This is a genomic window from Streptomyces sp. NPDC002133, assembly GCF_040296405.1.
GTDB lineage: Bacteria > Actinomycetota > Actinomycetes > Streptomycetales > Streptomycetaceae > Streptomyces.
In genome coordinates this window covers 1-57,671 of the sequence record NZ_JBEOXF010000006.1, presented here as the reverse complement: position 1 = coordinate 57,671, position 57,671 = coordinate 1, and the positions used below count along the sequence as shown (strand labels likewise).

The 57,671-nt window shown below is 69.6% G+C and carries 41 protein-coding genes and 4 pseudogenes (1 of these 45 running past the window's edge); 20 read left to right on the top strand and 25 right to left on the bottom strand.

Annotation, left to right across the window (positions count from 1 at the left end; genetic code table 11):
* Both ABT078_RS09730 and ABT078_RS09725 read left to right on the top strand, forming a co-directional pair.
* Window positions 1–2,038, top strand: partial view of an SCO1167/SCO6262 family helicase gene (locus ABT078_RS09730; RefSeq protein ID WP_502981185.1) — the 3' portion only. Its footprint begins 935 nt before the window's first position; 2,038 of the gene's 2,973 nt are visible here — the last part of the coding sequence; its start codon lies off the left edge, out of view; it ends in the stop codon at window positions 2,036–2,038.
* A complete protein-coding gene (locus ABT078_RS09725) occupies window positions 2,035–3,366 on the top strand; it encodes an SWIM zinc finger family protein (protein ID WP_351225704.1) in 1,332 nt (443 codons plus the stop codon). The genes ABT078_RS09730 and ABT078_RS09725 overlap by 4 nt, the downstream gene beginning before the upstream one ends.
* A 594-nt stretch (window positions 3,367–3,960) precedes the next feature.
* On the opposite strand, the gene ABT078_RS09720 is transcribed toward ABT078_RS09725, so the two are convergent.
* Window positions 3,961–4,317: a DoxX family protein gene (locus tag ABT078_RS09720; RefSeq protein ID WP_351225702.1), complete on the bottom strand. Its 357-nt coding sequence runs from the start codon at window positions 4,315–4,317 to the stop codon at window positions 3,961–3,963.
* 810 nt (window positions 4,318–5,127) lie between these two features.
* Between ABT078_RS09720 and xylB the strand changes: the two genes are divergently transcribed.
* From xylB to ABT078_RS09695, 5 genes are all read left to right on the top strand, one after another.
* Window positions 5,128–6,573: a xylulokinase gene (gene xylB, locus ABT078_RS09715; protein WP_351225700.1), complete on the top strand. Its 1,446-nt coding sequence runs from the start codon at window positions 5,128–5,130 to the stop codon at window positions 6,571–6,573.
* A gap of 23 nt (window positions 6,574–6,596) precedes the next feature.
* The gene (locus ABT078_RS09710) at window positions 6,597–7,751 is read left to right on the top strand and encodes an ROK family protein (protein ID WP_351225998.1); all 1,155 of its coding nucleotides are present in this window, start codon (window positions 6,597–6,599) and stop codon (window positions 7,749–7,751) included.
* Window positions 7,752–7,913: 162 nt separating this feature from the next.
* A complete protein-coding gene (locus ABT078_RS09705) occupies window positions 7,914–9,194 on the top strand; it encodes a GAF domain-containing protein (protein WP_351225698.1) in 1,281 nt (426 codons plus the stop codon).
* Window positions 9,195–9,247: 53 nt separating this feature from the next.
* A complete protein-coding gene (gene exaC / locus ABT078_RS09700) occupies window positions 9,248–10,771 on the top strand; it encodes an acetaldehyde dehydrogenase ExaC (protein ID WP_351225696.1) in 1,524 nt (507 codons plus the stop codon).
* A gap of 1,068 nt (window positions 10,772–11,839) precedes the next feature.
* The gene (locus tag ABT078_RS09695) at window positions 11,840–14,221 is read left to right on the top strand and encodes a SpoIIE family protein phosphatase (protein WP_351225694.1); all 2,382 of its coding nucleotides are present in this window, start codon (window positions 11,840–11,842) and stop codon (window positions 14,219–14,221) included.
* Window positions 14,222–14,460: 239 nt separating this feature from the next.
* Here the strand turns inward: ABT078_RS09695 and ABT078_RS09690 are convergent, their stop codons facing one another.
* From ABT078_RS09690 to ABT078_RS09660, 7 genes and pseudogenes are all read right to left on the bottom strand, one after another.
* Window positions 14,461–14,631, bottom strand: a complete 171-nt coding sequence (locus tag ABT078_RS09690) for a hypothetical protein (RefSeq protein WP_351225692.1) — start codon at window positions 14,629–14,631, stop codon at window positions 14,461–14,463.
* 164 nt (window positions 14,632–14,795) lie between these two features.
* Window positions 14,796–15,668 (bottom strand): maleylpyruvate isomerase N-terminal domain-containing protein, encoded by an 873-nt coding sequence (locus tag ABT078_RS09685; RefSeq protein ID WP_351225690.1) that lies wholly within the window; start codon window positions 15,666–15,668, stop codon window positions 14,796–14,798.
* Window positions 15,669–15,779: 111 nt separating this feature from the next.
* Window positions 15,780–16,277: an aldehyde dehydrogenase family protein gene (locus ABT078_RS09680; protein WP_351225688.1), complete on the bottom strand. Its 498-nt coding sequence runs from the start codon at window positions 16,275–16,277 to the stop codon at window positions 15,780–15,782.
* A gap of 20 nt (window positions 16,278–16,297) precedes the next feature.
* Window positions 16,298–17,200: pseudogene (locus ABT078_RS09675) on the bottom strand (aldehyde dehydrogenase family protein); the annotation flags it as partial.
* A 3-nt stretch (window positions 17,201–17,203) separates the two neighbouring features.
* Window positions 17,204–18,232, bottom strand: a complete 1,029-nt coding sequence (locus ABT078_RS09670) for an alcohol dehydrogenase (RefSeq protein ID WP_351225686.1) — start codon at window positions 18,230–18,232, stop codon at window positions 17,204–17,206.
* Between the two features lie 2 nt (window positions 18,233–18,234).
* On the bottom strand, window positions 18,235–18,639 hold the full coding sequence (locus ABT078_RS09665) for a nuclear transport factor 2 family protein (RefSeq protein ID WP_351225684.1): 405 nt from the start codon (window positions 18,637–18,639) through the stop codon (window positions 18,235–18,237).
* Between the two features lie 360 nt (window positions 18,640–18,999).
* Window positions 19,000–19,950, bottom strand: coding sequence for a GlxA family transcriptional regulator (locus ABT078_RS09660; RefSeq protein ID WP_502981196.1), 951 nt, complete (start codon window positions 19,948–19,950; stop codon window positions 19,000–19,002).
* A gap of 409 nt (window positions 19,951–20,359) precedes the next feature.
* Between ABT078_RS09660 and ABT078_RS09655 the strand changes: the two genes are divergently transcribed.
* On the top strand, window positions 20,360–21,184 hold the full coding sequence (locus ABT078_RS09655) for an alpha/beta fold hydrolase (RefSeq protein WP_351225680.1): 825 nt from the start codon (window positions 20,360–20,362) through the stop codon (window positions 21,182–21,184).
* Window positions 21,185–21,312: 128 nt separating this feature from the next.
* On the opposite strand, the gene ABT078_RS42620 is transcribed toward ABT078_RS09655, so the two are convergent.
* The 4 genes from ABT078_RS42620 to ABT078_RS09635 form a co-directional block, all read right to left on the bottom strand.
* Window positions 21,313–21,927, bottom strand: a complete 615-nt coding sequence (locus ABT078_RS42620) for a hypothetical protein (RefSeq protein ID WP_502981184.1) — start codon at window positions 21,925–21,927, stop codon at window positions 21,313–21,315.
* 499 nt (window positions 21,928–22,426) lie between these two features.
* A complete protein-coding gene (locus ABT078_RS09645; RefSeq protein ID WP_351225678.1) occupies window positions 22,427–22,696 on the bottom strand; it encodes a hypothetical protein in 270 nt (89 codons plus the stop codon).
* Window positions 22,697–22,720: 24 nt separating this feature from the next.
* On the bottom strand, window positions 22,721–23,716 hold the full coding sequence (locus ABT078_RS09640; protein ID WP_351225677.1) for a patatin-like phospholipase family protein: 996 nt from the start codon (window positions 23,714–23,716) through the stop codon (window positions 22,721–22,723).
* 242 nt (window positions 23,717–23,958) lie between these two features.
* On the bottom strand, window positions 23,959–24,660 hold the full coding sequence (locus ABT078_RS09635; protein WP_351225675.1) for an SDR family oxidoreductase: 702 nt from the start codon (window positions 24,658–24,660) through the stop codon (window positions 23,959–23,961).
* 93 nt (window positions 24,661–24,753) lie between these two features.
* Between ABT078_RS09635 and ABT078_RS09630 the strand changes: the two genes are divergently transcribed.
* Both ABT078_RS09630 and ABT078_RS09625 read left to right on the top strand, forming a co-directional pair.
* Window positions 24,754–25,365: a TetR/AcrR family transcriptional regulator gene (locus ABT078_RS09630; protein ID WP_351225673.1), complete on the top strand. Its 612-nt coding sequence runs from the start codon at window positions 24,754–24,756 to the stop codon at window positions 25,363–25,365.
* A 776-nt stretch (window positions 25,366–26,141) separates the two neighbouring features.
* The gene (locus ABT078_RS09625) at window positions 26,142–26,843 is read left to right on the top strand and encodes an SDR family oxidoreductase (protein WP_351225671.1); all 702 of its coding nucleotides are present in this window, start codon (window positions 26,142–26,144) and stop codon (window positions 26,841–26,843) included.
* A gap of 773 nt (window positions 26,844–27,616) precedes the next feature.
* On the opposite strand, the gene ABT078_RS09620 is transcribed toward ABT078_RS09625, so the two are convergent.
* Window positions 27,617–28,174: a VanZ family protein gene (locus tag ABT078_RS09620; protein WP_351225669.1), complete on the bottom strand. Its 558-nt coding sequence runs from the start codon at window positions 28,172–28,174 to the stop codon at window positions 27,617–27,619.
* Window positions 28,175–28,356: 182 nt separating this feature from the next.
* On the opposite strand from ABT078_RS09620, the gene ABT078_RS09615 reads away from it, so the two are divergent.
* The gene (locus tag ABT078_RS09615) at window positions 28,357–29,019 is read left to right on the top strand and encodes a pyridoxamine 5'-phosphate oxidase family protein (protein ID WP_351225667.1); all 663 of its coding nucleotides are present in this window, start codon (window positions 28,357–28,359) and stop codon (window positions 29,017–29,019) included.
* 43 nt (window positions 29,020–29,062) lie between these two features.
* Here the strand turns inward: ABT078_RS09615 and ABT078_RS09610 are convergent.
* From ABT078_RS09610 to ABT078_RS09595, 4 genes and pseudogenes are all read right to left on the bottom strand, one after another.
* A pseudogene (locus ABT078_RS09610) lies at window positions 29,063–29,176 on the bottom strand (ribonuclease BN); the annotation flags it as partial.
* Window positions 29,177–29,504: 328 nt separating this feature from the next.
* On the bottom strand, window positions 29,505–31,223 hold the full coding sequence (locus tag ABT078_RS09605; protein ID WP_351225665.1) for an acyl-CoA dehydrogenase family protein: 1,719 nt from the start codon (window positions 31,221–31,223) through the stop codon (window positions 29,505–29,507).
* Between the two features lie 79 nt (window positions 31,224–31,302).
* Window positions 31,303–31,869 (bottom strand): PadR family transcriptional regulator, encoded by a 567-nt coding sequence (locus ABT078_RS09600; protein WP_351225663.1) that lies wholly within the window; start codon window positions 31,867–31,869, stop codon window positions 31,303–31,305.
* A gap of 401 nt (window positions 31,870–32,270) precedes the next feature.
* Window positions 32,271–34,196 (bottom strand): SpoIIE family protein phosphatase, encoded by a 1,926-nt coding sequence (locus tag ABT078_RS09595; RefSeq protein ID WP_351225661.1) that lies wholly within the window; start codon window positions 34,194–34,196, stop codon window positions 32,271–32,273.
* Between the two features lie 292 nt (window positions 34,197–34,488).
* Here ABT078_RS09595 and ABT078_RS09590 point away from each other — a divergent pair, with 292 nt between their 5' ends.
* Both ABT078_RS09590 and ABT078_RS09585 read left to right on the top strand, forming a co-directional pair.
* Entirely contained in the window at window positions 34,489–38,757 is a 4,269-nt protein-coding gene (locus ABT078_RS09590; RefSeq protein WP_502981183.1) for a hybrid sensor histidine kinase/response regulator, read from the top strand.
* Entirely contained in the window at window positions 38,738–39,364 is a 627-nt protein-coding gene (locus ABT078_RS09585) for a response regulator (RefSeq protein ID WP_351225657.1), read from the top strand. Before ABT078_RS09590 ends, ABT078_RS09585 begins: the two co-directional genes overlap by 20 nt.
* A 120-nt stretch (window positions 39,365–39,484) precedes the next feature.
* On the opposite strand, the gene ABT078_RS09580 is transcribed toward ABT078_RS09585, so the two are convergent.
* On the bottom strand, window positions 39,485–41,395 hold the full coding sequence (locus tag ABT078_RS09580) for an ABC transporter ATP-binding protein (protein ID WP_351225996.1): 1,911 nt from the start codon (window positions 41,393–41,395) through the stop codon (window positions 39,485–39,487).
* 730 nt (window positions 41,396–42,125) lie between these two features.
* Between ABT078_RS09580 and ABT078_RS09575 the strand changes: the two genes are divergently transcribed.
* A complete protein-coding gene (locus ABT078_RS09575) occupies window positions 42,126–44,075 on the top strand; it encodes an APC family permease (protein ID WP_351225655.1) in 1,950 nt (649 codons plus the stop codon).
* 442 nt (window positions 44,076–44,517) lie between these two features.
* Here the strand turns inward: ABT078_RS09575 and ABT078_RS09570 are convergent.
* From ABT078_RS09570 to ABT078_RS09560, 3 genes and pseudogenes are all read right to left on the bottom strand, one after another.
* Window positions 44,518–44,967 (bottom strand): annotated as a pseudogene (locus tag ABT078_RS09570) (helix-turn-helix domain-containing protein); the annotation flags it as partial.
* Window positions 44,949–45,602, bottom strand: coding sequence for a response regulator (locus tag ABT078_RS09565; RefSeq protein WP_351225653.1), 654 nt, complete (start codon window positions 45,600–45,602; stop codon window positions 44,949–44,951). The pseudogene ABT078_RS09570 and the gene ABT078_RS09565, both read right to left, overlap by 19 nt.
* On the bottom strand, window positions 45,599–46,552 hold the full coding sequence (locus ABT078_RS09560) for a sensor histidine kinase (RefSeq protein WP_351225651.1): 954 nt from the start codon (window positions 46,550–46,552) through the stop codon (window positions 45,599–45,601). Before ABT078_RS09560 ends, ABT078_RS09565 begins: the two co-directional genes overlap by 4 nt.
* A 277-nt stretch (window positions 46,553–46,829) precedes the next feature.
* On the opposite strand from ABT078_RS09560, the gene ABT078_RS09555 reads away from it, so the two are divergent.
* Together ABT078_RS09555 and ABT078_RS09550 are read left to right on the top strand one after the other, a co-directional pair.
* Window positions 46,830–47,300 (top strand): cation:proton antiporter regulatory subunit, encoded by a 471-nt coding sequence (locus ABT078_RS09555; RefSeq protein ID WP_351225649.1) that lies wholly within the window; start codon window positions 46,830–46,832, stop codon window positions 47,298–47,300.
* 4 nt (window positions 47,301–47,304) lie between these two features.
* Window positions 47,305–48,552, top strand: a complete 1,248-nt coding sequence (locus tag ABT078_RS09550; protein WP_351225647.1) for a cation:proton antiporter — start codon at window positions 47,305–47,307, stop codon at window positions 48,550–48,552.
* A 750-nt stretch (window positions 48,553–49,302) separates the two neighbouring features.
* On the opposite strand, the gene ABT078_RS09545 is transcribed toward ABT078_RS09550, so the two are convergent.
* Window positions 49,303–50,190 (bottom strand): oxidoreductase, encoded by an 888-nt coding sequence (locus ABT078_RS09545; RefSeq protein ID WP_351225645.1) that lies wholly within the window; start codon window positions 50,188–50,190, stop codon window positions 49,303–49,305.
* 177 nt (window positions 50,191–50,367) lie between these two features.
* Between ABT078_RS09545 and ABT078_RS09540 the strand changes: the two genes are divergently transcribed.
* The 3 genes and pseudogenes from ABT078_RS09540 to ABT078_RS09530 all read left to right on the top strand — a co-directional run bounded on the left by ABT078_RS09540 (window position 50,368) and on the right by ABT078_RS09530 (window position 52,347).
* Window positions 50,368–51,318 (top strand): helix-turn-helix transcriptional regulator, encoded by a 951-nt coding sequence (locus tag ABT078_RS09540; RefSeq protein WP_351225643.1) that lies wholly within the window; start codon window positions 50,368–50,370, stop codon window positions 51,316–51,318.
* Between the two features lie 137 nt (window positions 51,319–51,455).
* Window positions 51,456–51,629: pseudogene (locus ABT078_RS09535) on the top strand (chaplin); the annotation flags it as partial.
* 592 nt (window positions 51,630–52,221) lie between these two features.
* Window positions 52,222–52,347: a hypothetical protein gene (locus ABT078_RS09530; protein WP_351225641.1), complete on the top strand. Its 126-nt coding sequence runs from the start codon at window positions 52,222–52,224 to the stop codon at window positions 52,345–52,347.
* A 202-nt stretch (window positions 52,348–52,549) separates the two neighbouring features.
* Here the strand turns inward: ABT078_RS09530 and ABT078_RS09525 are convergent, their stop codons facing one another.
* Both ABT078_RS09525 and ABT078_RS09520 read right to left on the bottom strand, forming a co-directional pair.
* Window positions 52,550–53,440 (bottom strand): pirin family protein, encoded by an 891-nt coding sequence (locus ABT078_RS09525; protein WP_351225639.1) that lies wholly within the window; start codon window positions 53,438–53,440, stop codon window positions 52,550–52,552.
* 463 nt (window positions 53,441–53,903) lie between these two features.
* Window positions 53,904–55,319 carry an aldehyde dehydrogenase family protein gene (locus ABT078_RS09520; protein WP_351225637.1) on the bottom strand — a complete coding sequence of 472 codons (1,416 nt, stop codon included), beginning with the start codon at window positions 55,317–55,319 and terminating at the stop codon, window positions 53,904–53,906.
* Window positions 55,320–55,529: 210 nt separating this feature from the next.
* Here ABT078_RS09520 and ABT078_RS09515 point away from each other — a divergent pair, with 210 nt between their 5' ends.
* Window positions 55,530–56,063: a MarR family winged helix-turn-helix transcriptional regulator gene (locus ABT078_RS09515; protein WP_351225636.1), complete on the top strand. Its 534-nt coding sequence runs from the start codon at window positions 55,530–55,532 to the stop codon at window positions 56,061–56,063.
* 55 nt (window positions 56,064–56,118) lie between these two features.
* Here the strand turns inward: ABT078_RS09515 and ABT078_RS09510 are convergent, their stop codons facing one another.
* Window positions 56,119–57,510 carry an MFS transporter gene (locus ABT078_RS09510; RefSeq protein WP_351225634.1) on the bottom strand — a complete coding sequence of 464 codons (1,392 nt, stop codon included), beginning with the start codon at window positions 57,508–57,510 and terminating at the stop codon, window positions 56,119–56,121.
* Window positions 57,511–57,671: the final 161 nt, after the last annotated feature.

The following is a 57,671-nucleotide window of genomic DNA, read 5'->3' as shown; positions in this document are numbered from 1 at the left end:
CTGGGCGCCTCTCACCCCGCTCCTGTCGGCGGCCGTTCCCGACACGATCGAGCTCGCCGACGAAGACGTCATCGACCTGCTCGGCAGGGCATCGTCGGCGCTGGCCGCGACCGGCATGCAGGTGCACTGGCCACGGGAGCTCGCCCGCAAACTCACCGCACGTGCCGTCATCGGCCCGCCCGAGGAGACCACCAGCGCCGGGTCCGGATCCGAAACGGACGCGACCGGCTCCGAATCGGCCTCCGACTCCGGCATGTACGCGACCGGCTCCGGGATGCCGTCGTTCCTGTCGGCCGACGCTCTGTTGGCCTTCAACTGGCGGTTCGCGCTCGGCGACCAGCGGCTGACGCGCGAGGAGCTGGACCAGCTCGCGGAGGCGCGCAGGCCCGTGGTGCGGCTGCGCGACCAGTGGGTGCTCATCGACCCCGAGGAGGCCCGCCGCGCCCGCGCGCACCAGGACCGCAAGCTCATCCCGGTCGACGCACTCGGCGCCGTGCTGACCGGCTCCACCGAGGTCGACGGACGGCGCGTCGAGGTCCAGGCGTCGGGCGGGCTGGAGCGGCTGCGCGACCGGCTCGCCGATCCGGAGGGCGGCGAGCAGTCGGTCGCCCAGCCCGCGGCGCTCGCCGCCACCCTGCGCGACTACCAGCTGCGCGGACTGAACTGGCTGCACCGGATGACCTTGCTCGGGCTCGGCGGCTGCCTCGCCGACGACATGGGACTCGGCAAGACCATCACGCTCATCGCCCTGCATCTGCACCGCCGGACCGACGCATCCGCCGCCGGCCCGACGCTCGTCGTCTGTCCGACGTCCCTGATGGGCAACTGGCAGCGGGAGATCGAAAGGTTCGCGCCCGGCACACCCGTGCGCCGTTTCCACGGCGCGACGCGCAGCCTCGAGGGCCTGACGGACGGGGAGTTCGTCCTCACCACGTACGGGACGATGCGGCTCGACGCGACACAGCTCTCCGACGTCCCGTGGGGCATGGTCGTCGCCGACGAGGCACAGCACGTCAAGAACCCGTACTCGGAGACGGCGAAGCAGCTGCGCACCATCGGCGCGAAGGCCCGGGTCGCGCTCACCGGCACGCCCGTCGAGAACAACCTGTCCGAGCTGTGGGCCATCCTCGACTGGACGACACCGGGGCTGCTCGGCCGGCTCGGTACGTTCCGGGCGCGGTACGCGCAGGCCGTGGAGGGCGGCGCGGATCCCGCTGCCGCGGAGCGGCTGGCCGCGCTCGTACGGCCGTTCCTGCTGCGCCGCCGCAAGTCCGACCCGGGCATCGCGCCAGAGCTGCCGCCGAAGACCGAGACCGACCGCGCCGTCTCGTTGACCGCCGAACAGGCCGGTCTGTACGAGGCGGTGGTGCGCGAGACGCTGGCCGCGATCTCGGCGGCCGCCGGCATGGAGCGACGCGGACTGGTGGTGAAGCTGCTGACCGCGCTGAAGCAGATCTGCAACCACCCGGCGCAGTATCTGAAGGAGGAGGAGCCGAGGATTCCTGACCGGTCCGGGAAGCTGGAGCTGCTGGACGAGCTGCTGGACACGATCCTCGCCGAGGATGCGAGTGTCCTCGTCTTCACGCAGTACGTGCAGATGGCGCGGCTGCTGGAGCGGCATCTCGCGGCGCGCGGGATGCGGACGCAGCTCCTGCACGGCGGCACTCCGGTCGCCGAGCGGGAGAGGATGGTGCAACGCTTCCAGGACGGCGAAGTGCCGGTGTTCCTGCTGTCGTTGAAGGCGGCAGGTACGGGGCTCAACCTGACCAGGGCCGGTCACGTCGTCCACTACGACCGCTGGTGGAACCCGGCCGTCGAGGCGCAGGCCACAGACCGCGCGTACCGCATCGGCCAGACCCAGCCCGTGCAGGTCCACCGGCTGATCGCCGAAGGCACGATCGAGGACCGCATCGCGGCCATGCTGGAGCGCAAGCAGGCAATCGCGGACGCGGTGCTCGGCTCCGGCGAGTCGGCACTGACCGAACTGACCGACGCCGAACTGGCGGACCTGGTGCAGCTGCGAGGAGGCGCGCGATGACGGGAAGCACAGCGGGCGCAGAAACCGGGAACGGGACCGGCAGAGGATACGAGGACGAGGACGAGCGGACGTTCGCGGCGCTGCCACCCGCTCGCGGACGGGGTTTCGCGCAGACGTGGTGGGGCCGGGCCTGGCTGCAGGCGCTGGAGGACACGGCGCTGGACACCGAGCAGCTGAAGAAGGGCCGCAAGCAGGCACGCGACGGGGCGGTGGGGGCCGTGTCCGTACGGCCCGGGCGGATCACCGCGGTGGTGAGGGACCGGGACGGTACCGCGTACCGCAGCGACGTACTGCTGCAGGAGCTGACCGACGACGCGTGGGACCGCCTGCTGGACATGGCGGTGGACCGGGCCGGACACATCGCCGCCCTGCTGGACCGCGAGATGCCGCCGCACCTGGTGGAGGACGCGGCGGGCACCGGAGTCGAGCTCCTGCCGGGCATCGGGGACCTGGAGCCCGCGTGCAGCTGCGAGGCGTGGGACCTGTGTCCGCACACGGCGGCGCTCTGCTACCAGGTGGCGCGGCTGCTGGACCAGGATCCGTTCGTGCTGCTGCTGTTGCGGGGCCGTGCGGAGCGCAGGCTCCTCGACGAGCTGCAGGTACGGAGTGCGGCGCGGGCGGAACCCGAGGAGCGGCCGGCGGGTGTGCCCGCGGGGGTGCGGGCGCAGGCGGCGTTCGCGGCTGCGGACATCCTGCCCGCGCTGCCGGAGGCGCCGCCGCTGCCACCGGAGCCCGGCGTGCCTGCGACCCTGGACACGGAGACGGCACCGGGTCCGGGGGTCGACACGGACGCGCTGGAGTTCCTTGCGGCGGATGCGGCGGCGCGGGCGCACCGGATGCTGGTGGAGGCACTGGACGCGGGCCATGAGCGACGGCCCGTGGAGCCGGGGCTGACGGTGGGCCAGGACGCGGTGCGGCTGGCAGCGGCGAATACGGGCGGAGCGCACGTCCCGGCGGTGATCACGGCACGGCTCGCGGCCGGTTCCGGCCGCGGACGCTCCGGCCTCGACCTCGCGGTCCGCGCCTGGCGGTTCGGCGGGGCGGCGGCGCTCGCGGTCCTCGAGGACGACTGGGTGCCGGACGAGGAGACGCTCAATCGGGCGCAGGCGCAGTTGACCGCCGGCTGGGACGAGGGTGAGCGTCCACGGCTGCGGGCGGCGGGCGCAGGGCGGTGGACCGTCGTGGGTGCGGATGCGCAACTCCGGGTGGGGCCCGACGGGCGCTGGTGGCCGTACGCCAGGTCCGGGAGCACTTGGGCCCCTGCCGGACCTGCGGCGCCGGATCCCGCCGCGGCGCTGGCGATGGCCGAGGGCTGCCCCGGCCACTGACGTACCGCAGGGCGGGCAGGGCGGTGGAGCCGTGCGGTACGTCAGCCGGCCCGGCCCGAAGCCGCTGACGAATCCCCGTCCATCACCTGCCCGTGATCACGCCACCGGCCGCATCACCGGCCGCGTCGCCCGCCCATGGTCACCGGCAGGAACGGCCGCAGCCGCTCCCACCCGGCGTATGTCGCATCACCGCGGTGCTCATGCCCGGGACACCGAGCAGATCGAGCAGATCGAGCGACGGTCGTCAGCAGGCGGTATCGGATGCGGACCGGGCGGTGCCGGCAGCCCAGGAGGCCCGGCATCCACGCGGAGCGCCTGGCCCGTGCCGGCTAGGCCGCGAATCGGGTTGTGATCAATCTGCGGGATTTCCCTTCGCGGCCGGGACTGATCCGGTGCATCACTTTGCGTGACGAGAGTGCAACTGCCGGATGCAGACTGGGAGTTGATCGAGCCGTACCTGCCGATCGGCGAGTTCGGCCCGTGCCCCGCACGGCTCCGACAGCAGTTCGAGGGCGTGATCTGGCGGGTCAGCGGGGCAGGGAGGAAGGAGACGGCCGTCGTGGTGACGGGCGCGGAACTTCTGGGCCCAGCGTGTTACCAGGGGCCGTGGTAGACCAGGCCCAGAGCCAGGGCGGCCGCCGCGGTGGAGAGGAACACGATCCCGCCTACGATGTCGCGGGAGCCCACCCGCAGGTGGGCGATGATTGCGCCGATGAAGTACAGCACGAGGCCGGAGGCGGCAAGGGTCCCCAGGAGCGGCACGGCGAGCCCGGCCAGCAGCCCCACGGTGCCCGCGGCCAGCAACATGCCCAGCACCGGTACCCACTTCCGGGGCACGCCCTTCATGTCCGCCTGGGTCTTGGGGTATTCGTGGCCGATCAGGTAGGTGACGGCGGCGGCACCGTTGAAGAGCGCACCGAGGATGGTGACCGTGACGTAGGCGGCGAACACGTTTTCTCCGTTTCTGTGGGGAACAGCATTGCTGGGCACTCCGTCGTGGGATGTCGTTCTTCTGGATGACGAGCCGGCGACTGGATTTGTGACATCGGTTGGCAGCCGGGCGTGCCAGTGGTCTCGAACACCTGCTAACCGTTGAGCAACACCGCGCGATGGTGCTGTCGGGGCTGGGATGCTTCCTGTGCGCTGATGACCGTCCCGGGTAGCCCCGGCACGACCCCAGGGCGGGCAACCGGCCGTACGCGCTACTCCTGGAGCGCGAATGCTGTTGTGATCAAGAGGCGGCCTGGATGAGGTCTTGGATCCAGATCATCGAGGCGCGCAGATGCAGGCCGGCGCGGCAGCCATCTGGGGTCTTGTCGTATCCGGGAGAGTCCGCCGCCAGGGTGCCGGACCAGTAGCTGACCGATGCTCAGGTACGCGAAGCGGCCCGCTCGAACCCCGCACTGCGGGAATCGCTCAGCCAACTGGGCAGGGTTCCGGTCCTGCGCACCGAGAAGGCCCGCTCCGTACTCGGCTGGGAACCGCGCGATCCGGTGACGACCATCGTCGAAACCGCGGAGAGCTTGATCCGCACGGGCTTGTGAACGGCTCGGACGCGTCACGGGCCGAGCGTTCCGCCGACGGGTCCGCGGCCCCTGCTGTCTGAGGCGCCGAGTCGTAGGACGACGCGACGGCCGGTGCTACGCCTCGCTCCCGTCGACCACCTTCGTCGCACCCATTTCGTCATGGCCCTTGACAAATTAGTATCCGGGCCAGCACGGGGAAGGCGCACTGCAACGAAGGCGCAGAACGGAGAGTCCCATGGCCGTACCCGAAGGGCCACTCGTCGTCGGAGTGGACAGCTCCACCCAGTCGACAAAGGCGCTGGTCGTCGACGTCACCACGGGCCGGGTCGTGGCGAGCGGCCAGGCTCCGCACACCGTCACGGGCCGGAACGGCGCCCGCGAGAGCGATCCTGAGGACTGGTGGACGGCCCTCGGGGACGCGCTCGGTCAGTGCGGAGCATCGGCCCGTCGGGCCGCCGCCGTGTCCGTCGCCGGGCAGCAGCACGGCCTCGTCACGCTGGACGCGCAGGGCCGGCCGGTGCGTCCGGCGATGCTGTGGAACGACGTGCGGTCGGCGGCGCAGGGCGAGCGGCTGGTCGAGCACCTCGGCGGCGCGAAGGCATGGGCCGAGCGCACCGGCAGCGTCCCCGGCCCCGCGTTCACCGTCACCAAGTGGGCGTGGTTGCGCGAGCGCGAGCCGGAGGCCGCCGCGGCCACCCGCGCGGTACGTCTCCCGCACGACTACCTCACGGAACGACTGACCGGACGAGCCGTCACGGATCGGAGCGACGCCTCGGGCACGGGCTGGTGGACGCCCGCGACAGGGGCGTACGACGTCGAGATCCTCGGCCTCGCGGGCCTCTCCCCCGCGCTGCTGCCGGAGGTCGTGGATCCGTTCGAAGCGGCCGGGACGGTCCGCGACCTGCCCGGTCTGCCGCTTCCGGCGGGCGCCTTGGTGGCACCGGGGACCGGGGACAACGCGGCCGCAGCGCTCGGACTCGGGCTCACTGCCGGACAGCCGGTGCTGAGTCTGGGCACCTCCGGCACGGTGTACACGACGTCCCCGCATCCGTCGGCCGATCCGGCCGGCACGGTGGCCGGCTTCGCCGACGCCCGCGGGCAATGGCTGCCGCTCGCCTGCACGCTGAACTGCACACAGGCCGTCGACCGGATCGCCGTGCTGCTCGGCCGTGACCGGGATGCCGTGGAAACCGGCGGCCGTGAGGTGCTGCTGCCGTTCCTCGACGGCGAGCGTACCCCCCAACTCCCCCACTCTTCGGGACTGTTGTACGGACTGCGCCACGACACGACGCCAGGAAGGCTGCTCCAGGCCGCGTACGACGGAGCCGTGTACGCGCTGCTCGAGGCGCTGGAGAAGGTGCTGGCGGGAACGCCGGAGCGGGACGCGCCCCTGCTGCTCATCGGCGGCGGGGCGCGGGGCGCGGCCTGGCGTGAGACGGTCCGCCGGCTGTCCGGGCGCGCCGTCAGCGTGCCTGTCGCCCGCGAACTGGTGGCGCTCGGCGCCGCCGCGCAGGCCGCCGGCGTGCTCACCGGAGAGGACCCGGCAGCGGTCGCCCGGCGCTGGGGCACGGCGGACGGCCCGTCGTACGATCCCGTGCCCGTGGACCGTGCCGCGCTCGACCGGATCGGCTCCGTCCTCGCCGACGGCGGCGCACTGCTGCGTTCGGAGCACCGGCCGTGACGCTGCCCAACACGCAACAGGGCATGCGCCGCCGGAACCTCTCGCTCGTGCTGCACGCCGTGGCCGCCGAAGGTCCGCTGTCGCGCGCGGCCGTCGCGGGCAGGATCGGGCTGACCCGGGCCGCGGTCTCCTCGCTCGTCGACGAACTGACGCGCGCAGGGTTTCTGGTGGAGCTCGGCCGCGAGCAGTCCGGCTCCGTCGGCCGGCCCGGCAGCGCGATCGGCATCGGCGACCGCGGCCCGGTCGGCATCGGCGCCGAGGTCGGCGTCGACCACCTGTCCGTCGCCGCGGTGGATCTGCGGGGAAAGGTACGGGCGCGGGCGTCGGCCTGGGCCGACAACCGGGGCCGCCCGCCCGAGCCGGTGCTCAAGGAACTGGCCGCGCTCGTCCGCGAGGTCACCGATGCCGTGCGCATCGAGGGATTGCGGCCCGCCGGCGTCTCCGTGGCGGTGCCGGGTCTGGTGGCACGCGACACCCACACCGTCGTCCGCGCCCCCAACCTGGGCTGGTGGGACGTCGACCTGGGCGCCTGCCTGCCCTACGGGCCCCGGCTGACCGTCGACAACGAGGCCAATCTCGGCGCGCTGGCGGAGCTGTGGATCGGCGGGGCTCCGGCGCCGCGGGACTTCGTCCACGTCTCGGCGGAGATCGGCATCGGCGCGGCCGTGGTCGTCGACGGCAGGCTGCTGCGCGGCGCGCACGGGTACGCGGGCGAACTGGGCCATGTGCCGGTACGTCCCGAGGGCCCCGTGTGCGCCTGCGGTGGCCGCGGCTGCCTGGAGCAGTACGCCGGTGAGGAGGCCGTGCTGCGGGCCGCCGGGCTCAGCACCACGGGCCGGCCGATCGAACTGCTCGCCGAACGGGCTGCGGCCGGTGACCGCGATGTCCGCCGGGCACTGCGCGGCGCGGGATCCGCACTCGGCATCGCGCTGGCCGGTGCGGTGAATCTGCTGGACCCCCGTGCGGTGGTCCTGGGCGGCGCGCTGTCTCGGCTGTCGCCGTGGCTGCTGCCGTCCTTGGAGCGGGAGTTGACGCGCCGTACCGCCGATCCGACACGGCCGGTGCTGACGGTGTCGCGGCTCGGCTCCGACGGGCCGCTACTGGGGGCGGCGCATTCGGTGGTGCGTGCGGTGCTGGACGATCCGGGGTCGTATGCGGTGAGTTCGTCGGTGGACTAGCAACGTGGCCGGGGAGGCGCCCGGGGCAGGCGGGACAGGAGCGGATCCCGACGCGCCCGGGGCCGTCCGGCCGCCTCGGATGACGCGTCCGTGACGCTTGTCGGGTACCCGCTACGGGACGACGATGGGCCCGCGAGGAAAGGCACCGTCCGGGAGGCCGAGTTGACCGACGCATGGGTGGCGCTGGAGGCCGGGAACGATCCGGTGGAGCGCGGCAGCGAGCTGCGCCTGGCGTACGAACGGTTCGCCACGGCGGGCCGTGTGGAGCGGACCGTACGGCCGGTCGTGGCCGAATCCTGGCGACGCTGCGCCCGCGCGCACGTCACCACGGAAGGCGCAGCGAGCGTGGAGCTCGGCGACGACGAGCTCGGGGTGTACCGCGAGGGCCATCCGCTGTCGCGCGTGATGCCGGTCATCAGGGAGCTCATGGGCGTGTACGCGGTCGACGGCGAGCATCTCGTCGCGGTGTGCGACGCGCAGGCGCGGCTGCTCTGGGTCGAGGGTCATCCGGAGGCCCGGCGGAGGGCGCGTCGGATGAACTTCGTGGAGGGCGCGCGCTGGGCCGAGTCGGTGGCGGGGACGAACGCGCCGGGGACGGCGATCGCGGTGGACCGTCCGGTGCAGGTGTTCGCGGCCGAGCACTTCCGGCGGCCGGTCCACGAGTGGACGTGTGCGGCGGCTCCGGTCCACGATCCGCACACCGGGCGGCTGTTGGGCGCCGTGGACATCACCGGCGGGGACCGGCTTGCCCACCCGCACAGCCTGGCGTTCGTGGGGGCGGTGGCGCGGGCCGCCGAGTCGCAGCTGGCGCTGCTCGCGCCGCACCCCGCGGAGGGTGCGGTCCAGTTGACGGCCCTCGGCAGGGACGAGGCACTGCTGGTCGCGGAGGGCCGCAAGCTCCGCCTGAGCCGCCGTCACAGTGAGATCCTCGTCGTACTGGCCCGCCACCCGGAGGGGTTGAGCGGCGACGAGCTGCTGCTGGAGTTGTACGAGGACGAGCACGTCACCCCGGTCACGCTCAGGGCCGAACTGTCCAGGCTGCGCGGTCTGCTGGGGCCGCGGCTGCTGCAGTCCCGGCCGTACCGGCTGGCTATGCCGGTCGACGCGGACTTCGACGTGGTGGCCCGCCGGCTCGCCTCGGGTGCGGTCACGGCGGCGCTGAGCGGGTACGCAGGGCCGCTGCTCCCGGGCTCGGACGCGCCCGGTGTCGTGGAGCTGCGGCGCCGCCTTGCCGACCAGCTGCGTGCAGCGCTCATCTCGCGCGGCGATCCGGGTCTGCTGTCGGACTGGGCCCACAGCCCGTGGGGCGAGGACGACCTCCCGGTGTGGCAGGCGCTCGCCTCCGTACTGCCGAAGGGGCGGCGGGCGGCCGCCGAGGCCCGGGCGCGGGCGCTGGACGGGGAGTACGCGGCCGCAACGTGGTTGCAACGTCCGGCTCCCTAGGTTCGGCGTCGGACGCCGTCCAACGGCGGACGGCGACGACCCCGGGAGGCCTCATGACTCGATACGCAGCGCCTGGCACGGACGGCGCGATCGTCACGTACGCATCCCGCTACGACCACTGGATCGGCGGCGAGTACGTCCCGCCGGCGCGTGGCCAGTACTTCGAGAACCCGAGCCCGGTCAACGGCCGGCCGTTCACCGAGATCGCCCGCGGCACCGCCGAGGACGTCGAGCGGGCCCTGGACGCCGCGCATGCCGCGGCGCCGGCCTGGGGCCGTACCGCCCCCGAGGCCCGGGCGAACATCCTGCTGAAGATCGCCGACCGGATGGAGGCGCATCTGGAGGAGCTCGCGGTCGCGGAGAGCTGGGAGAACGGCAAGCCGGTGCGGGAGACCCTGGCCGCCGACATCCCGCTGGCCATCGACCACTTCCGCTACTTCGCGGGCGTGCTGCGCGCCCAGGAGGGTTCGCTCAGCGAGCTCGACGACAACACGGTCGCGTACCACTTCCACGAGCCGCTCGGTGTCGTGGCGCAGATCATCCCCTGGAACTTCCCGATCCTGATGGCGGTCTGGAAGCTGGCGCCGGCACTGGCGGCGGGCAACGCGGTCGTGCTCAAGCCCGCCGAGCAGACGCCGGCATCCGTCCACTTCTGGATGAGCCTGGTCGCCGACCTGCTGCCGCCGGGCGTCGTGAACATCGTCAACGGCTTCGGCGTCGAGGCGGGCAAGCCGCTCGCGTCCAGCCCGCGCGTGGCGAAGGTCGCCTTCACGGGCGAGACCACGACGGGTCGGCTGATCATGCAGTACGCCTCCGAGAACATCAAGCCGGTGACGCTGGAGCTGGGCGGCAAGTCGCCGAACATCTTCTTCGACGACATCTGGTCCGCCGACGACGAGCTGCGCGACAAGGCCCTGGAGGGCTTCACCATGTTCGCCCTGAACCAGGGCGAGGTGTGCACGTGTCCGTCGCGTGCCCTGATCCAGCGCGGGCACTACAGCGAGTTCCTGGACGCGGGCATCGCCCGCACCGAGGCGATCGTGCCCGGGCACCCGCTGGACACGGACACGATGATCGGCGCGCAGGCCTCCAACGACCAGCTCCAGAAGATCCTTTCCTACCTGGACATCGGACAGCAGGAGGGCGCCAAGATCCTGACCGGTGGCCAGCGGATCGAGTACGACGGCGAACTGGCGGGCGGCTACTACGTGCAGCCCACGATCTTCGAGGGCGACAACCGGATGCGGATCTTCCAGGAGGAGATCTTCGGGCCGGTCGTCGCGGTGACGTCGTTCTCGGACTTCGACGACGCGATCAAGACGGCCAACGACACGCTGTACGGCCTGGGCGCGGGCGTGTGGACCCGGGACGTCAACCAGGCGTACCGCGCCGGCCGGGCCATCCAGGCGGGCCGGGTCTGGACGAACTGCTACCACGCCTACCCGGCGCACGCGGCCTTCGGCGGCTACAAGCAGTCGGGTATCGGCCGCGAGACCCACAAGATGATGCTGGACCACTACCAGCAGACGAAGAACCTGCTGGTGTCGTACTCGCCGAAGAAGCTGGGCTTCTTCTAGACACAGAAGAAGGGCGCCTGACCAGGCAAGATGCCCGTCAGGCGCCCCGCAGCGCACGGCTGAGCGGTAAGTCGAGATGCGCCCTTACTCACGATATCTCCCACTGGTATCCCAGCTCTGACCAGCAGCAGTTGGATGGACGCGGATCGAAGCGACGTACACGGCGCTGCCTACCGGGGACAACTGTCATTGCCGGCTCAGCCGGGTCGGCCGCACCACCGGTGCCACCGCGGTCGGCCTTGGGATGAACGGCACGCAGCACCGCCCGTCGAGGAGAAGGCCCCGCCCGGCAGAAACCACACGCCGATTCGGGAATCGGCGCTTCAGTTCCTGTGGAACACCCGTCGCCGCATCGGGGTCCCGAACCAGAAAGGCGAGGCCAGGTTCGAACGCACTGGAGTGTTCCGCACCCGGAGATCCCGATGAACTGGGATTGGAGGTCGTCCCCGTCGACGCGGGAATGTTCAGGCCAACGCGGACCAAGATCCGGACCATGCCCGGGCCAGCCACCCGTCACCTGCCCCAGCAGTCCCTGTTTCAGCAGGTCAGTAGCGTGCTAAGCCCGTATCACCAGCAGACGAAGAACATTCTTTGTTCTTACAGCCCTCAGAAACTTGGCTTCTTCCAGAGCCTGAGGTCGGGTTGCCTGGAGGCATCGGTGCGCTCCAGGCAACCCGACAAGGTAGGTACCCACTGTAATCAATTGGGTTCTTCGAGTTACTGTCTGACATCCAAGGGAGTTCCCGCCGGACCAGTCTCGGACCAATAGCGCCGAAGGACATCACCCCACGAGCCGCCCGCTCACGAGCGCAGTGACCCGCCGATATCCGTAAGCAGCGCCCGAACCGCCGACAGCACTGGTAGAGCTCTTCGACCTCATGGCCGCCCTGAACGCTATGTGACCATACGCAGGCCATAAGGCCCCATGGGCCGACTGCGCGGCAGCGCCCCTCGCTCGTGCGATCGCTTGACGCGAACCGGCGCCACGACCGAGAGATCCTTGAATCAGCAGGGGACTCGAAGGCGAGATGATCGACTATGGACCCACCGGAGCGCTGCCCTGGTGACGTGCTTCCTGCTGCGGGGGCTCTGGCAGTGGCGGCTCCGGACGGTGTGCTGACCTGCTGGAGCGCAGGTGCGGAGCAGTTGCTCGGGTACTCCGCCGCCGAGGCGGTCGGCCTGCCCTCGGCAGAGCTACTCGCATCGCCCCTCCCCACGGCTGCTCGTGAGCGATTCGGCCGGCAGGAGGGTTGGACCGGGCAGGTGGCACTCCGCCACCGGGACCGCAGTGCGGTGGAATGCCGGTTGCGCGCGTGCCCGCTGCCCACGGGTGACGGGCGAGCCGGTTGGCTGCTGGAGGGCGTCCCGGTGGGGGAGGAGATGGAGCGCGATAGGGACCCGCTGATCCGCTGGTCGTTCGACCAGTCCCCGTTCTCCCTGGCGATCTACGATTCCGAGGGTCGATTCCTGCGGGTCAACGAGCCGATGACCAGGCAGCTCGCCGCCTCCGAGCGGGAGCTTCGGGGGCTCCGGATCACCGAGCACATGCCCGATCCGGCCTTCCAGGCTCCCGAGCAATCCGTCGATCATGTGCTGGAGACCGGTGAGCCCGAGCACATCGAGAACTACGTCAAGGTCCCGGGGGAGCCCCACGCGCATGCCTGGATCGTCCACTTCACCCCGCTCAAGGACTCCCATGGACTGGTGCACGGCGTGCAGCTGGCCGCCCTGGACTTCTCCGAGCAGTACGTGGCCCGCGAGCGTTTGGCGCTGCTGGACGAGGCCAGCAGGAGAATCGGAAGCAGCCTGGACGTGGCCCGCACCGCCCAGGAGCTGGCCGACGTAGCCGTGCCTGCCCTGGCGGACTTCGTCTCCGTCGATCTTCTCGACACCGTGCTGCGCGGTGACGAGCCCCCGCTGATCCCCGTCGACGGGCCTCTGCTGCTGCGGCGCGCAGCCATCCGCTCCCGTGTGAAGCATGCCGTCGCAGTCGGCGAGCTGGCCCGCTACCCGGAGTTCTCACCGCCCACCCGCTGCCTGGCCACCGGTCACGGTACCGTGCACCAGATCGGGGAGCCCGAGATCACCCGCTGGCTGGCCCGCGACCCCGACCGGGCTGCCTGGGTGGTTCGGCATCGCGCGCAGTCGCTGATCACGGTGCCGCTCCGCGCCCGCGGCACCAACCTCGGCGTCGCCCTCTTCTCCCGCCTGGCCCCCTCCACCGCAGCGTACGGACCCGACGACCTGCAGATCGCCGAGGAGCTGGCGGCGCGCGCCGCGGTCTGCATCGACAACGCCCGCCGTTACACGCGCGAGCACAGGATGGCGCTGGCTCTCCAGCACAGCCTTCTGCCTCAGGGGACTGCCGAGCAGGCAGCCGTGGACGTCGCCGGCCGCTACCTCTCCGCGGACTCGCACATCGGCGTCGGCGGCGACTGGTTCGACGTCATCCCGCTTTCCGGCGCCCGCGTCGCCCTCGTCGTCGGCGATGTGGCCGGCCATGGCATCGCCGCCTCGGCCGCCATGGGGCGCCTTCGAACGGCCGTGCGCACCCTCGCCGACGTCGATCTGGCCCCGGACGAGCTCCTCGCCCACCTCGACGACCTCGTCGTCCGGCTCAGCTCGGGGCCCGACTCCGGTGCACAGGCGCCGTCTGGAGAACTCGGATCAACTTGCCTGTACGCGGTCTACGACCCCATTTCCCGCACGTGCTCGCTCGCCAGTGCAGGTCACCTCTGGCCCGCACTGGTGCGCCCTGACGGCGGAGTGGACTTCCTCGAACTGCCCACCGGCCCGCCGCTCGGCGTGGGCGGGATGCCGTTCGAGTGCGTCGACCACGAAGTTCCCGAAGGCAGTCTCCTCGCTCTGTACACCGACGGGCTGGTCGAATCACGCCATCGCGATGTCGACGCCGGCCTGCATGCCCTGCGCGGCGCCCTCGCCGACGCCGCTGCTTCGCCCTTGGAGACCACCTGCGACAAGGTCCTCAAGGCGCTGCTCGACGAGCGGCCCACCGACGACGCCGCTCTGCTCATCGCCCGTACACGTGCTCTGGACAGCGGGCACATCGCCGTCTGGGACCTCCCCAGCGATCCGGCTGTCGTCGCAGGCGCCCGCTCTCAGGCGACCGCCCAACTCCACGCCTGGGAGCTGGACGAACTGGCCTACGTCACCGAACTCGTGGTCAGCGAGCTGGTGACCAACGCCATCCGCTACGGCGGTGCGCCCATTCAGCTGCGGCTGATCAAGGAAAGGACGCTGATCTGCGAGGTCTCCGACGCCAGCAGCACCTCACCTCACCTGCGCCGCGCCCGCATCTTCGACGAGGGCGGACGCGGCCTCATGCTGGTCGCCCAGCTAACCGAACGCTGGGGGACGCGGTACACCGGCAACGGCAAGACCATCTGGACCGAGCAGCCCCTTTCCCGGCGGGAATGGCGGTGGGGTTAGCGCCTGGTTGGACGAGGCCGCGCAATTCGCGGCCGAACGGTCGCCGTTGTCGAGCCAGATGCCATAGAGCCAGGACGGTCCGGGTGCCCGGATCACCGGAGCCGCCTTCTGGCGGATCGACGTACCGCCCCTGATCGCAGCCGACTCAGCCGGGCCGGCCCCTGGAACGTGACTCTCGGAACGTCCCTCGTCAGGGTCGATGTCGACGCCGGCTGAAAGGCACGGCGCCGGCACGGGGGTCAGCTGCGGCCGACCCCGAGCGCGGCCAACAGAACCAGGACCAGGGTCGCGGCGCCGTGCCATGCGGGCACAACGGGGACGGAACGGTGCCGTTCGGCAGGAACTCCCTCGTCCGCCGCGGCACCGGGGGTGGCGGTGCGGTAGATGGGGACCCAGGCCCACCTGGACATCCCTCCCTGGACCGTCAAGATCCATTGTCAGGGTGTCCACTCCAAAGGATCAGCCTCACCAGACGCCTCGTCCGGCGCCGTCGGCATCCTGTTCGCCTGTCAGGATGCCCGACCAGGGAGGATCGCCTGTTCCTGCCGGCGGGCGATACGCCCGGCTCCGTCGGTCAGATCAGATTCAGCTCGTCCAGGAAGCTCGCCGCGATGGAGACGTCGCCGGTCACCCGAGTCACTTCACGCCACGGAATCCGGGTGGTCGACCAGGCAAGGAAGTCGAAGGTTGACGATGTCACCACAGCTGCGGGAGATGGAGCGGTGCTGCTGTCGTCAACGACGATGGCATCCCCGACGCGGTGGACGACGACGCTCGTCGATGCCGGTCCTGTCAGATCGAGGCCGACGGGTGCGTGAAGCGAGCGATACAGGGTGGACTGCATCTTTGGGATTCCGCCCATGAGCCAGTCGACAGCGGGCGCCATTCGATCTTTGCCCATGAGTGGCCACGGGACGTTCAGCGGTCCGCGGGGAGCGAGGAGATCGAAGTGGAGGTGCGTGGCGAAGTCGAAGGTGAACATGTTCGGGATCGCGTGCAGTTCATACGTCCCGAGGTCGAGCAACTCTGCCGTGGAGGACGCCAGGGGCTCCTCCTGGAGGGCCTCGAACACGGGAAACGCGGTTTCGGACTGGGCTCGCAGGAAGTCAATGATCGCGGCAGGCTTCTGCTCGCGAGTCGAGCCGACCAGGACGTTGTTCAACGGCTCGATTCCGAGGGGAGGATCCGGGTACTCCAGAGTCCCCTGGACGGCTGCCGTCAGCAGCGAGACAAGCTGACCGGTGTGCGAAAAGACGTCCTTGACCGTCCAGCCCTCGGCGCCGCTGGGGCGGCTCCAGTCGTCGTCGCCGAGCGCCTCAGCCAAGGTGAGCACATCCTCCGTCAGCAGACGGAAGCCTTTCATCCCAGCAACCGTCATTGTTTTCTCCATTCGTTTGTGGCCTGCCCGGGTCGGACAGCTGGCTCGAAAGTGTTCAGGTGTCTTCATGTTTGGGCTTCGAAGGTGTCAAGCCACCCCTTGGTCGCTGCGTTGCGGGAGCACTGGACCGGTGCTCGGTCCAGTGCTCCCGCGGTCATTACCCGCGCAGCCTCGCCGAGTTCAGTAGTCGAACCACTGATTCAGTGCTTCGATCTTGTCGTCGGTGTATGGGGGGAAGAGGTGGTCGATCGCAACGTCCGGCGGCGAGATCAGGATCGACTTCGCATTGGTGAACGTGTCGAATCCCGCTTTGCCGTAGTACTCGCCCATTCCGGCCGCGCCGACGCCGCCGAACGGCATCGACTCGATGTAGAGGTGAATGTTCACCTGGTTCACCGCGCCCCCTCCGTACGAGAGCTCACCGATGAACCGGTCGATCGTCCTCTGATCGCGGCTGAACACGAAGCCGGCGAGTGGCGGCGGTGTTGCTGCGATGTGCGTGAACGCCTCGTCGAGGGACGTATAACGAAGCACGGGGAGGATGGGGCCGAAGACCTCGTCCTCCATGATCTTGTCGTCCCATGAGACGGGGTAGACGATCGTCGGGTCGAGGTAGCGTTCCTCCGGGTCGGACCGACCACCGATGACGACCTTGTCGGGATCGACGAGACTGGCCAACCGCGCGACGCCGCGCTGACCATACGAGAGTAGTCCGGGTTGTGCCTCGGGTCGTCGCCGTAGAGCTCGACCAGCGCCTTCTTGGCTTCGGCCACGAACTCATCGGCGACCGACTCGTGGACATACGCGTATCCCGGCGATGTGCACCATTGACCACCCCAGGCCATCGCACCCCACACGATCTTCTTCGCGGCGTCGGGGATGTTCGCCGTCTGGTCGACCAGCGCCGGGTTCTGACCGCCGAGTTCGAGCAGCACCGGCGTGAGATGCTCCGCTGCCGCGCGCGCAACCGCCTTCCCCACCTTCGGACTCCCGGTGAAAACGATAAAGTCGAACGGGAGCTCCAGCAGCGCCGTGTTCGATTCCCGGCCACCCAGCAGAGCAGTCACGTCACGAGGATCGAAGTACCTCGGAACAAGGTCGAGCAGAACCTCTGAGGTGGCGCTCAGACCCCTGCTGATCGACAGAACACACGTATTGCCCGCAGCCAACACCGCGAGCGCGGGACGGATCAGAAGCGTCAACGGACCGTTGGACGGCCCGATGACGAGCGTGACGCCGTAGGGATCGCGATGGACCTCCGCGCGGTGGCCGGTCGCGGCGAGCGCCCGCGGAACCGGGGCCTCGACCGGCTCCATCCAGTCCCTCAGCTGGCTCTTCTGAAACGCGACCTCGAACACGGCGGACAACGTCTCGAAGACGTACTCGGACTTGGCGGTCTTGAAGTCGCTGCGTATGGCCTGCTGGAGGCGCTCCTCGTTCTCACCGATCATGCGCGCCATACGGTCGAGCTGATCGATCCGCCACTCGTACGACCGTGTGATGCCTGACGCGAAGCGCGCCTTCTGAGCATCGAACACGTCCCGGAACTCGTTCGCCGGCACCTCGGCCGGCGTGGCCTTGGCCAGATCCTGCGTACTCATCGTTCACGCCCCCATCGTCAGGACGACACGGAACCGCGCCTTGCCGGAGAGCATCTTCTGGAAGCCCTCGTTCACACGGTCCAGTGGCATGGTCTCGGTCATCGGCCGGATGTTGTGCAGGGCGCTGAAGGCCATGGTGTCCTCCACATCCTGCGAGGTGCCGGCGGGATGGCCTCGGACGACATGGCCGCTCACGAGCAGCTGGGTCGGGTTGATGCCGAGTGCAGTCGAGTCCACTCCGATGGTCACGAGCTCCCCGCGGGGGGCCAGACCGTCCACGGTCGCGGTGATGGCCTCGGAGTTGCCCGCCGTGGCCAGTACGACCTTGGCGCCGCCGAGGGACTGCAACGCTTCGGCGACTGGAGTGCCGGAGGTGCTGTCGATGTAGTGATGGGCGCCGAGCTGCTTGGCGAAGTCGGCCTTCTCGGGGCCGCGGGCGATGGCAACGGTCTCGAAGCCCATCGCAGCCGCGTACTGCACTCCGAGGTGCCCCAGGCCGCCGAGGCCGAGCACCGCGACCAGATCGCCGGGACGGGCGGAGCTGCGCCGCAAGCCGTTGAAGACGGTCACGCCGGCGCAGGCCATCGGCCCCGCGTCGACCGCCGACAGCGCGTCGGGGATACGGGCCAGGGCGTCGGCCGGCGCAATCACCTTCTCGGCGAATCCTCCGTCATACGTCCACCCGGGGACCTTCAGGTTCCGGCAGACAATGAAGTCGCCCTGCCGGCAGGGCCTGCAATGGCCACAACTGCCCCCGAACCAGCCGACCGCGACCCGGTCACCGATCTGCCATCCACGGTCCTGAACGCCTTCGCCCAGCTCCTCGATGTATCCGGCGATCTCGTGCCCCGGTACATCGGGGAACGACACGCCTGGGAGCCCAGCGCTCACGAAAGCCGCGTCAGAGTGACAGACGCCGCACGCCTCCACGGCGATCCTGACCTGTCCGGAACCCGGCTGCGGCACCTCTCGCTCGGTGAGTTCGAACGTGCCGTTGGGTTCGTCCACCTGCGCGACCCGATAGGTGCTCATCCTCAGCGCTCCTCGGGGAAGTCGTCGCCGTACATCGGCAGGCCGCTCAGGGACTGTTCGCGAGATGCTTCCTCCTGGATCACGTCCCAGTGCTCCACCAGGATGCCGTCCTCGATACGGAGGATGTCGGCGGCGATCCACGGGGCGGGCTGTCCGTGGCCCGAGAAGCGTCCCCACACGATGACCGTGTCCCCTTCCGCCATAATCAGCTCGCATTCGTGCTTCAGCTCCGCCGGGAGGCTCTTGACCAGGTCGAAGAGTCCCTCCCGGCCGGGTGCGATATGGGCGCTGTGCTGGATGTAGTCGGGGGACCAGAACCGCTCGGCACCGGCGTAGTCCCGCTTATTGAAAAGAGCGTCGAAAGCTTCACGCACGATGGCCTTGTTCCCTTCTTCGACGTTACTCATGGAGTGATCACCTTTCTATTTGCGATGTACGGATATGGGCGCGCAAGCACCCTGGAACCGGCCGGTCAAGGCGCGCACCGCCGGCCGGACGTCAGCACGTACTAGTGGCTGAAGACCCTATTGGGGGCGTATACGCCGGGCATCGGCATAGCAGCTGTCCGCGCTCTGTGAGAAAGTCCCGTTGCTGTCGATCGTCGTCGGAGCCGCGAAAGGAATCGACAGCGTTCAGCGCCACGCCTCGTAAGTTTCGGGACATCCCGATCGTCACTCAACCCCGGTGCGCAGGTTCATGGCGATCACCATGGGAGCCCCGGGCCGCAGGGAAAGGCCGCAGGAGCATCGACACACGGGCAGCTTCACTCACTCCGTGGTTGTCTGCTGAAAGGTCCGCCGGTAGGCAGAGGGTGTGGTGCCGATCGCGTCGCGGAACCGGGCACGGAGGTTGGTGCTGGTTCCGAGGCCGCTTTGGGCGGCGACCTGCTCGATTCCGAGGTCGGTGACTTCCAGGAGTTCGCGGGCGTGGTTGACGCGGGCGGTGAGCAGCCACTGGTGCGGAGTGATGCCGGTTTCCTGGCGCCACATGCGGACCAGGGTGCGGGCGGAGACCCGGGCGTGCCGGGCAAGAACCTCCAGCGTGAGCGTTTCATCGAGGTGACTCAGGGCCCAGTCGCGGGTGTCGGCAAGCGTGTGGGAACTGGGCTCAGGCAGAGGCTGAGCGATGAACTGGGCCTGGCCGCCGTCGCGATGCGGTGCGGCGACCAGTTCGCGGGCGATGTCGTTGGCGACGGCACTGCCGAGGTCCTTGCGGACGATGTAGAGACAGAGGTCGATGCCGGCGGTCACACCCGCGGAGGTCAGCAGGGGGTCGTCGTCGATGTAGAGGACGCTGCGGTCTACGCGGACCTCGGGGTAGAGCTTTTCGAGTTCATCGGCGCTGGCCCAGTGCGTCGTGACTGTGCGGCCGTTCAGCAGACCCGCCGCGGCCAATGCGAAGGCGCCGGTGCAGATGGAGGCGATGCGGGCGCCTCGGCTGAAGGCAAGTTTCAGAGCCGCCGTGACCTCAGTTGCCGGTGGCCGCTGATATTCCCAGTAGCCCGGCACAATGATCGTGTCGGCCCTGGCCAGGGCAGGAAGTCCTGATGTGCCTCCGACCGTGAACCCGGTGCTGGTCGCGATGCTGCCACGAGCTTCGCTGCACAGCGTGAGTTCGTATGGGGTGTTGGGCCTTGCGTTGAAAATCTGGGTCGGAATGCCCAGATCGATGGGAAGCACACAGGGCAGCACCAGGACCGCGACGCGATGAGGAGCCATGTTTCCCATGCTAGAACCGCAACTTTCTGGACAGGCAAATCTACTGCAGGAATGCCTGGCGGCCCAAGCAGGTGAATGCGCCGACTGGGCGGGAACTCGGACGGCAGGGCGACGGTGTCCAGGAGCGGTTCAATGCCCCAGTCACCCGAGCAGCCGTGAAGGGCGCCGGCGTGTCACAGCCATCGACCATGGTCACCAAGAGCAGCGACGCGGCTCTGTCGATCAGCGAGTGACCGTCCGTGGGCGTGTCCCGAAAATTGCTAATGGTGGCATACAAGGTTGTGGTTGATCGAGAAGGGCGGGACGAAGATCGAGTCATGAGCATGAAGACCCAGCAGCCGAGGCTCACGTCGGCCGCGGCCGCAGCAAAGCGTCCTCGCACCGCACCAGGTAAGGAGACCCGACTGCCGTGACCTACACCCCGATCGGCCGGTACTTCAACGTGAGGAACGGGCGGATCTACGGCCACGTCCGCGAGGGCGACGGGCCGGCCCTGGTCTTCCTCCACTACTGGGGCGGCTCCCACCGCACCTGGCGACCGGTCATCGAGCGCCTCAGCCCCGCGCAGACGTTCGTCTCGTTCGATCACCGCGGCTGGGGTGAGTCCACCCACGTCCCTGGCCCCTACAGCATCGAGCAGCTCGCCGACGACGCCGAGCGCGTCATCGACGAACTCGGCCACAGCGAATACGTCGTGGTGGGCCACTCAATGGGTGGAAAGGTGGCCCAGGTGCTCGCCTCCCGCCGCCCGGCCGGACTGAAGGGCGTAGTACTTGTCGCACCCGCCCCGCCGGCTCCGATCGGTGTGACACACGAGTTCCAGGAGGCGCTGGCGCACGCCTACGACAACCACGAGACCATCGACCGAAGCATCGATCTCGTACTGACCAACGGCGAGCTGTCCGCCGGGGCACGCCGGCAGGTACACGAGGACAGCTCCCGGGCAGGCGAGGCGGCCCGCATGGCCTGGCCGCGACAGGCGCTGGTCGAGGACTTCACGGACAGGGTCGGTGCGATCGACGTACCCGTCCTGGTGCTGGCAGGCAGCGACGACAAGGTGGAGCCGCCGCAGATTCTGCGCGAACACCTGCTTCCTCTGATCACCACTGCCACCCTCACCGAGCTCGGCGGTACCGGTCACCTGTCACCACTGGAGGTCCCCGATCAGATCGCCTCCCACATCAGCGCGTTCGTCACCCGCCTATCGCCGCCCCGTCTCGTTTCGGGTTGCTGAGCTGTCTCGTCGCGTTGAAGCGGTGGTTCTGGTTGCTCGTGGCGGGGAGGGCATGGCTGAGGCCCGATGCGCGGGTCGGGTTCTCCGGTGCTCCTCGGATCGTGGGTGGGCAGGGACGGTGCCGTGGTTCAAGTGGCCGGCCGTGGCAGCGCCATGAGGCGGGCGAAGGTGCTGGTCAGCTCGTATCGCCAGGGCCAGGTTGCGGAGATTCGCAGGTGGAGTCGGCGGCCGCCGCGGGTGATGCGGGCCGCGGCGTGCAGCAGTCGGTAGCGGAGCTTCTTCGGTTCGGCGACGGCCAGTTCGCCGTCCTGCCCCAGCGCGGGGTGCCACACGTGCTCGGGCAGAGCCCGGATCGCGCGACGGACCGACTCGGTGACGCATCGCGCGACGGACCGGCTCGGTGACGCGATGTCCGACCGAGAAGAAGGTGCGGATCTCTCGGGGGCGCAGGGCGCGTATGTGGTGCAGGAACGCTTTGGCGCCTCCGGAGCCGTCGGTTCGGATGAGCAGATCAGTGCCGTGGCGGTGGCGTCGGGGATCTGGGCGAGGGCCGCGTCCAGGACGGTGACGTGTTCGGCGGCGGTGTCGGCTCCGGCGTTGCCCGCCCTGAGCACGCCGGACTGGGCTTGACCGGTGATGTCCAGGAAGCACAGGATCGGGTGGTAGCCGAAGCCGCGCTCGGAAGTGGCCGCCGCCTGCTCTTTGTCCGAGTGGCAGGTGACCAGGGTGGCGTCGATGTCCAAGGACCAGGCCGGACAGGTCGCGCCCACCGGCCCGCGAAGCCGGTATCCCTGCCCGGGTTTCGGCGGCTTGCAGCCAGGCGACCTCCCGCGCGGCCCGGGCCGTGCCCAGTGCCGCCAGTGCAGTGGGGTCGATACCGGCCAGTAGCCGCCAGGCGGTCGGGGTAGAGGCCACCGGGCCGAACACCTCACGCTGGTCGCGCAGCAGAGCCAGGTCGGTGATGCTCTCGCCGCCATCGGCGAGCATGACTGGCGGATCGGTCGCGATCCGTCCCGGGTCGTGCCCGGTTCCGCGGGCCGAAGCCGGCGCAGGGCATCGGTGAAGGCACCGGTCAGGCCGGTCGCCTCGCCGAGATCGCCAGCAGGCGGGATCCGGCGTGGTTGACCACCCCGCGACCGTCGGCCGAGACAACGAGCCTGGGGCGTGATCCGGTAGTGCGCACGCAGAAGGTGCCTTTCTGCTGTGATGACAGAGACCTCGGACGAGCCTCATCTTCACGGCTCAGAAGGCACTGTCCCGGTTCCGATCAAGATCCGCGTCCCGTTCTGCATTCTGGCGGTGCTCGGGAAGGTCGTGGCCGTCGACGGCGGCGCGGACCCCGGGCGCGGTCCTCAACGCCGCGTCCAGCAGCGTCTCGGCTGCACGCCGGGCGTCCGTGAAGGCCTCCGCGTCGTTGCTGGAGGCCGCGAGCGCGTTGGCGCCCTCGAACTGGCGGCAGTAAGCCGGTCGGCCTGGGCGGCCTGTCGGCAGCACGCCGACAGGCTGTGTCACTCATCCGTACAGGCAGGTGGGAAGTCAGTCAGTGGACGTGCTCTCTTGGCCGTCGTGCAGCTGGCTGTAGGGTTCGTGGACGGCGGCGCGTCCGGCTTCCAGTGCGGTTTCGAGGAGGTCGCCGTCGCGAGACAGGCGTCCGACCGGCGGTGTGCCCGGGGCGGGGCGGATCGAGACGATCGCCGGGTGGTGGGTCAGGTAGGCGTCGTCTTCGGTCAGGCGCGCCGGGCGGTCGAGGAACGCCCGGCGCAGGGCTACGGGTTCACTGCGCAGCAGCGTCTTGGCAACGACCGGGGCGGAGCGCGATGGGCGCGCCGTGTCGATGGCACGCCGGGATCGCAGCACCATGATATGGGTCGCGCCTTGGGCCAGCGCGGTTCGGTAGGGCACGGATTCAGAGACGCTGGCGTCGTGGTATCGGCGCCCGCGGAGCGTCACGGGGTGGCCCGCCAGGAGCGGCAGGGCGGCGCTGGCCCGTAGCGCCAGGCGCAACTCGGCGGCGTCGCCGATGAAGGGCCGCAGGTCGGTGGACTCCCCGGTAGCGGCGTCGGTGGCCAACGGGTGGTACTCGACATCGCCGGCCAGGATCGATGCGAAGTCCATCGGCGCGAAGTCCTGGTGGCCGTCGCGGTAGAGCACCTCGTAGAAGGCATGCAGGTCAACGAGCGGCCGCCCGCGCAGCGGGTTCCAGGGCCGGATCAGCGTTCCGGCGTACTTGGGGAGGAAGCGCAGCGAGTGCGGGCTGCTGCTCAGCAGCCACGCGCCGGAGGCGGCGCCGGCGGAGGCGCCGTAGACGGCGTCGAAGCCGTTGGTCAGGCCGAGTTCGTGCAGCGCCAGTGCCATCCCGCCCGCGATGATGCCGCGCATCCCGCCTCCCTCGATGGCCAGTGCGACGCGGTGCCCGTCAGCGCGCGCGCCGGGCCGACTGCCGGTCCGGGCGCGCTCGGTGAGGATGCGCCAAACCGGGTGCGGCTCCTCAGGGCCGGCCGTCACGGCAGCTGTGGTGGCGGTCGTCGTCATCGTGGTCAGGGCTCCAGGGGACTGCTCAGGGGCGGGATCTTCGCGCAGGCGTCGGGGACGGCGCGGCGCGAGCGCAGCGTCGTCCCCGACGCCTGGCTGTCACAGCGGGAACGGGCCGGCCTTGCGGGTGGTGATGAAAGCCCTGGCCGGGTGCCACACGGTGCGGCAGTTCTCCCGCCCAGGGTCGAGCTCGACCACGCGGGCGACGATGTCGGCACCGGCGGTCTCCTCGGCAGCGTTGATCAGCGTGCCAGCTGCGGGTAGAGAGCCTCGAGGTCACCGGAGAGCGCGGCCTTGACCTGGCGGCTCGTCTCGTCGGCCAGCACCTCGAACGCGTCGCTCTCAATGCCGTCCAGCGCCAGCGCGGCAACGCTTTCGGGGGAAACCTTGGGCGCGTCGACGTGGGCGGCCAGGTCGGTCTCGACGTAGCCGACGTGCAGACCCGTGACGTTGATGCCCCGCGGGTTGAGGTCCACGCGCAGCGAGTTCGTCTGGGACCAGAGCGCGGCCTTGGACGCACTGTAGGAGCCGCCGAGTGCGATCCAGGACACTACGGAGTGCACGTTGAGCAGGTGGCCACCGCCGTTGGCCTCGATGATCGGGACGAAGGCCCGGGCGGTGTGCAGCGGTCCGTAGAAGTTGGTCTCGAACTCGCGGCGCACGTCCTCGATCGGTGAGGACAGGTAGGAGGCGCCGATGGCCGCGCCCGCGTTGTTGATCAGGATCGTGACATCGCCCGCGGCAGCCGCGGCGGCGGCCACCGAAGCCGGGTCGGTGACCTCGAGGGCCAGCGCGACGGCGTCGGGGTGGGTGACGGTCCTCGGGTCGCGAGCGGTGGCGTACACCTTCTTGGCACCGCGCGTGTACAGGTCTTCGACCAGTGCCTTTCCGATGCCACGGCTGCCTCCGGTGACCAGGACGGTCGAGCCTGCTATCGCGGTCATGGGCCTACTCCTCAAAGTTGGAAACCGATCGGTTTCAGGCCACCGTAAACTGATCGGTTTCCACAGGCAAGTCGACGACGTACCCTGGCTGGCATGAACGTGAGTCCCCCCGCCCCGACCGCCGCCGCCGCGACGACAGCGCCGCCCGCGGCGGCTGCCGCACCTCGCGAGCGGCTACTGGAAGCCGCAGCGCTGCTCTTCTACCGGGAGGGCGTCCATGTGGGGGTCGAGGCGCTGTGCCGGGCTGCCGGAGTGTCCAAGCGTTCGATGTACCAGATGTTCACGAGCAAGGACGAGGTCCTGGCCGCGAGCCTGGAACGCGCGGCGCTGACCTACTGGGAGACGCTGGTCCCGGGCGAGGACGACGCCCCACCGCGCGCCCGCATCCTGCACATCTTCGAGCGACTCGAGTCGCTGTCGGGCTCACCGGCCTACCAGGGCTGCCCACTGGTGGCCACCGCAGTCGAGCTCAAGAACCCCGAGCACCCGGCCAGCATGGTCGCGCGCCGCTTCAAGAACATGCTCACCGAGTACTTCCATCAGGAGGCCCGGCGCGCCGGCGCCCGGGACCCGGAACAGCTCGCGCGCCAGCTCACTGTCGTCTTCGACGGATCCAGCGCCCGGGCCGTCGTGCAGGCTCAGCCTCTGCATGGCTTGGCGGTCACCACCGCGACCACACTTCTGGACGCGGCCGGCCTTCGATAAGAACCTGTCTACGGCCCCAACCTGTCAATGAGTGCTCCGCGAATGCTGTTGCGGTTGGTGCAGGGTGACACCCCGCCGATGGTGCGGCATTGCGGCGGTGAGGGCTGGACTCATGAGGGTGACGGCGGCCCAAGCGGTGAGGAACGCGCTCATCTCGGGGAGGCGTCCGTGATCGAGGCGGTGACGGCGGGCCCTCACAACCCACGACCAAGATCGTTTTCGTGCCGGCCCGCCGCGGACGGTCCCTATGGTGATCTCGATGCACTTCATGGCCCAGGGCGCCAGTCGGTCAGACAGCCCGGCTGTGCCTCCCACCGTGAACTTGGTACTGGTGGTGACGCCGCCACGGGATCCGCCGCACATCGTCAGTTCGTACAGAGTGTTGGGCCGCGCGTTGAAATCTACGTAGGGATACCAAGATCAATGGCAAGTACGCGGGGCAGCGCCTGAAGCGCGACGCGGAGCCATGGCCCCAATGTTACGAGCGTGACTCTCTTGACAGGCCGAGCCGGGCGGAGAACCGCAGGAACGGGGCCCGGCGACCCATGGCAGGGCGGCGTCGGCCAGGCGGAACCCAGCGTCGTGGGGCGCCTGCGGGGCGTGCCGGTGCGGGAGTGACCGTGTCCGCATGTGCGTGTCCCGAAAGTTTCGAGTAATGGCATGCGAGCTTGTGGTCGATCGAGAAGGCCTGGACGACGATCGAGTCACGAGAAGAACAGCCCAACCCGGCCCCCGCGGGCCGGCATACCCGAGCACGTTGATTGAGGAGAACGCACGTGACTGCAATCGAAGGTTCTGTCGCCCTTGTCACCGGAGGACAGCGCGGCATCGGCAAGGCATACGTCGAAGAACTGCTGGCCCGCGGTGCGGCAAAGGTCTACGCCACCGCACGCAAGCCCGTCCCGAGCCACGATGAGCGGGTCGAGGTCCTCGCGCTGGACGTCACCGACGACAACTCGGTCGCGGCCGTGGCCGAGCGCGCCCAGGATGTCAACGCGGTATACAACAACGCTGGCATCATGTACGCGGCTCCGCTGCTCAAGATAGACATGCAGCAGGTCAAGGACACGTTCGACACCAATGTCTTCGGTCCTCTGCGGATCACCCAGGCATTCGCCCCGGTGCTCAAGAGCCACGGCGGCGGCGTCCTGGTCAACATGCATTCGCTGCTGTCCTGGGGCGCTGGAGCCGGCGCCTACGGGGCCTCCAAGGCGGGCTTTTGGTCTCTGACGAACTCCCTGCGCATCGAGCTCGCTGCCCAGCACACCCAGGTCGTCGGCGTGCATCTGGGCTTCGCCGACACCGACATGGCCTCGGCCCTCCCCGTCCCGAAGATCACCGCCGCCGACGTCGCCCGCATCGCCCTGGACGGCGTCGAGCGCGGCGACAGCGAGGTCCTCGTTGACGACATCACCCGGAAGATGAAGTCCGCCCTCACCGGCCCGGTGGAGGGGCTCACCCTCCCCATCAGCCGCTAACTCCTCGACACCCCGGGACCTCTGGATGACGGACGGTATAGCACTGCCCTCTTCAGAGAGCGAGGCCGAAAGGATCTGGGTACAGGAGAACCGTCCGGTCCCCTGCTGACCGGGCTCCTGCGGTGCTCCGCGCGACTCTCGCCATCATGAGTTGCAGCGAGGGCCCGGTCTCGCCGACCGACGTGCGTACAGAGATCAGGTGGTGAGCAGCAGGACGGCGGCGAACGCGGTGAGAGCGGCCGGCGCCCCGCCGGCGGCCTGCCTGAGGCGGTGTGTCCGGAGCTCGTCCGGATACGTGGGCGGTGGTCACCCCGCATCGGCGGTCCACTCCTCGACCGTGGCTCGCCGTACTGCAGGTTCTGAGCACGACACGCCCCGTGCATGCCCGGGTGAACGGAAGACGCCGCTCGATCCGGCTTCTGTTTCGCAGGGGACGCCGCGCATCGCAGTTTCGGCGTTGCGCCGGCGCGCCGTCACAACCTGGCCGACGGCCTGCTCGACGTCCGCAATGCACACAGAGGCCCTTTCGCCCGTACCCGCCTGCCGGCAACAGCTCTCGCCGACGGCGTCGCCAGGACACTGCTGCAGGCGTGGGCACGGCCACGGCGCCTCATCGTCTCCGAACTGCCCGAGGGCACACAATCGGTCTCCGACAGCGAGGTGGTATCGGCGCCCTCGGCGCTCCTGATCGGCAAGCTGGACGAGGCGCTGACGTGTACCGGCCGGTCGAGGACTGACGCCGGCACCTTCGAACACGGCGCCGGCCCGCATGATCAGGCCGCACGTTCCTGCCTGGTCCAGCGGTGCCACCAGTGCCGGCGCCTCGGGTGGACGGCTCGGCCGAGGCGCCGGCCGACGACGAGGTAGCCGATCAGGGCACCGGTCGTGTTGAGGATGACGTCATCGATGTCGAAGGCACGGCCCGTGATCAGGGCCCCTTGAACCAGTTCGACCAGCACCATGACCAGTGCCGTCGCCACCACCACGCGAAGAAGCCCGCGGGCTCGCGGCAGCAGAACCGGCAGGAGTACGCCGAAGGGAACGCCCAGCAGAACGTTTCCGCCGAGCTGCTTGACCGTGTCACGCAGAGCGGGCTGTGCCAGGTAGCCACGGATGGACTCGCCCGGGCGAAGATTGCTGTGTGTCAGTGGCTCCGATGCCACCGAGGGCTCCAGGGTCAGCCGGGCGAGAGCCACGCTGAAGGCCACCGTCACCACGAAGGCCAGCAGCACGGCCACTCGCCTGACGAGGGGCGCCATGGGGGCAGTTCCCCTCGCCGACGGTGTGCTCGTGCCCTTCGCCTCGCTGTCCTCGCCTTCGGTCCGCACCATTGTCCGTTGCTCCCAGCCGAGTCGTCCGGTGTGCGGTCTGTTACCCGCGCTGCTTCTCCGCATGCCCGCGAAGGAATCGCCGGTCGCTTGTCCGTACGGACGACGACACCCTGCTCCATACGGCGTTAGAGTGCCGTCGCTCCCCACGCCCCGCTGAAGGCCATAGGAAGGCAGTGCGTTCCGTGAACCACACCCACGAGTCCACCGGCTCCGTCGGCGAGCGCCGCCTGCAGCACCTTCTCGGCACGGCCGACCAGGCCGCCACCTTCTACGACCGCCAGGTGCAGACCCGTCTCACCCCGCAGATGACGGACTTCATAGGGCGGCAGACCATGGCGTTCCTGTCAACGGCGGACGCCGGCGGCGCCTGCGACGTCACCTTCCGTGCCGGTCCCCCGGGCTTCGTCACCGTGCTGGACGACGGCACCCTCACCTACCCCGAGTACCGCGGGAACGGGGTCCTCGCCAGCGCGGGGAACATCACCGAGAACCCACATATCGGCCTGCTCTTCGTCGACTTCACCCATGACCACATCGGCCTGCACGTCAATGGCGAAGCTCGTCTGCATCGGGACGAAGAGCAGCGGCGGGCCTACCCCCGCCTTCCTGTGGACACCGCTCCTGGACGCAGGCCCGAATTCTGGGTGCACATCACGGTGGAGGAGGCGTACGTGCACTGCTCCAAGCACATCCCCCATCTCGAGCCGGCGCCTCGTCCGCGCCCGGGGGCCCAACGGTCGAAGGACGCCGATTACTTCGTCCCCGGCGCCGAGCTCCAGTCCTCGCCGTACGAGGGCATGCAGACTTCGGGAACTCGCACCGGCCCGCTGCCGGGCCGGGGCTGACCCCTGAGGGAGCCGGCGCCGCGCGCAGGGCGGGCCGCGGTCATCAGGGCCCCGCCTTGACGAGTTCGGCGTTGAACTGGGCACCCGTCAGAAATGCCAGGTTCGAGACCCACAGCCAGACCAGGAACACGATGAATCCGGTGAGCGGACCGTAGAGCGCTGGTCGCCGCCGGGCCCCACGACCGCTCCCCCGCGGCCGTCGCGCCACGAACGGTGGCGTCGGGGCCGACGGATTCCACCGCATCGCTCCGCGACCCTTCGGCCGTGAACGGGCAGTCCCGACGGGCGGTGGGGCAGGCGTTGCCGAGTCGACGGCCGTGACTCGACGGTGCCCACCGTGGCAACGGCGACGGCGAGCACGTGGCGAAGTCGGCACAACGCACCGTGGCCCTTCGCGCGGCAGTCGCGCGGAGGGCCACGGTGCGAGCTTCACTGCTCCCGGGGGACATGACCGTCACGTGTCGAGGGACCCCCTGGGCGCGCTGTCACGGCGTCATCTCGTACGCTCCGGACAGTGCCTCGACACGCTCCCAGACGCGCCCCGAACGCGCTTCGTCGACGACGGGACGCCGGACGGCACCGAGCGCCCAGCGCTGCTGATCCGCGGTGGCGGAGTCCTTGCCGTGCAGCTCGACGGCGAAGGCGGAGAAGTCGCGGACGAGGACGGAGAACAGCTCGTCGAGCACGTCCTCGTCCAGCTCCGTCAGACGGGCCTGCTCCAGGATCAGCTGGCCGTGCACCACCAGCGCGAACAGCTGGCCGACGGCGAGAAGGAGATCGAGGTCGCGGCTCTGCTCCTCGTCGGGGGCTGCAGTGGCGACGAACTCGCACAGGGCGTCGGCCTGCTCCCGGAAGCGGGCGACGTTCGGCACCCCGGCATATGCGTCGTAGGCGGGGCGCCAGTCGTGGAAGCGCACGGAGCCCAGGCCACGGGCCGGTCCCTGCTCGAAGAGGAACGTGTCGTCGGCCGCGTCAAGGCGGGTCGGCACGGCCGCGAACTCGGCCGGGTGCAGAAGGTGGTTGCGCATGAACTTGAGGATCAGCGCGAGATTGACGTGGACCGTGCCCTCGAGCTTGGGCAGCCCCCGTATCTCGACGGCGGCCTGCGCGAAGTAGGTGTCCTTCTCGAAACCCTTGGCGGCGATCACGTCCCACATCAGGTCGATGACCGTCTCGCCCTCCGTGGTCACCTTCATCTTCGTCATCGGATTGAACAGCAGATAGCGGCGGTCGTCCGATGAGGCGGAGCGGAAGTAGTCGACGGCGCGGTCGCTGAACAGCTTCATGCCGACGAGGCGGACGTACGCGTCGGCCAGCTCCCGGCGCACGTGCGGGAAGGCGGTGACGGGGCGGCCGTACAGGATGCGGTTGTGCGCGTGGGTGACCGCCTCGTACATCGCGTGCTCACAGATGCCGATCGAGGCGGTGCAGAGATTGAACTTGCCGACGTTGACGGTGTTGAGGGCGGCGTCGAATGCGGCGCGGCCCGTATGCAGGACGTCGTCCGGGCCCACTGGGTAGTCCTCGAGGCGGAACTCGCTGACGTACTTGGAGGAGTCGACGACGTTCTTCACGAGGTGATAGGCCGGGTGGCGGCTGTCGGTGGCGAAGAAGACGTAGCCGTCCGGGCCCTCGATGTCGGTGCGTCGGCCGAAGACCGAGACGAGCCCGGCAGCGTTGCCGTTGCCGATGTAGTACTTGGAACCGCGGGCCCGGAAGCCGCCGTGGCCGTCAGGCGTCAGCAGCATGTCGGTGGAGTAGATGTCGGCACCATGGGTCTTCTCGGAAAGACCGAAGGCGAACACCTCGCCCTGGGCGAGGAGTTCCGCCGCGCGGGTGCGAGCCGCGGTGTTGTCGCTCTGCCAGACCGGTCCGAGACCGAGGATGGTCACCTGCCAGGCGTACCAGTAGTCGAGACCGTAGAACCCGAAGATCTCGTTGAGGGCGGCGATCCGGGCCGTGTCCCAGCGCTGGTCCTTGTGTCCGGCGGCGGACGCCGGGGTGAGGAAGGTGGCGAACAGCCCTTCCTTGGCCGCGAACGCGAGGAAGTCGGCCAGCCAGGCGCGGGAACGGTAGTCCTCGATGAGCCTGCGCTTGCCGCGGTCCTCGAACCAGTCGACGGTGGCACGCAGCAGCCTGCGGGTCTCGGGGTCGAACTGCACCGGGTCGTACGTGCGCGGGTCGAAGAGGAGGGGGTCGGCCATTGAGGTCCGCCTTCCGAGGGTTGAGGGTGGAGGGTACGGGGCTGAAGGTCGGGGAGTGCGGGCGGCGGTGACCGGCAGTTCAGGCATGCCGGTGTGACGGGTCGAGCCGGCGGAGGGTGGCGAGTACGTCGTCGAGCCAGGCGATCGTCATCCGCTCGTACGCGATGCCGCCGCGCAGCACGACGTACTGCAGCTCCTGTCCGGCGTCGAGCGGGGTGGGGGCCGCCGGGCCCGTGAAGTCGCGCAGCTCCCCGGCGAGATAGTGCGCGAGCCGGTCGCTGTGCACCAGGCGGTGCCGCTCGACCTCACGAATCAGCACGGACGGGTCGTCGAAGGCCGCGCCGCGGATCTTCACGGCGAGGTCGTGCCGGATGCTCTCGGGTTCGATCGATTCCTGCAGCCACTGAGAGAGGGCGGCGCGGCCGGGGCCTACGACGGAGTACTCCTTCTTGTCCGGCCGGCTCTCCTGCGGCATCTCGCGGACGGCGAGCAGGCCGTCGCTCTCCATGCGCTTGAGAACGCGGTAGATCTGCTGGTGAGTGGCGGTCCAGAAGTATCCGATGGACCGTTCGAACCGCCGGGCCAGCTCATAGCCGGAGCCCGGCTTCTCCAGCAGGGAGACGAGGATCGCGTGCTCGAGCGCCATACCCCGAACCTTCTATGCAACTCGTTGCATAGACAAGCGGCAGTGCCCGGGTGAGACACGGCTCACGCCGGGCGGCGGTGGAAGGCTCGCTCATCGCGTCCGAGTCGATCAGCCCCCGCGACCGCCTGACCCCGATAGGTCCGGCCGCCCGCCACCGCACCGACGGCGCACGCGCACCCACGAGGCCACCGAACGCCACCGTGCCGGCGCGAACCCCCACCGCACGGCAATGACATGGACGGGCGGGCCGGTGCCTCGGATACGGCTCGGCGGAATCTCTGCGGCGCCTGGCGCGCCTGCGGCGTCGATGTGCGAGGCATCATGTCCGATCCGCAGGCCGCCCTGTCGGGGTGGATGGTCCCTGCTTCACGCCGGGCCGCGTACCGAGCCGCGTGAGCCCGTCACGTCGTGGGCCCGGCTGCGTACGGGCCGCCTTGCGTACCGGGGCGGGGGCGGGCTTCGTCCTGCTCCGCTCCGGGCCCGCCCCCGGGCACTGGCACCGGTATCGCTTCGATGACCATCACAGCGAGGTCGTCGTCGATCGGACTGGTGTCGAAGTCGTGCGCGGCCCGCCGCACCCGCTCCGCCACGGCCTTCGCACCCATTCCGACGCACCCCCGCAACACCTCGGCCAGCCCGTCGGCATCGTCCAACTGACGGTTTCCCCGGCGGCGTTCGGTCACGCCGTCGGTCACGCACAGCAGTGTCTCCCCCGGGGCGAGGTGGAAGGAGTTGGCGTGGAACTCCGCGCTCTCGGAGACCCCCAGCAACAACTGCGGGTCCGCGGCAGGCGCCACGTCGCCGTCGGCCGACAGCAGCAGTGGCAGCGGGTGGCCGGCGCTGGCGATCGTGCAGCGTGCGCCGCCCACCAGCGGGTCGGGTTCCAACTCGCCGTAGAGCAGGCTCAGGAAGCGTGGCCCCACCTGCTCGCCGCCGAGTGCGACGGCCTCCACGCTCTCCTCCGCCAGTGCGATGTTCAACCTGCCGAGAAGTGATTCGACGCCGTGTCCCTCGCGGGCCAGCAGGCGCACCAGGTGCCGGGCGAGGCCGGTGACGGACATCGCCTCCACATCGTGGCCCATGACATCGCCGAGCAGGAAGCACCAGCGACGGTCTTGGAGGTCTCCCATCGGGAAGAGGTCGTAGAAGTCGCCGCCGACCGTCTGGCCCTCGCCTCGCGGCTCGTAGACGATCGCCGTGTCGAAGCCCGGGATTTCGGCGAGGCATTCGGGCAGCTGCCGGCGCTGGAGCGCCCGGCTGATGGTGGCCTGCTTGGTGTAGTGGCGGGCCGTGGCGACGGCGTGGGCCACGCGCCGCGCCACGTCCTCCGCGAGCCGCGCGAGGCCGTCGGTCATCTGTGAGACCCCTTTACGCCCCACCAACACCGCGCCGTGGCAGCAGCCGCTCGCGACGAGGGGGAAGAGCAGCGCAGAGCCGCCCGCGCCGACGCCGTCCGCGTTCTGCGGCCAGGGCCAGGGAATTCCGGTCGTGCGGAGGCGGGCGGGCGGCGGGTCGTTCTCGAGCGCCAGGCGCAGCCCGCCGATGCACCGTTCGTCCGTGTGCCAGACGCGGGAAAGCCGCATGGCGCCGGACTCGGTGGTCAACCACACGCCGCACCAGTCTGCGAGCCTGGGCACCAGGAGCTGTCCCGCGATCGCGGCGACCATGTCCTCGTCCAGCTGCCCGGCGAGGAGTTCGCCGGCCTCGGCGAGGAACGTGGGCCCGCCGCGGTCGACCCATTCGGCGGTGCGGCCTCGACGGGGGCGGGGCCGGGAGGGAGGGAGAATGTCGGGGCCCCTCAGCTCGCGCTGGAGAGCGTCCTCGGCGGTGCTGTCGGTGGAGGCCTCGACAGAGCCGTCGGGCTGCGGCGGGCTGCGGGTGGTCTCCAGCCGGAACCACACGGACTTCTCGCTGTGCCGGTAGATCACCCCCCACGATTCGGCCAGTGCGCGTACGAGCTGGAAGCCACGGCCGCGGCCCTCGCGCCATGCGTCCCTCCCGCCGCGCACCGCGCGGGAGGGATTGTGGTCCACCACCTCGACGACGACGCCCGAGGGCCCGGGCGCATCCGCCGCGGACGGGACGAGGGGTCCGGGCCCGGACCCGAGACAGCACGCCACCTCGACGTCGGTGCCGGCGTACATGATCGCGTTGGTGACCAGTTCGCTGACGAGAAGCACGGCGTCGTCGACGAACCGGTCGGTGATCACCGGCGGCCGGGGCGCAGAGGGCGTATCGGAGAGCGCCGGCGAGGCCCATTCGGCGAGTGCGGCGCGCACGAATTTTCGCGCAGCCGAAGGCGCGAGCTCGTTCGCGGGGAGCCTCATCCGCGAAACGGACTCTCGTGGGTAGAGGGAGGACGGCCCCACGTGCGGCCCCCGGGATCACTTCGACATTGAGAACACCCAATGTAACCTAATAAAGAGATCAAGATGCCCATATATACCGATTTCCGAGAATGGGGTGCCCATGGCGATCGACCCGGCCGCACCCGATTCCGTTTTCCCCGCCACCTCGTCCGGGGAATTCGCCGAGTCAGCTGAACGCACAGGTCAACCAGCCTCCGCCCCGGATGGGCAGTGGGTGCGCCCGGCCGAATTGCGCCCATTGCTCGCAGCAATGAATTCTCTGCGCGACGGGGATTTCACCGTACGTGTGGAGGGATCGCACGAGGGCCCGCTCGCCGAGATGGCGGGAGCTTTCAACCAGATCGTCGCGCGGAACGCCCATCTGGCCTCGGAACTTCAGCGGGTGCGCCGCGAGGTGGTTCGGCAGGGCCGGCTGGACGAGCGGATCGCGGCGAGCCCCGGACAGGGCGCCTGGACCACCAGCGTGGACGCCACCAATTCACTGCTCGAAGCCCTGGTCACGCCGGTTGCGAACGCCACGCGCGTACTGGACGCGGTCGCGGACGGCGATCTGACCCAGCGGGTCGAGCTCCACCACGAGACCCGCCAGCTCCGCGGCGACCTGCGGCGCCTGGGGCGGGGCGTGAACCGGATGGTGGACCAGCTGTCGCTGTTCACCGGCGAGGTGACCCGGGTCGCCCGCGAGGTCGGCACCGAGGGCCGACTGGGCGGGCGCGCCAAGGTGCAGGGCCTGTCGGGCGACTGGCGCTCCGTGACGGAGGCCGTCAACACGATGGCCTCGCGGCTGACGGCGCAGGTCCGCGACATCGCGGTCGTGACCACCGCGGTGGCGCGCGGCGACCTGACCCAGCAGGTGACGGTCGAGGCGACCGGCGAGCTGCTGGAGCTGAAGCTCACCGTCAACACGATGGTCGACCAGCTGCGGGCGTTCGCCGACGAGGTGACCCGGGTGTCCCGCGAGGTCGGCACCGAGGGGCAGCTGGGTGGCCGAGCCCAGGTACCGGGCGTCTCCGGGGTGTGGAAGGACCTCACCGACAACGTCAACTTCATGGCATCGAACCTGACGTCCCAGGTGCGCAACATCGCCCAGGTGACCACGGCGGTCGCCAACGGCGATCTGAGCCAGAAGATCACGGTGGACGCACGCGGCGAGATCCTGGAACTCAAGAGCACCGTGAACACGATGGTCGACCAGTTGTCCGCGTTCGCCGACGAAGTCACCCGCGTCGCCCGCGAGGTCGGCACCGAAGGCCGACTCGGCGGCCGCGCCCAGGTACGCGGCGTCTCCGGCGTCTGGAAGGACCTCACCGACAACGTCAACTTCATGGCCGACAACCTCACCTCCCAGGTACGCAACATCGCCCAGGTCGCCACCGCCGTCGCCCAGGGCGACCTCGGCAAGACGATCACCGTGGAGGCGAAGGGCGAGATCCTGGAGCTGAAGTCGACGATCAACACAATGGTCGACCAGTTGTCCGCGTTCGCCGACGAAGTCACCCGCGTCGCCCGCGAGGTCGGCACCGAGGGGAACCTGGGCGGTCAGGCACAGGTCCGCGGGGTCTCGGGCGTCTGGAAGGAGCTGACGGACAACGTCAACTTCATGGCACTGAATCTGACCTCCCAGGTGCGCAACATCGCCCAGGTGACCACATCCGTCGCCGACGGCGACCTGTCGAAGAAGATCACGGTCGACGCACGCGGCGAGATCCTGGAACTCAAGGACACCATCAACACGATGGTGGACCAGCTGCGGGCGTTCGCCGACGAAGTCACCCGCGTCGCCCGCGAGGTCGGCACCGATGGCCGACTCGGCGGCCGCGCCCAGGTACGCGGCGTCTCCGGCGTCTGGAAGGACCTCACCGACAACGTCAACTTCATGGGCGACAACCTCACCTCCCAGGTACGCAACATCGCCCAGGTCGCCACCGCCGTCGCCCAGGGCGACCTGTCGAAGAAGATCGACGTTGACGCGCGCGGCGAGATCCTGGAGCTGAAGACGACCATCAACACGATGGTGGACACGCTCTCCTCGTTCGCGTCCGAGGTCACCCGCGTCGCCCGCGAGGTCGGCAGCGAGGGGCAGCTGGGCGGCCAGGCCCGCGTCGAAGGCGTGTACGGGACATGGAAGCGGCTGACCACGAACGTCAACGAGCTGGCCCTGAACCTGACCACCCAGGTGCGCGCCATCGCCGAGGTGGCCAGCGCGGTCACCCAGGGCGACATGTCCCGCTCCATCGCGGTCGAGGCGCAGGGCGAGGTCGCCGAGCTGAAGAACAACGTCAACCTCATGGTGGCCAACCTCCGCGAGACCACCCGCGCCAAGGACTGGCTCGAGTCCAACCTCACCCGTATGGCCGCCCTGATGCAGGGCCACCGCGACCTGGTGGAGGTCGCCGACCTGATCCTGCGCGAGCTGACACCGCTGGTGAACGCCCAGTTCGGCGCGTTCTTCCTGTCCGAGGCCGGTGCACTGCCCGGCGCGAGCCTGGAATTCATCGCCGGGTACGGCACCGACCAGGCCGACGGCCGCGGACCGCTCCCCGGAACCGGCACCCCGGGCCGCGGCCTGATCGCCCAAGCCGCCCAGCAGAAGCAGCGCATCATCATCACGGACTCCCCGCCGGACTACATCACCATCAACTCCGGGCTCGGTTCGGCGCTCCCGCACAGCGTCGTCATCCTGCCGATCCTCTTCGAGGACCAGGTACTCGGAGTGATCGAGCTGGCCTCCCTCAGCAGATTCAGCGACGTGCACCTGGCCTTCATCGACCAGTTCGCCAACACCATCGGTGTTTCGATCAACACCATCATCGCCAACTCCCGTACGGAGTCTCTGCTGTCGGAGTCGCAGAGGCTCACCGCCGAGCTGCGGATGCGCTCCGATGAGCTGCAGCGCTCCAATGCCGAGCTGGAGGAGAAGGCGGCGCTGCTCGCGACCGCCTCGCAGTACAAGTCGGAGTTCCTCGCGAACATGTCGCACGAGCTGCGCACTCCGCTCAACTCGCTGCTGATCCTGGCGCGGCTCCTCGCCGACAACCCCGACGATCATCTGTCCGAGCAGGAGGTGCAGTTCGCCGCCACCATCCACCGCGCGGGCTCCGACCTGCTCCAGCTGATCAGCGACATCCTCGACCTGTCGAAGATCGAGGCCGGCCGGATGGACGTGCACCCGAAGTGGCTGCCGCTGGACAAGCTGCTCGACTACGTGCACGCCACGTTCCACCCGCTGACCGTGGACCGCGGGCTGAGCTTCGAGATCTCGGTGGCCGACGACGTGCCACGGGAGCTGTTCTCCGACGAACAGCGGCTCCAGCAGATCCTGCGCAATCTGCTGTCCAACGCGGTGAAGTTCACCACCTCGGGTGGCGTGGAGCTGCGTGTCGATCGGGTGTCCGGGGAGCGCTTCGAGGAAGAGACGCTGAAGAAGGCGGAGGCCGTCGTCGCCTTCTCGGTCAAGGACACCGGGATCGGCATTCCGCCGGAGAAGCTTCCGGTGGTCTTCGAAGCGTTCCAGCAGTCCGACGGCACCACCAGCCGCAAGTACGGCGGTACGGGTCTCGGCCTGTCCATCAGCCGGGAGATCGCCGGGATGCTCGGCGGCCGGATCGTCGCCGAGAGCGAGATGGGCGTGGGCTCCCAGTTCACCCTCTACATTCCGGCGCGCTACCCCGGTGCCGCCGCCACGCCGGAAGCGGCGGCACTGCGGGTCTCGGGCCCCCCTGCCACGGCCTCCGAGCTCGAACCCGCCCCGGCTCCCGCGTCTGCCCCGGTTCCTCCCCCGCCCGCGCTCCCCCTGCAGCCGGAGCCGGTGCGGGCCGCCACCGACTACGCGCCGAACACCGCGACCGGCAGTCCGGACAGCCTGGTCGGCTGGGGAACCGTCGCGTCCGCGGAGGTCCGAGAGGACGCATGGCCGGAGACGACACGGCTCAAGGAGTGGCTGAGCGGACGCCCCGGACGGGTGCTGGCCGGACGGCTCCTCCTCATCGTCGACGACGACATCCGTAATGTCTTCGCGCTCACGCATGTGCTGGGCCGCGTCGGTATCACGGTGAAGTACGCGGAGAACGGCCGCGAGGGCCTCGAGGTCCTGCAGCGGTTCCCCGATGTGTCGCTGGTTCTGATGGACATCATGATGCCCGAGATGGATGGTTACGAGACGATACGCGCCATCCGGTGCACGCCCCGCCTCGCCCATCTGCCGATCATCGCGCTGACCGCCAAGGCCATGCCGGGAGACCGCGCCAAAGCTATCGACAGCGGCGCCTCCGACTACGTACCCAAGCCCGTGGACGTCGACCATCTGCTGTCGGTCATCTGCGACCTGCTCGACCCGCAGGGCGCGCCCTCTGCGCCGAAGCCGAATCCGGAGCGGGAACCCGAGCAGGTACAGGTGCGGGATGCCCATCCGGAAACCGCCGAGGTACAAGCCACGACCGCCGAAGCCGACGGCGATGACGACGGCGTTGACGACGACGAGAATCGCCGAGGCAGAGGCCATGACCACCACCGCCCCTGACAAGTGCAGCATCCTCCTCGTCGACGACATGGAGGAGAACCTCATCGCGCTGGAGGCCGTGCTCGGCCCCCTCCACCAGCAGCTGGTACGCGCGTCCTCCGGGGAGGAGGCGCTGAAGGCGATGCTGCGCCAGGACTTCGCCGTCGTACTGCTGGACGTCCTGATGCCCGGCATGGACGGCTTCGAGACCGCCGCCAACATCAAGCGCCTCGACCAGACCAAGGACGTGCCCATCATCCTGCTGACCGGGACCGACGCCGACACGGACTACGCCTACCGCGGGTACGCGATCGGCGCCGCCGACTTCCTCACCAAACCGTTCGACCCCTGGGTGCTGCGCACCAAAGTAGGCGTCTTCCTCGACCTGGACCGCAAGAACCGCCAGCTGGCGATGCAGGCCGAGCAGTTGCGGAGGCTTCTGGTCACCGACCGGACGCCCGTGGAGGCGGCGGGACCGGAGGAACGGCTGACGGAGATCGCCGAAGAGCTCGCCCAGATCGAGCTGCAACTGCGCACCACGGAGGGCTCCGAGGCGTCCGCCCTCGCCGAGCGCACGGCCAAGCTGCGATGTGCGGTGAACGGCCTGCGGGTGCGGCACCCGGCGTAGCTGTTCCGTCTCGGGAGGTTGTGGACGGGCAAGGCCAGCGCGGACCGAGGAAGCTGGAACAGGTGAGGGCGGCATCAGGACATGTGGCTGCTCCCGCGCCTCCTGACCGGCCTCGCCCGCTCAGTAGGCCACGGCCACCGACTCATCCGCACTCTGCGGCACGTCCTGCCCGTACCCCCGCTTCGTGAACTGGGTGCGGTACAGCTCCGCATATCTCCCGTCGAGAGCGAGCAGTTCGTCGTGGGTGCCGCGTTCGGCGATCCGGCCGGCCTCGACGACGAGGATCTGGTCGGCGGCGCGGACCGTGGACAGCCGGTGGGCGATCACGACGGCGGTGCGGCCCTCCAGCGCCTCGGCGAGCGCCTCCTGCACGGCGGCCTCGGAGGTGTTGTCCAGGTGCGCGGTGGCCTCGTCGAGAATGACCACGCGCTGCCGGGCCAGCAGCAGACGGGCGATGGTCATCCGCTGGCGCTCGCCTCCGGAGAGCCGGTATCCGCGCTCGCCGACGACGGTGTCGAGCCCGTCCGGCAGGCCCCGCACGAGGTCGTCGAGGCGGGCCCGCCCCAGGACGTCCCACAGCTCGTCCTCCGTCGCTTCCGGACGGGCGAGGAGCATGTTGGCGCGGACGGTGTCGTGGAAGAGATGCCCGTCCTGGGTGACCATGCCGAGTGTGGCTCGCAAGGATTCAGCCGTCACGTCGCGTACGTCGACGCCGCCGATGCGGACGGCACCCTCATCGGCGTCGTACAGCCGGGGCAGCAGCTGGGCGATGGTCGACTTGCCGGCGCCGGACGAGCCGACGAGGGCGACGGTCTGGCCGGGTTCCGCACGGAACGAGATGCCGTGCAGGACCTCGGCGCCACCGCGCGTGTCGAGTGCGGCAACTTCTTCGAGGGAGGCGAGGGAGACCTTGTCGGCGGACGGGTAGCCGAAGCGGACGTCGTCGAACTCGACGGAGACGGGTCCCTTCGGCACGGGCCGGGCGTCGGCCTTCTCCTCGATCAGCGGCTTCAGATCCAGTACCTCGAAGACCCGCTCGAAGGAGACGAGGGCGCTCATGACTTCGACGCGGGCGCCGGCGAGCGACGTCAGCGGCGCGTACAGACGGGTGAGGAGCAGGGCGAGGGCGACGACAGCGCCCGGCTCGAGGGAGCCGCGCAGGGCGAACCAGCCGCCGAGGCCGTACACCAGGGCGAGGGCCAGCGCGGAGACCAGCGTGAGCGCGGTGATGAAGGCCGACTGCACCATCGCCGTCCGTACACCGATGTCGCGCACCCGGCGCGCCCGGGCCTCGAACTCCGCCGACTCCTCGTCGGGCCGCCCGAACAGCTTCACCAGCGTGGCGCCCGGCGCCGAGAAACGCTCGGTCATCCGCGTCCCCATCACGGCGTTGAGATCGGCGGCCTCGCGCTGGAGCCTCGCCATACGGGTGCCCATGCGGCGCGCAGGCACGACGAACACCGGCAGCAGGACGAGGGCGAGCAGGGTGATCTGCCAGGAGAGGGCCAGCATCACGGCAAGTGTGAGCAGCAGCGTCACGACATTGCCGACAACTCCGGAGAGTGTGTTGCTGAACGCGCGCTGTGCGCCGATCACATCGTTGTTGAGGCGGCTGACGAGCGCGCCGGTGCGGGTGCGTGTGAAGAACGCGACCGGCATGCGCTGGACGTGATCGAAGACGGCGGTCCTCAGGTCCAGGATCAGCCCCTCCCCCAGTGACGCCGACAGCCAGCGGTTCAGCAGGCCGAGTGCGGCCTCACCGAGCGCGATCAGGGCGATCAGCAGCGCGAGCCGGACGACCACGCCCGGGTCGGACCCGTGCACGATCGCGTCGACGACGCGTCCGGCGAGGATCGGCGTCGCCACGGTGAGCACCGCGCCCACGATGCCGAGCAGCACGAACTGGACGATGCGACGGCGGTGAGGCAGGGCGAAGGCACCGATGCGGCGCAGGGTGGACCGGGCGAGGGGGCGCCTGTCCCGTTGTGCGTTCATGACGCTGTGCAACTGCATCCAGGCTGTGGTCTCCATGCTCATGAGAAGACCGTAGAACCTCAAGCTTTGTTCAGGTCAAGGGCGGGGAGACAAGAGCAGGGAATACCGGTGGCAGCCGACCACCCGGCCGCCCGCACCCCTGGCGCCGTGCGCCACGGCGAGCCCACCACGGCACGCATGACCACCACGCACACGCATCAGGTCCCGATGGGGCGCTTCTTCGACATCGACGGGCGGAGCCCGTTCCTCCACCGCTCGGGAGCCGGCGGCCCGACCGGCGTCCTCCTGCCCGCCGTCGGCGCGATCGGCCCGGACCACCTCAACAGAACACGCCCTGGTCGGCCGATTCACCACGGCCGTGCTCCACGACCCCCGGCGGCACACAACCGAGCGAGCCGGTCGATCTGCCGCGTGCCCTCGGCATGATTGCGCCAGATGCGCGGACCACTTCACCTGGTAGGGCGATATACGCCCGCCACGCTCGACCTGACGGGGCGTCCAGTCGCTCCCTCGAACCGGTCGAGCCGGTCGCGATCGAGGGTCGCATCGCCCGCTGGCCGGGCCAAGCCGTGTGCCACCTGCCCGGATTCGAGGACCTGACAGCCCCCACGCGCCCGTCTCCTCGGCCCCACACCGATTACGGCCGACCCAATCCGTCTCTGAGCATGGGCGGGTGCCTCAGGGCCTGCGGGCTGCTTCCGTGCATACGCTGATCGGGCCGTCTCCGTGATGGCCGAAATCGTTCGCCGTAGGTCAGGAGCACAAGATGACCACCCCCGTCCAGGCCCGTACGAGCCGCCTGCGCGCGTGGATGCTGGAGGGCCTGTCCGACATGGCCAGGCACCAGAAGGGGGCACCCGGCGAGCCGAAGCCCGTGCACAAGGGGCAGCGGTGGTGGCGGGTCATGTGCCTGACCGGCGTCGACTACTTCTCCACCCTGGGCTATCAGCCCGGCATCGCCGCGCTCGCGGCGGGACTGCTGTCGCCGGTGGCCACCATCGTGCTGGTGATCGTCACGCTGGCCGGCGCGCTGCCGGTCTACCGGCGGGTGGCCGAGGAGAGCCCGCACGGTCAGGGCTCCATCGCCATGCTGGAGCGACTGCTGTCGTTCTGGAAGGGCAAGCTGTTCGTCCTGACCCTGCTCGGCTTCGCCGCCACCGACTTCCTCATCACGATCACCCTGTCGGCGGCGGACTCCTCCATCCATCTGGTGGAGAACCCGCACGTGCCCGGCTTCCTGCACGGACAGCAGATGCTCGTCACCCTGCTGCTGATCGCGCTCCTCGGGGCGGTCTTCCTCAAGGGCTTCCTGGAGGCGATCGGCGTCGCCGTCGCCCTCGTCGGGGTATATCTGGCCCTGAACGCGGTCGTCGTGATCGTCGGCCTGTGGCACATCGCCACCGAGTCGCACGTCGTCACCGACTGGTCCACGGCCCTCACAACCGAGCACGGAAACGCTCTGGCCATGATCGGTGTGGCGCTGATCGTCTTCCCCAAGCTGGCGCTCGGCCTGTCCGGTTTCGAGACCGGCGTTGCGGTCATGCCCCATGTCGAGGGCGCTCCGGGCGACACCGAGGAGAAGCCCGCCGGGCGTATCCGCGGCACCAAGAAGCTGCTCACCACCGCCGCGCTGATCATGAGCGTGTTCCTGATCTCGACCAGCTTCATCACCACGCTGCTGATCCCGGCGAAGGAGTTCGAGCCGGGCGGCGAAGCCAATGGACGCGCCCTCGCCTACCTCTCACACCAGTACCTCGGAGGCGCCTTCGGCACCGTCTACGACGTCGCCACCATCGCCATCCTCTGGTTCGCCGGCGCCTCCGCCATGGCCGGGCTGCTGAACCTCATGCCCCAGTACCTCCCCCGCTACGGTATGGCCCCCCACTGGGCACGCGCCGTGCGCCCCATGGTGATCGTCTTCACCCTGGTCGCGTTCCTCGTCACCTGGATCTTCGACGCCGACGTCGACGCCCAGGGCGGCGCGTACGCCACCGGCGTGCTCGTCCTGATCTGCTCCGCGTCGATCGCGGTGACGATCGCCGCCAGCCGCGCCGGGCAGCGGCGCTGGACGATCGCCTTCGCCGTCATCTCGGCGGTCTTCCTCTACACCACCGCCCTCAACGTCGTCGAACGGCCCGACGGCGTGAAGATCGGCGCCTGCTTCATCGCCGGCATCATCATCCTGTCCCTGGCCTCCCGGCTGGCCCGCGCCTTCGAGCTGCGCGTCACAGGCGTGACGCTGGACGACATGGCCGAGCGCTTCGTCCGCGACATCTCCCATCGCACGATCCGGTTCATCGCCAACGAACCCGACCAGCGCGACGTCGCCGAGTACCGCGACAAGATCCATCAGATCCGGGCCGACAACGACATCCCGCCCGAGGACGACTTCGTCTTCGTCGAGGTCACCGTCGGCGACCCCTCGGAGTTCGAGGCCGGCCTGAACGTACGCGGCGAGGTCCTGCACGGCCGCTACCGCGTCCTGACCCTGGAGAGCTCCTCCGTCCCCAACGCGCTGGCCGCACTGCTCCTCCACGTACGCGACGCGTCCGGCCAACGCCCCCACATGTACTTCGAATGGACCGAGGGCACCCCGTTCGCCAACTTCCTCCGCTTCTTCCTCTTCGGCCAGGGCGAGGTCGCCCCCGTCACCCGCGAGGTCCTGCGCGTCGCCGAACCCGACCGGGCGAACCGGCCCCGCGTCCACGTCGGTTGACCCTCCCGTCCGTGGGTGACCGGCAAGGAGACGCCCGTGGGCCGGGAGGGGAGTTCGGCCTGCCGACGGGACGCGGACTGAGGGCCAGATCTCGGGGCCCCGGGGATTCTCGCCGGGGTCCCTGCAATCCACGTCCGGTACGGCTTCCAGCGGGGCGGCGATGAACCGTCGTACCACGTGTCCTTGCCCGTCCCGCTCACCGGGCAGTTCGGTCAGGGGGCCCACGAGGGCACAGCCGAGGGCGAGTTCACGGGCCCGGACGCCCGGTCTCCGCGCGCGGGTCCGAGTCCGCTTTGCTCTCGTCCACCAGTTCCTCTCCTGATCGGACCGGCCACGTTGCGCAGCGGCGCGGTGCGTGCCTGACCAAGCACGCCGCTGCCCGGTCCCACAGGGCGCCTCACGGTGATCGGTCACGCTTGCTCCGAGGTCCCCCGGGAAGTGGTCAGGACGTAGTGGGCCGCACCGGATAGGGAGCGAAGGTGCTGCTGTTCTGGTCGATCTGCAGCGGCCGTCCGAGGGGTGGTGCGGCGCGTTGTGGGCAGTCGAGGCGTTCGCAGACGCGGCAGCCCATGCCGATGGGCGTGGCGACGGAGGCGCTGTCGAGGTCGAGCCCGTCGGAGTACACGAGCCGGTGGGCGTGACGGATCTCGCAACCCAGGCCGATGGCGAAGGTCTTGCCGGGTTCACCCCAGCCGCCGCGTTGCCGGGTGATGGCACGAGCGGTACACAAATAGCGTTGTCCGTCCGGCATTTCGGCGACCTGGACGTCGATGCGGCCGGGGGCCGCGAATGCCTCGTAGACGTTCCAGAGCGGGCAGGTGCCGCCGGCCCGGGAGAAGTGGAAGCCCGTGGCGGACTGGCGTTTGGACATGGTCATGGTTCGATCAGTCCGACGCGGATGGCGTAGCGGGTGAGTTCGAGGCGGTCGCGCAGCCCGAGCTTCTGGAGCAGGTTCGCGCGGTGGCGTTCGACCGTCTTGGTGCTGATGAAGAGGATGTCGCCGATCTCCTTCGAGGTGTGGCCTTCGGCGACCAGTTTGAGGATCTCTTCCTCGCGTTCCGTGACGGGGCGGGCGGGCAGGGGGTCGCCGCTGCGGGAGAGGTCGAGGTACCTGCGGATCAGGGTGCTCTCGGCACCGGGGTAGATGAAGGGTTCGTCGCGGATGGCGGCGCGGCAGGCTGCGACGAGGTCGCGGTCGGCGACGGACTTGAGGACGTAGCCGCTAGCGCCTGCCTTGAGGGCCTCGAAGAAGTACTGCTCGTTGTCGTACATCGTCAGGATCAGGATGTGTAGGTCCGGGCGGAGGCGCGAGAGCTCGCGGGCTGCCTGCAGTCCGGTCTGACGGGGCATGGCGATGTCGAGGATGGCCAGGTCGATGTCCGTGCTTCGCGCCTGGGCGACGGCTTCGGCGCCGTCGTCGGCCTCGGCCACCACGGTGAGGTCGGGCTCGTTGTCGAGAATGAGCCTCACCCCATGGCGCACCAGGGCGTGATCGTCGGCAAGCAGGATGCGAGCCGGTGCGGTCATCGGGCGTTCCCCTTCGCGTCGGTGACGTCCAGACGTACCTCCGTGCCCCCGTGGCCGCCCGGGCCGACGGACAGCTCGGCTCCGATCAGGAGGGCGCGTTCACGCATGCCGCGAATGCCGGCGCCTTCGGCCGCCTGCCCCAGCCCTTTGCCGTTGTCGCGGACGATCAGGCCCACGCCGCCTCGGGGCAGGATGCGCAGCTCCATTTCCACCTGGCTCGCGCCGGAGTGGCGTGCGGTGTTGGTCAGTCCTTCCTGGGCCACCCGGTAGAAGACGAGCTCGGTCGCGTGGTCCAGCGGGGGCAGGCCCGGGCCGATGGAGCAGTGCACGCTGAGGCCGGGTGTGGTGAATTCCGCGGCCAGGGCACGAAGTGCGCTGTGCAGGCCGAGCTCCTCCAGTACGCCGGGTCGCAGCCGGCGAGCGATGCGCCGGATCTCGTCCAGGCTGGCACGGGTGGTCTCCTGCACCTGGCAGAGATCCTCGCGCACCGGCTGGGGAGCGTGGTCGGCTGCATGCTTGAGCTGCAGAAGGACCGCAGTGAGGGTCTGCCCGACCTCGTCGTGGAGCTCCTGGGCGATGCGCCGGCGTTCCGCCTCCTGCGCGGACAGCACGCGGCCGCTGCTGGTGGCCCGCTCGGCCTCGAGCCGGTCGAGCATGGCATTGAACGTCTTGGTCAGCGCAGCGATTTCGCCGTGGCCCGTGACGACCGGCCGACTGCCCGGCCTGAGCAGATCCGCCGTCGCCATGGCCCGGGTCAGGCGTTGCAGTGGTGCGAGTCCGATCCTCAGCAGCACCGCGTTGGCGATCAGCATGGCCGCGAGTCCGGCGGCCAGGATCAGCGCTTCACCGAGCAGCACCGGGGTGGACACCGTGACCGGGCCGAGCAGCAGCAGCACCGCGACCACCAGCACGGCGGCGTTGAGAAGGAAGATCCGCCAGTACAGCGACATGCACTCGCCTTTCTCGGTGGGCTCCCACCACCACTATCGCCGCTCCCTCTTCAAGCCGACCACATTCGTACCCTGACCTGCGACGGAATCTATCTCCCCGCCTCAGCCTGACCGCTGTCCCGGTCCGCTGTCCATCCGTGACGACACCCATTTCCCGCGCTACCTGCAGGTGGCACCATGGACGGTCGTGCCCGCGGTCGACCCTGCCCGATCCGCCGCCGCACGGTCGCACAACACTCGGACAACCAGGAGGGGACAGGCTGTGCCTGCTCCGCGCATGAGCACCACACCGCTGCCCGGCATCGGTGTCCAGTACGACCTGACCACGCGAGAACGCCGTCATCTGTCGGTGATCGCACACCGGGACGGCACACGCACCGTGAACGTGTACCGCAGCGACGACCCTGATGCCTGCGCGCATTCGCTTCATCTCACGGGTCCGGAGTCGGCCTCGCTCATCGACGCGCTCATGCCGGCGCACCACAGCCCCAACGTGCTGCACACCACAGACCTGGGCCTGGTCGCCGAGCGCATCGAAGTGTCCGTCCAGTCGTATTGGAACGGCCGGGTGCTGGGCGAGACGCGCATACGGACGGAGACCGGCGCATCCATCGTCGCCGTGCTGCGCCGGGCGGAGGCAATCCCGTCGCCGACCCCGGACTTCCGGCTGGCCGGCGGGGACACGCTGATCGTCATCGGCACCCGCGAGGGTGTCGCTGCCGCCGCTGCGATACTCGGACGGGACTGAACGCGTGCACTCCGCCCTCTTCCTGATCGAGTTCGGTGCGATCATCCTCGGTCTCGGCCTGCTGGGTCGTTTCGCCGGACGATTCCAGTTCTCGCCCATCCCGCTCTACCTGTTGGCCGGTCTCGCCTTCGGCGAGGGCGGGCTGCTGCCGCTCGGTGCGAGCGAGGAGTTCGTGGCGATCGGCGCCGAGATCGGCGTCATCCTGCTGCTGCTGATGCTGGGGCTGGAGTACACCGCCAGCGACCTGGTCTCCAACCTCAAGACCCAGTACCCGGCCGGACTGGTCGACTTCGCCCTCAACGCCCTCCCCGGGGCCGCCATGGCCTTGCTGCTGGGGTGGGGACCGGTGGCCGCCGTGGTGCTGGCCGGTGTCACCTGGATCTCGTCCTCCGGCGTCATCGCCAAGGTGCTCGGCGATCTGGGGCGGCTCGGTAATCGCGAGACCCCGGTGATCCTGAGCGTCCTGGTCCTCGAGGACCTGGCGATGGCCGTCTATCTGCCGATCGTCACCGCTCTGCTGGCCGGCGCCAGCCTCGCAACGGGCGGTGCCACGCTGGCGGTCGCTCTCGCGGTCGCCGGGGCGGTATTGTTCGTCGCCCTGCGCTACGGGCGGGTGATCTCCCGTTTCGTCTCCAGCGACGACCCCGAGAAACTGCTGCTGGTCGTCCTCGGTCTGACCCTCCTGGTCGCAGGGATCGCGCAGCAGCTCCAGGTCTCCGCCGCGGTGGGCGCGTTCCTGGTGGGCATAGCCCTGTCCGGGGAGGTCGCCGAGGGCGCGCACAACCTGCTCAGCCCGCTGAGGGACTTGTTCGCGGCGGTGTTCTTCGTCTTCTTCGGCCTGCACACCGATCCCGCATCCATCCCGCCCGTCATCGTGCCCGCCCTGGCGCTCGCGGTGGTCACCGCGCTGACGAAGATCGCCACCGGCTACTGGGCCGCGAAGCGCGCCGGGATTTCCGCCAAGGGCCGGTGGCGGGCCGGCGGCGCGCTCGTGGCCCGGGGCGAGTTCTCCATCGTCATAGCCGGGCTCGCCGTCACCGCCGGCATCGAACCCTCCCTCGGTCCGCTGGCGACCGCCTACGTCCTGGTCCTGGTGATCGTCGGTCCGCTAACCGCCCGCTACACCGAACCGATCGCCCTGCGCCTGAGCGGACGCCGTGGCAAGGCCGCCACGGCGCCGTCAGCGGGCAGCGCGACCCGTTCGGTAGAGGCGCTGGAGCCGGCGGCCGACGACACGGCCGGTCGGCTGTGAGCGACGCGGCCGACGACGCGCGGGCAGGGCTCACGGCCTCATGACACCGGCCCGCTGCTCGACACCTTGGCCGTCCGCCTCGGCGGAGACCGGTTCCCCAGCGGCAGGGTCCAGACCGAGTCCTCCGCCACGTGTCGGCCGGGGTCCAGTGGATCGTTGCCCGGGACCGCTCGGGGCGAGGGTTGGTAGGCGTCTGCCAGGCGGCGGTGCCGCACCGCCATCGGGCAGCCGCTCGGTCGCCCACGCTTCGGGAACGGAACCCGGGAGCCACGAGCCACGCCGTGCCCGGAGGCCGTAAGCCCGATGGCGGGACCCAGGGCGAGCCCTGACAGGGCATGTTGACCGGTCTCCAGGCACTCGTCGCTCCACGTTCCGCCCTGTTCGAAGCGACGAGGGTGGGCGCCGGTGGAGCGTGCCGGTGAGGCCTGGCCCCTCCCAACAGGGCGCTCGCCGAGCGAGGCGGGTCGGGCGCACCGGGCTCAGCGGGCGTGTGGACCTGCTTCACACGACCGGCACAGGCCGTGGCGCCGGCGGAGCTCACAGAAGCCGCCGGTCTGGATGTGGCGACGTCTCAGGACCATCCCTGCAACTCTGACTTCCTCGACACGTACACGCTGCGGTGGGCGTGATGGACGTGCCGAACAAGAGCTCATGGCCATGGTCGGTCATTGAGTAGCCCCTTCACGTGTGTTGCCGATCAATCGGCCCCCTTCCCCGCTCGGGGCCCGGCTTCGGACGAGGGCGTCCAGGTCAGGCGGTGACGGGCAGGTCGTCGACGGACAGGTCGTCGATGGACAGGTCGTCGATGGACAGGTCGTCGATGGACAGGGCAACGTCGCGCCACGTGTCCAGTACGTCCCCCGTGGCGGACAGCTTGGCCTCGATGTCGTGGACGGTGGTCGCGCCGAGGGGCAGGCGAATGGGCAGGGACGAGCCGTCCACTGCCGCGATCACGGCCTGAGCCGCCTTGACGGGGTTGCCCGCCTGAGCGTGATTGGATGCGTCGGCCCAGGTCCTGGAGGCACCGGAGCTGTCCGCGTAGTCATCGATGACGGACCCGGCACGGTGCAGGGACGAGCCATCGAGGAAGTCGGTGCGCAGGGGGCCGGGCTCCACGGCGCAGGCCCTGATTCCCAGCGGGGCGAGTTCCAGGGCCATGGCCTCGGTGAGCCCTTCGACGGCGAACTTCGTGGCGCAGTAGACGCCCCATCCGGCCCAGCCGACGAAACCGCCCACGGAGCTGACGTTCAGGACGGTGCCGGCCCGCGCGGCACGCATGGCCGGCAGCACGGCCCGGGTGACGGTCAGCAGGCCGAAGACGTTGGTGTCGAAGACACTGCGGGCCTCACTGTCGGAGGTCTCCTCCACGGCCCCGACGAGACCGCGTCCGGCGTTGTTGACCAGCACGTCGATCCGGCCGAACCGTTCGAGGGCGGCGGCGACCGCCGCATCGGCCTGCTCGGCGGAGTTCACGACCAGCGAAAGGGCCAGCAGCCTGTCGTCGTGGCCGGGCAGGGCGTCCTTCACCGCCTTCGGATCGCGGGCGGTGGCCACGACGCTGTCGCCGTTCCGAAGGGCCTGTCGGGCGATCTCCAGTCCGAAGCCGCGGGAGGCGCCGGTGATGAACCAGGTACGCATGGGAAAACTCCTGAAGAGGGGCGTGGGGGAGCCAGCCGCTTCCGCGGTGGCTGACGCCCTCCATACGACCACCGGCGGTTCGGTCGTCCCAGGACTTGTCCGGCCCCGGTGTTCCTGGGTCCGGCAGACCCCCCTTCGCCCTGGCACCCGCGTCGGGGCGCGCGAATACTCGGGGGTATGGCCAAGCAATCCGAGCTGCGTGAATTCCTCAAGTCCCGACGGGCTCGGCTGACGCCGCCCGACGTGGGGCTGCCCTGGCATGCCGACGGCCGCCGGGTCGCCGGACTGCGCAGGGAGGAGATCGCCGTACTGGCCGGGGTCAGCGCGGACTACTACACGCGCCTGGAGCAGGGGCGTGCCCGCAACGTCTCCGACCAGGTCCTGGACGCGGTGGCGGCCGCCCTCAAGCTCGACGAGGTGGAGCGGCGGCACCTGTTCGATCTGGTGAGGACCAACACCGGCCGGCCGTCCCGCGCCCCGGTACCGTCGCGCAGCTCGGGGGTCGCGCCGTTGCTCAGGGCCCGGCCCGCGCTCCTCGCCCTGCTTGCATCGCTGGATCCGACACCCGCCGTGCTGCACGGCCCCCGCCTGGAGGTCGCGGGCATCAACCGGATGGGCAAGATCCTCCTCGACGACTTCGACTCCATGCCGACCGCGCAGCGCAACATGGCCCGTTGGATGTTCCTCAATCCCAGGGCCCGTGAGGTCTATCCCGACTGGGAGGAGATCGCCGAGCAGACGGTGGCCATTCTGCGCGTGACCGCAGGACGTGACGCCACGGATCCGGCCCTCTCATCGCTGGTCGGTGAACTGAGCACACGGTCCGACGAGTTCGCCCGCTATTGGGCCAACTACCGTGTCTTCCAGCACACGTACGGGACCAAGCGCTTCCGCCACCCGGCAGTGGGCGACATGACACTCTCCTACGAGACGCTGCATCCGGCGGCCGACTCCGACCTGTATGTCACTCTCTACGCCGCGGCTCACGGCTCCACCTCCGAGGAGAAGCTCCGCATCCTCTCCAGTTGGAGCGTCACGCCGACGGACAGCACGGCCGGCGCGGGGGGCGGCGGGGACGGTGGCCGGGGCACGCCGACCCACGCGGACAGGTCCGACGACCACCGCTGACCACGGACGGCCGTGGAACTGCCGCCGGCGACCGGCGGAACCCAGGACGGGCCGGGAGTGCTGTCCCACAAGTCCGTTGATCCACACCCGCGCGGCACGCGTCGGACACCGACGAGCCGGGCGACGCGGCCTCCGGTGCTCGGCGACGGGTAGGCACGGCGGACTCCCCGGGAGTGGGCTCCGGCAACACCATCCAGGCCCCGCTGCACGTCCCGGTCAACGCCGGACTGCCGCGGACGAAGCCACACACGCCCTGGACGGGTACGACGCGGACCTTCCGTGGAAGGTCCCTGGCGATGCCGGAGGCGTGACGCACCGCTCGACCCGGCTGCCGAGGTCATCCGGGCGAGACGACGATCACATCCCGAAAATGCTTGAGAGTCATAAATCATCGACTATATTCAAGATTGCGATGCACGCCGACCAGGCCTGCAGACACCTGCACCATGTCAGGGGCATGAATGTGCAGGGGGCCGCTCCCAAGGGACGGGGTAGCGGCCATCGGATGCGGCCGAGTCACCGTGTCCGCCGGGGCGGTATCCCCCCAGCGCCACAGGGCGCGGGATGCGGATACCGCCCCTGCACCACCGACGCCGATTCATCCGGCACCTGCGGCCCCTGCGGCCGATCGACTCCACGGCCGCCCGCCCCTTCGTCGGAGCCCTGGGACACGGGCCGGCGTCGGGACGGATCCTCACCTCTCCTGGCCGAGTGGCCCTTCGCCCCGACGTGGCGGGCGTCACCACAGCAACCACTGCCAGTACGGATGTTGAGCAGCACCTTGGTGACCCACAGGGCTGCCGGTGGGCGCCGGGCGACGGGCCTGACCCAGGCGGTGGCCGCCGCATCGCATTGGTGGGAGCGGGTGACGTCTTTGCCCGATCCGCAGGGTCAGGGGCGCCGATGGCCCGGCCTGCGGACAAGTTCACGAACACGGGCGGCACCCACCTCGCTGAGGACGCGGAGCGCGAGACCGCCTCAGGCGGTGGGCAGGCCGAGCCCGAGTTCGAGTCGGCACGTGTCCGGTGACCAGTGCTCCCGTGGTGAGCGGACCCACGACCGGGCCCGCGTTGCGGTCCGTCCCGTGTGCGAGACCGGCTTCGGGCACGCCGTTCCGGGCGGGTCGGACAGCGCTTCGGCCGAGTTACGCCTGCTGCGTCTGCCACAGTCCGTGTAGACGGTTGGTGTTACCAGTGCTGCACCGCTCTCCGTCGGCCGAGGGCCGACGCGTTCACCGGTCGTACGCCAACCGCGCCTGTCGGGGCACCCCGCCGAACTTGCCCGCGCGGAAGTCGGCGTAGGCCTGCGCGATCTCGGATCGGTGGTTCATCACGAAGGGGCCGCCGAAGGCGACCGGCTCGCCGATGGGCGCACCGCTGTAGATCATGAGCCGTGTCGTCCTGTCGCCGTCCGGAGTGGCCAGGGACAGCGCGCTGTCGCCGCTGGCATCCGACACGGGGTCGGACCAGGCGCTCTGCCCGGCATCGATGTCCTGGCCGGCAACCGCGACACGGCCGGACAGGACGTACGCGAACGCGCGGTGCCCGGCCGGCAGCGTGTAGGCGAGGGCCGTCGAGGGCTCGAGGGTCACCATCACGGCCTGCACGTCCACATGGTTGAGCGCCGGGCCGGTGACCCCCTCGACCGTTCCGGAAACGATGTCGAGCACGGCGCCGGGCCGGGTCACGCGCGGGCGTGCCGACATGGTCAGGTCCTGGTAGCGACTTTCGGTCATCTTCCGGTCGGCGGGCAGGTTGATCCACAGCTGCATGATGTGGGCGTGCTCGTCGCGGTAGGCGAGTTCACGGTGGATGACGCCGCGACCGGCGGTCATCCACTGCACGTCCCCGGCCTGGAGCGCGCCCACGTTGCCGTGGCTGTCGCCATGTTCGAGCACTCCGTCGATCACGGTGGTCACCGTCTCGATGCCACGGTGCGGGTGCCACTCGAAACCGGGCGAGGAGACCCAGTCCTCGCCCAGGATCAGGAAGGGATCCGTCAGCGCGGGGTTCTCCGGGCTGAAGAGCAAGGCCCTGTCGTCGGACTGGTCGTTGGGACCGAGGTTCAACTTGGTCACGACCCGGGCCACCGTGCGTCCCGGGGCGATGAGGGGGGTGTCCATGGCGCGCCGCCCTTCCTGGCCGCCTTCGCGGCCCCTTGTCGATTCATGAGCAACTCGAGGGCGGCTCGTGCCTGTGTGGTGGCGGGCACGAGCCGCGGTCCTTCCTGGTGTGTGTGGGGGGTGTTCGCACCCGCGGTCGGGCGGATCACACGAGGCGTCAGAGTTTCCGTTGCCGTACTCCATGACGGTGCATGCGTGGTACTTGGTGAACGGGGAGGCGCCGGCCAGTCGTTCGGGCTCGAGATCCGCACAACGGGCGCGGCCCGGCGAATGGGGCGCCGGGCCCCCGTTCCTGGCGGCGTCCGTGATCGGAGCGACGGCCGGACACAGGGACCTGCCAGGACCGGTCCTCCAGCTCAGGTTCGACCCCGCGCACAAATCCGGTTCCTCGATCACGTCCTGGGCTGGATGCGCCGGCCGATGGGCGCGTCCCAGCCTCACGCAGAGCCCGGCACGCCCACGCTCAGGCGGTGATGGCGCGCGGCTCGAGGAAGGCCTCCAGTCCGTAGGTGTGGTGCTGGCGGCCGATGCCGGACTGCTTGACCCCGCCGAACGGCGCCTCGGGGTCGCCGAAGATCCGGTTGATCAGGACGGTGCCCGCCTCGATCTGCTCGGCGACACGGCGAGCCCGCTCGATGTCGCTGGAGAAGACGTGTGCCTGCAGTCCGTACGGGGTGTCGTTGGCGATGCGGACCGCCTCGTCCTCGTCCTTGTAAGCGATGACGACGAGAACGGGGCCGAAGATCTCCTCGCGGGCGATGCGCATCCGGTTGGTGACGCCCGTGAAGACGGTGGGCTTGACGAACCACCCCTGTTCCAGGCCCTCGGGCCGGCCCTCCCCGCCGGTCAGCAGCTGCGCGCCTTCTTCCTGGCCGAGACGGATGTAGCTCTGGACGCGATCGAACTGCGCCTGGCTGACCACGGGTCCGACGCCCGTCGCCGGATCCTGCGGGTCACCGGCCGTGAACGCGGGCATCGCGGACTCGATCGCTTCGACCACCTCGTCGAGCCGGCTCTCCGGCGCGAGGATCCGGGTCCCGGCGAAGCACGTCTGGCCGTTGTTCAGGAATCCGGAGGCGAGCGCCGCGGAGACGGCGGAGGTCATGTCGGCGTCGTCGAGCAGGATGCTCGGACTCTTGCCGCCGAGCTCGAGTGTCAGGCGCTTGAAGGTGTCGGCGGCGTTCCGCATGATCTGCTGTCCGACGGCTGTCGATCCGGTGAAGCCGACCTTGGCGACGTCGGGGTGCGACGTCAGGGTGTCGCCGACGGTCCGGCCGCGGCCCGTGACGATGTTGACCACGCCGGGCGGGAGGTCGGCGGCGTCGAAGCACTCGGACATGACCTGCGTCTGGAGCGCGCTGAGCTCGCTGGGCTTGACGACGATGGTGCACCCGGCGGCGAGGGCGTCGGCGACCTTCTGCGCCACGAAGACGACGCTGAGGTTCCACGGGGTGATCGCCACGGCGACGCCGAGCGGATCCATGGAGACGGTGGTCGTGCCGCGGGTCCTGGTGAACTCGTACGACTCCAGGAGCTTGACGGCCTCGTCGAACATCCCGGGCGCCAGGGGAACGAGGCCGTCGACGATGCCTCGGGTCGCGCCGTACTCCTCGGTCATCGCCGCCTTGATGTCGTCGAGGCGCTCGGCGAACGCCGCGCTCAGGCGCTTCAGGATGGCGATGCGCTCCTCCTTGCCGGTCTTGGAGAAGGAGGCGAAGGCGCGCTTGGCCGCGGCGACCGCGGCGTCGGCATCGGCTTCGTCGGCGAGTCGCACCTCCCCGATGACCTGGCCGGTCGACGGGTTGTGGAGGGGGGCGAGCTCGGTTCCGTGGGGTATCTCGAACTTTCCGTCGATGTAGATCTGGTGGATCTTTCGCACGGCTGGTGCTCCGTTTCCGTTTTGGTGCCGCGTCGGGCCGCATCGCCTCGTCCGATGGACGGACAGCGGACCTTGACGGGCAGCCCGGCTTGCCTGCCGGGACCAGGAAGTCCCGACACATTTGAGTTGCCCGACATCAATTATGCCATCCATATCTTTTGCAAGACAACCTATATGACCGCCAACACACCGTCTGGTAGGCTTGTGTGCATGCCAACCGCTACAGACCGTTCTCAGCAGACGGGCGCCCGCCGGCGAGGTGCGAACTTCGGCTGGTCGCTGGGGATGGTGCTGCGCCGCTGGCAGGAGTACGTCGAAGAGGTGTTGAAGGACCTCCCGCACGGCAGCCGCGGCTACCACATCCTGGCCGTGGTGGTGCACGAGGAGGTGCCGACACAGGGGGCACTGGCCGCCCGGCTTGTGATCGACCGCAGTGTCCTGACGTACGTGATCGACGACCTGGAGGCGGCCGGGCTGATCGAGCGGCAGCGGGACCCGCGCGATCGGCGCGCCCGGCGCATCGTGGCCACCGACGGCGGGCGGCAGGCGCTGGCTGACGCCGAGGAGCGCGTCGCCCTCGCCGAGGACCACGTGCTGCGCGGACTCCCGGAGGAACAACGCGCCGCCTTCCGCGACGCTGCCGAGCGCGCCGCCGACGCCATCGTCACGGCCGCGCCCGGCACGGACCCGTGCATCGCCGTGAGCAGCGTGCTCGACCAGTCGGCGGAATCGTCCGCCGGCTGACCGACCCGACGGGCCGCTCGCCTTCGCCCCGAGGATCCGGGCCGGGTGAGCCCGCTCAACGTCGGGCCTGGCCGGGGTGCGCACCGCGAGGCGGCCGCCCCGGTATCAGCGTGGCGACCGCGAGCGCGGCGAGGCCGGCGACTCCCAGTATCGCGAAACCGTAGGTGTAACCGGCCTCCGCGGGTGGGCCGTCGGCCGGCGTGTGCGCGCCGAGGATCCCGCTCATCACGGCCACACCGAGTGATCCTCCGATGGTGCGGACATTGGCGGTGACGCCGTTGGCCACGCCCGTCTGGTCGGGACGGACCGCGGCCACGATGACGTTCGACATCGTCGCGAACGCGATTCCGAGCGAGACGCCCAGCAGGGCCAGCGCGAGCGGGATCTGCCAGGGGCGGTCGTGCTCGAGGGCGAGCATCGCAATGGCGACGGCGTTCATCGCCGACGCCGCTACGAGCACGTACCGGGGCCCGAAGAGCCTGACCAACTGTGCCGAGAAGAGCCCGGCGAGGAACATCGTCACCGTCATCGGCAGCAGCAGAAGCCCGGCTTGGGTGACGCTCGCACCGAATCCGTAGCCTGCCTCGGGCGGGGCCTGCAGGAAGGCGGGCAGGAAGGCCATGACCGCGAAGAGGCCGACGCCGAACAGCAGTGAGACGAGGTTCGTCGTCCACACGGCGGTGATGCGCATCATGCGCATGTCGACCAGCGGCCGGTCGGAGCGCTTCTCCACGACGACCCAGCCGATGGCGAGCACGACGGCGGCCGCCAGTGGCGCGATCACCGCGGCGGAGGTCCAGCCCCACCGGGACGCCTGGGCCAGCGGCACGAGCAGAGCGACCAACCAGCCGGCCATCAGTGCGGTGGCGAGCCAGCTGATGGGACTCCGGCTCCGTGACGGTGACGGCGGGACGACTGCGCGGGCCGCCGCGGCTGCGACGGCGGTCAGGGCCGTCGGGATCCAGAACAGCGACCGGATGCCGAAGGCATCGGTCAGCGGTCCGGCCAGAACGATGCCTACACCGCCGCCCACCGCCGCGAGGGCCGCGGCGAAGCCGATGGCGCCCGGTGTCTTCTCTCGTGGCAGCTCGTCACGGATGATGCCGAAGGCCAGGGGCAGCACGCCGCCACCGACGCCCTGCACCACCCGTCCGACGATCATGAGAGTGATGTCCGGCGCCAGCGCCGAGATCGCCGAGCCCGCGGCAAGTGCGATCAGCGAGGCGACAAGTACGCGGTCCTTGCCGTAGCGGTCGCCGAGGCGGCCGACGACGGGGGTGCAGATCGAGGCCGACAGCAGGAAGGCGGTCATGACCCAGGCGATCAGGTTCTGTGTCGTGTCCAGTTCTCCCTGAAGCGTCGGCAGAACCGGGCTGATCAGCGATTGGAGCAGCGCGAAAGCGAAGACGGCGAGCAGCACGACCGCCAGGACGGTTCGTGGGTGCAAGGAGCGGAATGCCAGGGATGAAGGCATGGGTCTACCTAGGTACGTAGCGCGGATCACGTGCCGGCCGGTCCGGGAGGCGCTTGGAGGGCCGGGGCGACCTGGTCGCCGACTACCTCGCCCCGCACCCCGGCTCCCGCTGGGCCAAGGGTCCCGACGCCCTG

Bases quoted from the DNA above. Each gene is read 5' to 3' on its own strand.
- ABT078_RS09725 (WP_351225704.1), top strand. From the start codon at position 2,035: ATGACGGGAAGCACAGCGGGCGCAGAAACCGGGAACGGGACCGGCAGA.
- xylB (WP_351225700.1), top strand. From the start codon at position 5,128: ATGGCCGTACCCGAAGGGCCACTCGTCGTCGGAGTGGACAGCTCCACC.
- ABT078_RS09710 (WP_351225998.1), top strand. From the start codon at position 6,597: ATGCGCCGCCGGAACCTCTCGCTCGTGCTGCACGCCGTGGCCGCCGAA.
- exaC (WP_351225696.1), top strand. From the start codon at position 9,248: ATGACTCGATACGCAGCGCCTGGCACGGACGGCGCGATCGTCACGTAC.
- ABT078_RS09690 (WP_351225692.1), bottom strand. From the start codon at position 14,631: ATGTCCAGGTGGGCCTGGGTCCCCATCTACCGCACCGCCACCCCCGGT.
- ABT078_RS09685 (WP_351225690.1), bottom strand. From the start codon at position 15,668: ATGAAGACACCTGAACACTTTCGAGCCAGCTGTCCGACCCGGGCAGGC.
- ABT078_RS09670 (WP_351225686.1), bottom strand. From the start codon at position 18,232: ATGAGCACCTATCGGGTCGCGCAGGTGGACGAACCCAACGGCACGTTC.
- ABT078_RS09665 (WP_351225684.1), bottom strand. From the start codon at position 18,639: ATGAGTAACGTCGAAGAAGGGAACAAGGCCATCGTGCGTGAAGCTTTC.
- ABT078_RS09660 (WP_502981196.1), bottom strand. From the start codon at position 19,950: ATGGCTCCTCATCGCGTCGCGGTCCTGGTGCTGCCCTGTGTGCTTCCC.
- ABT078_RS09640 (WP_351225677.1), bottom strand. From the start codon at position 23,716: ATGACGACGACCGCCACCACAGCTGCCGTGACGGCCGGCCCTGAGGAG.
- ABT078_RS09635 (WP_351225675.1), bottom strand. From the start codon at position 24,660: ATGACCGCGATAGCAGGCTCGACCGTCCTGGTCACCGGAGGCAGCCGT.
- ABT078_RS09630 (WP_351225673.1), top strand. From the start codon at position 24,754: ATGAACGTGAGTCCCCCCGCCCCGACCGCCGCCGCCGCGACGACAGCG.
- ABT078_RS09620 (WP_351225669.1), bottom strand. From the start codon at position 28,174: ATGGTGCGGACCGAAGGCGAGGACAGCGAGGCGAAGGGCACGAGCACA.
- ABT078_RS09605 (WP_351225665.1), bottom strand. From the start codon at position 31,223: ATGGCCGACCCCCTCCTCTTCGACCCGCGCACGTACGACCCGGTGCAG.
- ABT078_RS09600 (WP_351225663.1), bottom strand. From the start codon at position 31,869: ATGGCGCTCGAGCACGCGATCCTCGTCTCCCTGCTGGAGAAGCCGGGC.
- ABT078_RS09595 (WP_351225661.1), bottom strand. From the start codon at position 34,196: ATGAGGCTCCCCGCGAACGAGCTCGCGCCTTCGGCTGCGCGAAAATTC.
- ABT078_RS09590 (WP_502981183.1), top strand. From the start codon at position 34,489: ATGAATTCTCTGCGCGACGGGGATTTCACCGTACGTGTGGAGGGATCG.
- ABT078_RS09585 (WP_351225657.1), top strand. From the start codon at position 38,738: ATGACCACCACCGCCCCTGACAAGTGCAGCATCCTCCTCGTCGACGAC.
- ABT078_RS09580 (WP_351225996.1), bottom strand. From the start codon at position 41,395: ATGGAGACCACAGCCTGGATGCAGTTGCACAGCGTCATGAACGCACAA.
- ABT078_RS09575 (WP_351225655.1), top strand. From the start codon at position 42,126: ATGACCACCCCCGTCCAGGCCCGTACGAGCCGCCTGCGCGCGTGGATG.
- ABT078_RS09565 (WP_351225653.1), bottom strand. From the start codon at position 45,602: ATGACCGCACCGGCTCGCATCCTGCTTGCCGACGATCACGCCCTGGTG.
- ABT078_RS09560 (WP_351225651.1), bottom strand. From the start codon at position 46,552: ATGTCGCTGTACTGGCGGATCTTCCTTCTCAACGCCGCCGTGCTGGTG.
- ABT078_RS09555 (WP_351225649.1), top strand. From the start codon at position 46,830: ATGAGCACCACACCGCTGCCCGGCATCGGTGTCCAGTACGACCTGACC.
- ABT078_RS09545 (WP_351225645.1), bottom strand. From the start codon at position 50,190: ATGCGTACCTGGTTCATCACCGGCGCCTCCCGCGGCTTCGGACTGGAG.
- ABT078_RS09540 (WP_351225643.1), top strand. From the start codon at position 50,368: ATGGCCAAGCAATCCGAGCTGCGTGAATTCCTCAAGTCCCGACGGGCT.
- ABT078_RS09530 (WP_351225641.1), top strand. From the start codon at position 52,222: ATGGCCCGGCCTGCGGACAAGTTCACGAACACGGGCGGCACCCACCTC.
- ABT078_RS09525 (WP_351225639.1), bottom strand. From the start codon at position 53,440: ATGGACACCCCCCTCATCGCCCCGGGACGCACGGTGGCCCGGGTCGTG.
- ABT078_RS09515 (WP_351225636.1), top strand. From the start codon at position 55,530: ATGCCAACCGCTACAGACCGTTCTCAGCAGACGGGCGCCCGCCGGCGA.